Genomic DNA, 57,671 nt, shown 5'->3' on the forward strand with positions numbered 1-57,671 from the left:
AAAACAAGGTGATCGAAAGGTCCTACACCGGCAAAGAATTGATCTAAATCATTGCGGTTATTGCTATCCAGTACCACTGTTGTGATTCCGGGGATAGCGGATTTTGCTTGCTGAAGTTTTTCGGCTGATCGTCCGGTGATTATTACCTGAGCTCCTGCATCGTGAAGAAGGTGGGCGGTAGCAAGACCAATACCCGTAGAACCACCTGCTATTACTACTTTCTTGTTTTCAAATTTTCCTGGCATATAGTTTAATTTTATACCAGCAAAGTTGAGATGAAAATGACCGGGGATTATTAACCTATTGATGCAAACTATTAACTCATTTATGCATTTTTGCGAAAAACCTGGGGAGTCTGACCCGTTTGTTCTTTAAAGAAGCGGGAAAAGCCAGCCGGATCACTAAACTCTAACTGAAAGCTGATATTAGCGATAGTATCATCCGTATATCTAAGTAAGGCCTTAGCTTCCTGTGTAAGCATACTACTAATGGCTTCAGAAGCAGTATGACCTGTGACATCCTTTATCGTTCTGTTGAGATGGTTGGGAGTTATGCCCAACATGGCTGCATAGGCTGCAACTTTTCTTTCTTTAAGAAAATGTTTACTTACCAATTTATGAAACCTGGAAATGAGGTAACTGCTACGATTGTCTGATTCTACCAAATGTAAACCTTGTTCTATATACCCTCTTTTTATTTCTAACAACAGTAAATAAAAATACACTCTGACTGCTTTATCTCTTTCGGGTTGTAATTGTTGCAGTTCCTGATTGATCTTATCTACAAAATCTGCTACCCTGGTTATTTGTGGAGCTGTTAATTGAATGAACAACTGCCCATCTGCACTAAAGAAGGGAAACTCCTGTTGAAATTTATCAGGCGGTAGAAAGTCTTCCAGAAATGCAGCTTCAAATAGTGCATAATACCCAAAGGTTCCCGGGCGGATATTACACTTGCTGAATACCTGGCCCGGATAGGTAAAACTTATTGTTCCGGGTTGATGAGTAAATTTTTCCAGACCCAACTGAACATCCACACTTCCGCTAAGCGTAATACTCATACGATAAAAATCAGATTTCAAGGGGCCTACGGCCGATACGAGTCCTTGACTGCTGTATATTTCAAAGCCTTTTATCTTTTTGTCAGCAGAAAGATTATTGTATCCAAATGAAGAATTGTCGTTCCCATTCCGGTGAAGATGGCGAAAATCGCCCAGTGAATATTGAGGTATCTTATTCCGGGTTAGCGTTTGTCTCGGCATTTTGAGAGTAATCTGTTATATAAAGATAACTAATAAATGTTCCAATTAAAAAATCCCGGTCATCAACATGACCGGGATACATATATTTAAATAACTATTACGGATAGCTGAACTAAAATCTACGTTAGTTATCTCCTAAAACTTCTGCCAGTTTCTTATTCAGTTCTTCTCCGCGAAGGTTCGTAGCAATAATTTTCTTATCGGCATCCAGCAGGAAGTTTGCCGGTACGGCTCTGATACCGTATAAACGGCCAACCTCGTTATTCCATCCTTTCAGATCGGAAACATGAACCCATGGCAGCTTATCATGCTCGATAGCATCTAACCATTTATCTTTATTATCATCGAGCGAGATGGCAATGATTTCAAAACCCTTGTCTTTATACTGTTTGTACTGCTCTCTGAGATTTGGATTTTCGGCGCGACAAGGGCCACACCAGCTTGCCCAGAACTCAACCAGTAAAGCTTTCCCTTTCATATCTGCTAATTTCACAGGTTGGCCATTAACATCATTCTGTACAAAGGTTGGGGCGGTGGCACCGGTATGAATTGTTTTGGCAGCAGTGATCCGTTGTTCCATTTCTTTCCCTATATCGGATGTTCTGAGTGCTTTGCTCATAGCATTAAATATTGGTTCTATTTTTGGCACATCTACTTTACTTCCTGCGGCCTCAGATAATGCCACCATTCCAAACCAGCCATTTGGATGTTTTTTAGCATAGATCAATTGCTTCTCATTACGGGTTTTCATTGCCAGTCTGTAGTTGCGATCTATTACGTTTACAAAGGCAGTATCCTTTTGCTGCTCGGGAGTGAGACTCGAAAAAGCAGCATTCGCATTTTTATTCAAGTCCATAATTGTTCCTCCGATAGCTTTATTATAGGCCTGATATTCGTTATAAACTTTTGAGCCTGTAAAACTTGCATTAGCCAGGGAATCTTTGGAAGTAATAGTTATCTGTTCCTTGCCAAAATAAAAATAGATTACATCCCCTGTATATACGGCCTTTTGCTTACCGCCACCATCGTGAGAAAGCGCCATTCTTGCATAGGTATATCCTGCACTGTTTCCTTTAAACTGGAAACTGCCATTAACTACATCAACAGAATCTTCTTTTCCTTTGCCATTATCCATAAAATCGACATACACTCTGGCAGGGCTATTCAATTTCCCTATTTTACCATTAATGGTAAAGTTATTTGTTTGGGCAAGCAGCGAGACCGGTGCGAGTATACAGGCCAGTGCTATTATTTTCTTCATAATTGGTTTGATTTTTTACGCTCTTTACTTTCTTGTAACAATATCTATAGGTGATCCTGGTATTCCATTTATTTTACTAACAATATTTCCATTCTTACCAACGCTGACATCCAGTGTAACTACACTTCCTTCAATACCTGCAAGTAATGCTGTATTAGTATCATTAAGTTTAATCATTGATACTTTCTTTCCACCAAAATCGGCATCCAGCTGGCGAAGGTCTTCGTTTACAGGATTGTAACGATAAATCTTATCATTAGCGGTAAAATAGAAAATATCGACAGTCGATTTTTCCCATCTGGTATCTGCCTGAATGAGAGATGCTCCTTTAAAAATCCGTTGTTTAACAGGCTTTATAGTACGTAAATCATAATTATTCATATCTATGATAAACGTATATTCATAAATATTACCATCGGTAGATTTATAAAACGCATAGCTGGTAGATGGAACTGCCTGCATAAATAATAACTCGCCTGTACCCAGGTTCTTTGGGTTAAATATTTCAGCCGCTGTTACATTGTAATCGCTTCCCATATAACCACCGCCTCCGTTGAAGGTTACAAAGCCATGCGATAGTTTATCGAATGCAAAGTAGTAGGAAGGAGTACGTGTGTAGTACGAAGAGAGTTGATAATTTCCGGCAACCACACTGCTAAACTTCCCAAAATCCGGAGCAAACGGCGCTGTAGTAGTAACGCTGATGTATAGCTTGCCATTAAAGATTCCTGTAGGAATTCCCATGGCACCATCACACTTCTCAGTTACTAAAGGATCCGGCGTTTTGAAGAACTGCTTATCAAAATAAATCTTACGTAACATAGTGCTACCATCAAGAATTACACTTGGCTTGGCAGGATCTTTACAGATTACCCAATAATCTTCAACAGAACCTTGTTGATATGCCAAAGGTTTAGCAAATAACTGTACCGGATTAGCCGGAAGGTCTTCATTATGTAATGCATAGTATAGATTTGGGATTACCGAACTATCCGGGCGTATGAAAGAAAGCTTTGTAATACCGTTATCTATACTTAATACTGTTTGTCCAACAGAAAACTGAGTACCTCCTTTAATAAAAAATTTATAGAAGTACTTCATACCATTGCGATTATCCGTTACCGTTAATTTAGCAGTACGGGTCATTGGTTTAAGATTATACACAATTCTGAGTGGATATCCGGTATATTGCACTGTACGGGCTTCTTCAGCTACAATGATTTCCCAGTTGAAGGTCAGATCCTTAATTGCATCCCCACCTTCAAGAGATATTTCAGGTTTAATGATCAGCGAATCACCAACAAATGCATTAACAGTACTATCGGCCAGCCCTGTAATTTTCGGAACTGTTGGTACGTTATAGTTATAATTTCCCAGGTCTTTCTTACAGGCATACAACAACATTATTGCAGCAGCCAATATATTAAAGAGTTTATTTTTCATATTGATTACGGATTAATATATGATCTGATCACCATTTTCATCGATGAATAGATATCTATTCGCAGATGGGAAATATTTTAGATAGAATTTTTTGGTTGGTGATGCCAGATTAAATAAATCATAGTCGCCCGTTCCATCTGTCCGTTTTTCAAGCGTGTAACCAGATTTAGAATTCTCTTCTACCCAGTTAAACGGATAATTCAACAGATATGACGCGTTAGAGATAAAATACAACGCTCTCGGAATTTCCATATAGGCATCTGGGTATGAGCCAGGGATTACCAGGTCTGTGGTTCCTGAGGCTATCAAAAATAGCTGGTGTTTGACACGGCTATATTTGCCCAACTGCCCCCAGTAAGGCCACCATGCGGGTTGTTCGAGCCGGTTCGAAAACAATATTTCCTTAGAACGGATATCAGTTGGCAATAATGAACCGAAATCGTCTCCTCCTTCTACTCTTACTGTTAGCTTTACTGATTTATTGGCTAATTCAGCATCCGTATTCAAAAGAATAATTGGAACCTTCACGGTTCCTGAATCAGCAGGCAATGTATACGACGATTTCAACGCCTGATAATGTTGGTCTTTAACCGCTGTGGTACTTGTGTCTACTGCAATTACGGTAAATTGGCGGTCGAAACTGACCCGCTTACCAGAGATTATTATTGGCAGCCAGATAGTATCTTTTTCCAGTTCGGGATGATACGCAAACGAGTATACAAGACTGTCGGTATTTTTATAGTTTAGGTAGATATTATCTTTATCAACAGCATAGGAAGAAATATCTTCTTTCTTACAGCTGTATAACAATCCTACTATGCTTAATAAAATGAAAATCTTTTTCATGGCATTACTTTAATTGTTTCTGTACGCATTTTCATCATCAGGAATCGGCAGCACAAAAATGCTGTTGGAGGCAGGTTTAATATTAGTAACACTAATTCGCACACCGTGATGCAGGCGCTTGTACATAAAAAACAACTGACTCTCGCCATAGAACTCTTTCCTGGCTTCCCCTAACAGTAGTTCTATAAAGTCATCTTTGCTGATACCTTCAGAAACAGTGTCGCCAATTCCGCGTTTTGCACGTATTGTATTAAAATAGTTTACGGCCACTTTGGGATCAGTATCCCAACTAGCTTCTGCTGCGATATAATACATTTCACTTAAGCGGATAGCCGGAGCCATTAGCGGGTGCCGGTTGGTTAACGGACTGGCATTCTTGTAATATTTCTGTAACACTGCCCTGTCTTGCCCTCCGGTTGTTGCAGCGGTATTGAGGAACCATTGTTTCAGGCGCCAATCATCCGCTCCGCTTTTTCCGATCTCATAAATATCACCTATCTGGGAAACAGTAGCGCTGTACTGGGGATTCTGATTGGTAAACCGGCCCTGTAAGGTTGAATAGATATCAGTGTTATCTACATACCAACCTGCAACCAATTCAGGATACATAATCCTGTCACGTAACAATGGATCTGTTTTAAAGAAATCGTCCTGCTTCACAAAAGGAAACTTATCAGCCTTGATTACTTCTTCTGCATTTAACTTCGCATTTGTATAATCTTTTTTGCCAAGGTATACACGGGCCAGTTCACCACATACTGCATAGTAATTGAGACGATGGCGACGATTCTGCATAAACAGATCAGTGGCATCAGCTTCTGTGATACCTTTTTCACCCGGATAACCTACTACATAACTTTTGCTGATGATAGGATCGGCTTTAAGCAATTCCTTTGCGTTATTAAGATCGCGAAGGATACTGTCTGTTACTGCGCCTACAGTATAAAACGGAGTAGAAATGGTACCGGTTCTGGTAACGTAAGGAATTGCTTTCTGAGAAGCGCCGCTCACAAAGGAAGGTGCAAACATTCTGAGCAAATCGTAGTGCAGATAGGCACGTAGCGCCAATGCCTCACCTTTAATCAGATCGTGGTACCCGGCACTAAACATTCCAGGGTCTTTATCGATATACTGTAGTATATAATTACAATTTGAAATGGCCGAAAATGATGCTCCCCACACCTCATTGCACATATATCTCAGACTGTTATTACGAAAATCGAAATTGGCTATGGCCTGGTATGTTACATCATTGAATTGGTAATTCTGTGCCAATACATCCAGCATATTAAATGTCAGATTTCCACCGTAGAGAGACCCATAGGTGCATCTGGTGTATATTCCGTTAAGTGCCTCTTTAAATCCCCGTTCGGAGGAGAACAGCTCATCTATATCCACCTGTGTTTCCGGTTTTACATCCAGAAACTTCTTACAGGAAGTTACAAGGAGAGTAAATATTATGATGTAAAAAATTCTCTTCATGGTTGTATAGTTTAGAAGGTAGCGAGGATAGAACAAGTAAGGCTTCTGGCAAATGGATAACCGATACCTCTTTCCTGCTTAATACTGGAAATACGGAATACATCATTCATGGTAATTGATCCACGTAATGCCTGCAGTCCAAGTTTTCGCACCTGCTGTTGTTTCAAATCATACGACAGATAAAGTGATTGCAACTCTACCAGGTTCTCTTTCTGAATGAAGCGGTCAGACGCGTAGGTGGTGGTCAGATCTGCAATATTCTTATAGAGCGATAAGTCACCAGGGGTAATCCAACGCATAGTAAGTGCCCTGCTATCTACATTAAAGCGAGGATCTGCGTTTTCTACTCGGTCTACCAGGGTTTGATTATACATATCGCCACCAGATTTATAATGGAAGGAGAAACTAACCATGAATTGTTTGTAGGTTACGTTGGAGCCAAAGTATCCTTCAACTTTAGGTGTATAATCTCCTATAGGTCTGGTATCATTGATATTATAAACATAGGTGAGCTTACCATCGGGAGTCTCAAAAATCTCGCGACCACTTTGAGGATCTATCCCTTTTGACTTAACACCGTAGATAGTATTATACGATTGTCCTTCTACGAAACGCAATAATGGAGTGCCCTGAGCTTTATTATTCGGATTATTCTGATAATCGTTTACCGATTCATTGTATGCTTTCAATGCCTTGGAAATCTTAACGATTGTGTTCGTATTATGTGCGAGGTTACCGGTTAGGTTTACATTCCAATCTTTATTCTTAAAGGCATTAACGGTTACATATAATTCATAACCCTTATTGGCCATATCTCCCAGATTTGCTTTGTAAGTGGAAAATCCGGTGGAAGGAGCAATATTAATGTCGGTGAGTAATCCTTTGGTGAGTTTGTAATAGTATACAGGATTCAGTACAAGTCGATCTTTGAAGAAACCTAATTCCGCACGCACTTCATAGTTGGTAGTCCGTTGCCATTTCAGGTCTTGATTTCCAAAAGCATTTACAGTAGCACCTATACCGGTCGAATACCAGTTGGCAGTCTGATAGCTATAGAATGTTCTTGCAAGGAATGGAGGAAAGTCCACCGACCCTGTAACTCCTGAAGTAGCGGCCAGTTTGAGTCTCGACATTCCTGGGAAAGCAGATTGGAAGAATTCTTCATTATGCACATTCCAACCAATACCACCAGACCAGAACGGTGCATAGCGTTGATTGGCACCAAAAGCAGAGCTTCCATCCATACGGAAAGCAGCATCAAAAAGATATTTATTCTGGAAAGAATAACTTCCGCTAAAGAAAGAACCCAGTAACCGGCTGGAGGTAATACTTCCGGCCGGAGCTGCATTGGGAGTATAGGTACGGGCAAAAGCCAGACTTGTAAATTTATCGTTCGAAAAACCTCTGGCCTGGAAGGCTTTGAAATCGGTATTGGAAGCAGTAACATTGGCTCCCAGTACTGCATTCACCGAATGGCCGCCAAACTGTTTATTATAAACGAAACGTAAATTTCCATCCAGATTAAACATCTTCGTATTGCTATAATCATAGCTACCTCTGTTTTTCAAATCATCGCCAGTTGCATTTATAAAAGCACTGCTATAGGGTGATACAAATTTATCACTGGTAGATTTGGTACTATTGAAACTCATTAAACCGACGAGACGAAGAGCTGGCGTGATTTTCCAGTCGGCCGACAAAGCATTTATAAGTTCCAGGTAATTAAACTTATCGAAGTTGCTCAAGGAAGCCTCATAGAGAGGATTATATACAGGAACATTTTTGTACTGATCGGCACCTGACAGATGGGTATCTACCCGCCAGTTTGCAATTTCCTGTTTCAGTTTTCCATCTTCTCCATAAATCGGATAGTATGGGTTCATGGTTACATAAGTACTGAAACTACCGTAGTTGGAGTTTCTGCCATTTACCTGAGTAACCGTCAATTCATTTTTAATTATGAGGTTGCGAGTTGGATTATAGGTAAAGCTCATACCACCGCTATATCTGTCACGGCCCGAATTTTTCATCACACCTGGGTCGGTCTGGTAGCGCAGGGCAATACCATACCGGAAGGTAGAATCGCCCCCTTCAGCAAACAGGGAATGTTTTTGTGATACGGCGTTTTGAAGAGGCTGACTTAGCCAATAGGTGTTAACCCCGCTGATTACATTTTTGTATTTACTATAGTATTGCTGATCCAGTTCTTCCTGTGTAGCAGCAGTGTTATTAGCGGTGCTATACAGGCCGGCAAGCCTTTCATATTCGAGTTTATCCTTTGCATTGAGTACACTATAGTCTGTGAGGTCGGGGGCAGTACCTTTTACTTCAAAATTATAGGTAAGGCGAAGCTTTCCGGGAACAGGTGCTTTAGTAGAGATAACGATAACACCGTTTGCTGCACGGGAACCATAAACAGCGGTTGCTGCGGCATCTTTTAAGATAGTGATGCTGGCAATACGGTTGATATCCATATCTACTACTTTCTGCAGGTTCACTTCAAAACCATCCATGATGAAAACAGGAAGGTTGTAAGAACTGGAGAGATTATTTCGATCAAGGATTTCACCATTTACAGAAGGTAAAGCTGTACTGCCACGAACGTTGATTTTAGGCATGGCATTAGGGTCGGACCCCAAAATATTGTTTTCAACGATTCTGAAAGACGGATCGAAAGATGCAAGCCCTTTCAGAATATTCTGCGGGTTTAGTTGCTTAAGCTGATCACCCTTTACCACAATAGCATTACCTGTGTAATTATCTTTCTTAATATTCTGATATCCTGTAACCACCACATCACTGAGTGAACTGGGATTGGGAGATAAAACCACATTAAGGGTAGCTCCTCTTACTATGACTTCTTTTTTCCGATAACCTACATAGCTGAAGATAAGGATATCGCCATCTTCTGCCTCAATGCGGAAAACACCATTGTCGCTACTCAGGGTACGGGCAGTTTTATTCTTTACAACGATTGTAACAGCTACCATTGGATCGTGGCTGATACTATCAGTAACCCGGCCGGTAATTACCTGTGCAAAAGTGTTTTCCAATTTTACAGGAGTGGCGGAAGGGATGGCAGCTGTAACTACTATTGTTTTATTTACAATAGTATATTCAAGTTTGAATTGTTTAAGGCAGGTAGAAAGCGCTTCGTCAAGCGATGCATTTTTTAGATCTATATTTAATTTTAGTTCGCCAGGATTAATTGTTCCCTTATAAAAGAAAGTATATCCAGTTTGCTTTTTTATTTCGGCAAATACATTCTCCAGGGATATGTCCTGTTTCGTTATACTAACATACTGCGTATAGGCATAAGTATGAACACCAAATATTAAAGCAAGCAGCAATAGTACTGCGGGCTTAAATAATAGAGGCAAGCGTTTCCTAACCCTTGCTCTTAGGCACAAAGGAAGGTGATGAAATTCACATTTCATTTTAAATAGATTTAGTCGATAAAAGGAGTAGTCTGACTACTGCTCAACAGTTTGTTGGTTTTTAGTAAGCGTATGATTTTCGGCGCTTATAACGGTTGGTTGTTGATTGATAAAATTTCACACATAATGATTTTTTTAGGTTGATGTTGGCACTAAGCTGGCAGTAATTGCACTGCGGACTTAAATAATAAAGACAAACGCTTCCAGCCCCTTGCACTTAGGCGCAAAGGAAAGTGATGAAATACGCATTTCATTTTAAATAGATTTAGTCGATAAAAGGAGTAGTCTCCCTACTGCTCAACAATTTATTGGTTTTAAAAAAGCGTATTATTTTCGGCGCTTATAACTGTTAGTTAATGATTAATAAAATTTCACACATAATGACTTTATTAGGTTGATGCTGGCTGGCTCTAAGTCAGCGACATTTATTTTTTGCCTGAAACAGTTATAGCGTTGCCATTGATCTCGAACCGGAGATCGTTTATTTCTAATATTCTAAGCACCTCATTCAGGTTGCTGGATCTTGATATTTCACCCACAAATTTTTCTGCAGGAATATTTCCGTTATATTTTATTTCTACATTGTACCATCGTGAAATCTGGCGCATAATAAATTGCAGGTCATCATTTTTAAATGAGAACAAATTATTCATCCAAGCAATTTCCTTACCGGTATCTACCTCCCGCTTATTCAATGCACCAGCCTCATCTCTGGCAGTTTGTGACTGTTGGCCGGGAGCCAGAGTACAGGAACTATTTCCGGCTGTTACCTTAACCGCACCCAGTAACAAAGTTGTTTTGATAATTGGTTCGTCTGAATATGCATTGATATTAAAACTGGTACCAAGAACCTGAACTTTCTGTTTGCCCGACTCCACGATGAATGGTCGTTTTGCGTCTGTATTTACATCAAAGTAGGCCTCACCCGTTAATTTAACAGTTCTGTTATCGGCGGCAAAGCTGGCAGGATAGCGTAAAGAGCTGGCTGCGTTGAGCCATACCTGTGAGCCATCTGGCAATACAACTTTGTATTTCATTCCTTTAGGTGTAGTCAGGATATTTTCACTGACTTCACTGGTACTACTTTGTTTTTGCTCCGGAGATGATTGATACACAAGGGAGCCATCTTTTTCCTTTCGGATGATAATACCTTGTTGTTCAGCTATTTGGCCGTTACTACTATCGTTTAGTTCAATAATCGCCCCATTGGCCAGCTGGAGTGTAGGCTTATCCGTACTATTTACGGTTTCCATTGTTCTTCCGGCCAGGTGTTGAGGTCCGGGCACCACGTGGCCAGCCCAATACCAGGTGGCAATGGCTGCAAAGGCAAGGATGGCAGCGGCAGCGGAGGCTTTCCATAACCAGCGTAATTTTGCTGGTTTCTGGTGGCGTTCCATTTCAAAAGCTATATTCTCCCGGATGGTAGATTTTAGAGATGTGAAACTGGCTTCATTTTCTTCAGTTATTAAATCTTCATTCACATCAAACAAATCATAATAAGTTTCAAGGAACTTTTTCTCTGTTTCATTGGCAGTTCCTTCCCTATATTTTTTAAGTAGTAGGGCGAATAAAACTTTATTTCGGTTGTCCATCTGGCCTGTTTCTATTTAGTATGAGTCAATTTTTTAAAATGCGCCCATCGGTTATTCATATATTTTTTTATAACATATGAATATGATCATTATTTAAGGGAAGAGATGATGATAGCGATTTGCATTATTATAAGAGATTCTCTCAGTTTTGAGAGGGCCTTTCCCATTTGATTACGGACGGTTTTAACAGAGATCTGCAATTCATCTGCGATTTCCTGGCTGCTGCGCCCTTCCTGAAAACGCATGTTAAAGATCAGCTGCTGTTGAGATGGCAGAGTGGCTGTTAGTGCCTCAAAGGCCGCCAGGAATTCTTTATACAGAATGTTTGAATCTGCGAGGCTGTTCGGTAACTTTAGTTTCTCCAGTTCTGCACCATCTTCCGGAATAATGGTATACCTGCTTGTCCTTTCCAGTTGTTTGAAAACACTATTTCTGGTGGCTACACGTAAATAGCCTCCCAGGTTATCGATAGGAGTATTTTTTTCCCTGGTCCAAAGCTGCACAAATACATCCTGGGCAACATCCTGCGCCAATTCTGTATGTTGCAGACGTTTGTAGGCAGTGTTGTAAACATCTTTCCAGTACCGGTTATACAAGGTATCAAAAGCGCTGGTATTTCCTTTACTTACCTCAGTTAAAAGGTCTAAATCACTTGCATTTAATAATTCATCCCGGCCCATATTTCTTTTTATTCATGAGTCCTTAGGTGCAGCTGCATAGGTGGTAGAACGGCAGTCGACTCTTATTTTATAGCGTAAAGCTAAAAATACTTTTCATGAAAAGAAGTACGATTTATATAAGAGGTGTTATTAGTTCTACTTATGGCAGTTTTGTGAAAAAAGATTTTTCATGAATTAAATTATTAATTTAATATGTTGCAAATATTATACAACCCTATCATGAATTATTCTCTCCTGTTGCATGGATTTATTACACTTCTGATTGGCAATTTTGCAGGTGTTGGTTATTCTAAATCGATCAGAAAAATTATTGCCAATGAAAATGGTTGGAAGCTCCTGCACTCTGCCACTTTAATGGGGAGTATTATGTTAATGACTTTTGCTGTATTCTTTAATGATCTGACAAGTGGCTTTCGATATTCAACTTACCTTTTTTACGCTGTTATTATTTCTAATTACTGTTTTGTAGCAGGAATGTTATTAGCCGCACTCTCTTCGGCACGCGGCCTGGATAAAAATGAGGCAGGCAGGAATAACAAAATAGTTTACTGGTTCTATTATGTTGCAGCCATTCTGTCACTGGCTTATACTTTCATCTTTATTTTTCTCCTAACGAAGAAATTAGGATAGTCAAACAACTTCTCTTACAAAATCTGCAACAAAAATCACTCTAGCCCGTCTAATGCCTTATGATCTGAAAATTATCCCTCAGGCAAGCTTTGTTTAGTCTGGTTTCCTGAGGAACCAGATTATAACTTCTAACCTAAAAATTAATATGAATGAAACCAATAATCATGGCATTATTTGCCGTATGCCTTTGCTTTGTCTTTACTGTAGCTAGTTCACAGTCATATACCCGCATTTCCGGTCGTGTAATTGATGATCAGCAGCGGCCCGTTAATGCCGCTACTGCCGCACTTCTCAAAGCAGGAACTTCTACTCCTGTAAAAATTGAATTGTCCGATAAAGATGGTCATTTTCAGTTTGAGAAACAAACTGTTGGTACTTATAGGATTATAGTAACGGCAATCGGATTTATAAAATATGAAAGCAACCCTTTTCAGGCAGATAGCTCAATAGTATTACCTGTATTCAAATTACAGAAATCAGATATAGAACTAAAAGAAGTGAATGTAACTGCCAGTAAAAAATTCATTGAACAGAAAATAGATAGAACAGTAGTAAACGTTGATGCACTGATTTCAAATGCCGGTACCACCGCACTCGATGTTCTGGAAAAATCACCGGGCGTGCAGGTAGACCTAAATGGTAACATCAGTTTAAAGGGGCTACAAGGGGTAACCATATACATCGACGATAAACAAACCTATCTTTCAGGATCGGATCTCCAGAATTATTTACGCTCACTTCCGGCATCTTTGCTTTCACAGATAGAAATTATGCCAAACCCTCCCGCTAAATACGACGCAGCCGGCAATGGTGGCATTATCAACATAAAAACATTAAAACGAAAACCCAAAGGATTCAATTTCGGATTTAACTCCGGCACACGCGTCTCGAAATATACCAGCATTAACAATAGCGCTGAATTTAATTACCGTAATAATAAAGTAAATCTCTTTGGCAATTTCTTCCATGGTACACGTAACAGTTACAATGATGTCAGCATTTTCAGAAAATACTTTAGTGACAATGGCGAACCTCTGAACTCCTTTACTCAGAACTCATACATACATCGCACCGGCTACGGATTTAGAGCAGCATTAGGGGCAGATTTCCATGCAACTGAAAAAACTACTTTAGGCATTAATACCAACGGACTTATCAGATACCCCGTTAATCTAAATACCAGCACAGGAACGATGATTAATATTCACAACAATCCGGATTCAATAATTCAATCCTTAAACCGTGAAAGCGGAGTATTAAAAAATGGGAATGTCAATCTAAATATGCGTCATGAATTCCGCAAAAACGGACCATCACTTTTAGTAAATCTGGATTATATAAATTATACAACTGAAAATGACCAAAACTTTAATAATAAAAACTATCTGTCGGATGGAACATTGAAATCAGAAGAACAACTGGTTGGTCAACTTCCTTCCAATCTTGATATATACGTTGCAAAAGCAGACTACAATCAATCATTGAGAAATGGCTTCAAACTGGAAACCGGGGTTAAAACCAGTTTTACTAAAACAAATAACATCGCCAACTATTTCAACATAATAAATAATACTTCGTATCCTGATTATGATATCACCAATCATTTCAATTATAAAGAAAATATCAACGGGGCATATATCAGCCTTAACAAGGAGTTCAAAAGGCTTAGCGTACAAACTGGATTACGTTTTGAAAATACTACTTCGAAAGGCCATCAGCTAGGCAATTTAATGAAAAGCGATTCTTCGTTTATTCGTACTTACAATAACCTTTTCCCCACAGTATTCTTACTATACAAGCTCGATACACTTAGTAATCATCAAATAAGATTCAACTATGGCAGAAGAATTGACAGACCTTACTTTCAGGATTTAAATCCATTCATTTCGCCATTGGATAAATATACCTTTTATGCGGGCAACCCATATCTGTTGCCATCTTTTTCAACCAAAGCTGAGCTATCCTATATTTTCAAAAACTGGTTAACTACCACTGTTGCCATCAGCAAAACAAAAGACCAGGTAAATGAGACCATAGAAATAATTGGAAATAATTATTACAGCCGGCCAGGGAATATCGGACAAACAACACTAATAAATTTCGGGCTGGATGCAAATCTAAACCCCCTGGCCTGGTTTAGTTTTCAGGTGAGTAGTCAGCTTACCTATGTTCACGCAAAAAGTAATTTCTACACCGGACTTCTTGATACCAGAAGTACTTACATCTTCTCACAGGGAATGCTGCAATTTAAACTTAAAAAGAAATGGACAATGCAACTGGATGGATACTTTCAGAGCAAAATGACCAGCGCACAATTTATTATTGCAAGCAGAGGGCGTGTAAATGCCGGAGTTGCAAAAGTATTATCGCCAAAAGCCACAATAAGACTAAGTATTAGTGATCTGTTTTTTACAAATATCAATGCAGGAACTATTAATAATTTGCACCTGACAGATGCAAATTTCAGAACGCTTTCAGATTCAAGATCCGCCACCTTATCATTTAGTTTAAGGTTTGGAAAATCTGTTGAAGGGCAAAAAAGAAATAACAATCAAAATACTGATGCAGAGCTAAACAGGATCAAATAAATTGTTGCGTTGATTATATTTAATTTAGTTTAGGTTGATATCAAATGTTATCCTAATTAAACACTTATCCTATTAATAGTACCATTTAATAAAAAAAAACCTCCATCTGCCATCTTAATTACATAATAATTCTTTGATGAATTAATTTTACTCTTCCCACGAACTTAAGGAACCGGATATTCTGTAGACTATTTTAAAAATTAATACTCACACACAAAATTCAACCTCATGTCAAAGATTTTGAATTGTATTTTATTATTAAGTACTGTTATTTTATTCGCCTCCTGTTCGAAAGAGGGACCAGTTGGTCCTGCTGGTCCAACCGGGGCAACAGGACCAACTGGCGCACAAGGTAATTCAAATGTAACTTCCGGAAATTTTACCCTAACAAATGCTTCATATGTCAATGATTACTGGTCGTACCAGACCGCCCCTGGCTCTGCCAGTGCAGTAGTGGCTAAAATGGCTACACAAAATATTGCGGGTATAACTAACAATATTTTTAATTCCGGAACAGTATTATTATATATAAAGCTGCCTAGTGCTTTCGGAGGTAACCCGTCTACCTGGACTCCAATGCCCTGGCAGATAGCCAGTTTTTATACTGGTTACTTAATTTATATGAATTACACCTATGATGTCGGTAAATTACGCGTTTACTATATGTATTTAGCGACCGATCATGCTCCATCTACTCCAATTCCATCCGTAACTACTGCAACAGTAACATCCTTCGATTTCAAATATGTTATTATTGCAGGTAATGCGGGAGCCAGACAAGCCGCTCCACCAGTAGATTACAACAATTATGAAGCAGTAAAAAAATATTATAACTTAGCAGATTAAACGAAAAAAGGCACCGTATAAATATTACGGTGCCTTTTTAATATTAAATACAACTTGAAAACCTCATTCGATCAGCAAAAAATCAAAAAATAAAATCCAACAATCTAATAATCAATTGTTTGAATCCTAAAATATTCATGTCAGTTTTTACATCTTTTATCACAAACGATATATTGCAACAAATAAACACTGTAGCATGAAATTGATTTTTAGGTTAACCATCCTAACGGCAGTGGGTATATTCCCACTTATTTTATCTGCACAATCCAAATTTTCTTATCAGGCAAAAGTTGGGTTCAACTATTCTACCGCTTTTGAAACAAGAGATTATATTGATGGAAGTCTTGGACATAAACCAGGATATCAGGCAGGTGTGCTTGCAGCATATAAAATTTCCAAATCGTTTTACCTGCAATCAGGGTTACAATTTACTACCAAAGGCTCTAAGCACGAAGGAGCCGATGTCTGGATTGGTTCCTCTACCCCACCAATTACCTACTGGGTTAGAAATACCAATTTAGCCTACTTACAACTACCAGTAAAAATTGGATATCGGATACATTTCAATTCTGACTTTTCTGCTGCCATTAATACCGGAGCCTATTTTTCATATGGCCTGGGCGGCAATGTTGTAAGGAAAGAGAGAACTCCGGGCTATGAAAATATTCCCAACAGAACTATAAAATATGAAAGCTTTGGCGACGAGCAGTTTAGTTTTAATCGCCCGGATATCGGACAATCCTTTGGTTGTGAATTAGCCTATAAAAGATATTCAATTGGATTTGACTATGAATTGGGGTATAAGAATATTGGAGATTTAACATTCAAAGAAACTACTAGTACCCGTGTGTATAAAAACAGGAATATGGCATTTACGATTGGATATATTTTTAAATAGCTTATAAAAACGGAGGAATGATCTGGAATCATTCCTCCTAATCCAGCTTATTATCACTTTCTTTTTAGTATCCTTCCATTTGAATTGGACTCATTTACATTATACAACACCCAGGTATCCTGATCTTTTTGCACCAGGTGGTATTTATTAGTTTCCTCTTTCATTTCCAGCTTTAATTGCCGGCTAAATACTTTTGCCTTCCTTGCTTCTTCCCATGCCCTGAATGTTGCGAATAATTCATTTTTATCATTTCGCTGCTCAATACTCTTCTCACTAATTCCTAACATATAGGTAGCATCCCAGGCTATAGATTTCGCCTGTAAATTCTCGATTACCTGAATATTCCAGTCTTTCTGGATATTCTGAATACCGAATGTACATGGGAAGTAATTACTGTTGAATGAATAACGAATATCTTTCCCTTCAATTCCCCATTTGTTATTTACCGGGTCAAACATATTATTGCCACCACCTACATTACATACACTCATATAATGCCAGTTTCCTTCAAATACACATGATCCCATTACCCGCAAATACGGAACTTCCAAATTCTTTAATTCTTCAAACAACACTCTTAAAAAGCGCTTAAAGGGGTATTGACCATGGCCCTGATAGGTAAAACTTTCGAATCCATCGAAATCGATATAGTTCATTCCTCCGTCATGCAACAATTTTGCATAGAATTTTGCGTATTCGTCACCCAGTTCAACATCAGGAATAAAACCACCGTAACAATTGACCTGTAACTTCACCAGCCTATCTTCTACCGGGTGATTTGATGCCCGGGTTTTTAGGGCCCCACGCTCTACACCGGTTAAAATATATGGCCTGGAGGTTGTTACTCCTTTATATTTGATCAATTCATCTCCTATTCTCAGCACATTCACTGTAAGCACCGAAGCATATTGAGTGGATAAACGGATGCTGTGCGAAAAGATGCTGTGAACTCAGCAGTAGCAGAAAAATGCTTAAGCACAACAGTCTAAGCAGTAACATGGTGGAATTGCTTTTCATTGTTCGATCTATAAAGTAACTGTAAATATCTGCTTAACATGAGACTTCTGCTAGAGGTAAATTACCTTCTTGTAATAGTAAATTACCAATAAAAAAAGCGCCGTCTCAAAAGAAGAGACGGCTTCAAAAATCAAAACATTTCTTCATTCCTCTTAACTCAATATATAACAACGCTTATCACTTTATTAAATTTACCCTTTCTTCTTAGGTTTAGGAATCACTTTTTTACCTACCGGATCTTTCAGGTAAATTCCGTTAGTTTTAATATCGGTTTTTTCGATCAGTTCCTGATCCAGGGTAATTCTTCCTTTTTTAATTTCAAAAAATTGTGACGGAACATAATACATTGAATCGGCTGATGGATAAGTTTCAGTAAGATCTACTCCTCCGAATTCCAGGTTCCCGTCGCGGTCGTAGTCTTTTACATCAGAGACTACTGCATTGGCTACAGAATCTGCAATGGAATGGTCTATATTAAATACGTATAATCTGTTTTTATTTGGACTTCCATCAACCTCCAGAAACAGGAAAACAGATCTGCCATCTTCTATCAGCTTGTTTCGTCTGCTTGCATAGACAATATTATCGTTCTGAAATTTGTAGGTCTTATTCCCATTTACAAAGATCTGACCTTTATAAATGGTAATCAGTTGTTTCTGGCTACTTGTGTAATGTAGCTCGTTAGGATTCTTTTGGGCAGTAGCGGTGCCAGCAAAAGCAATAAATAGGCAGAATAAAAATAGATAGTATTTCATAGTTGTATAAATATTGGCTCCAATTTAGAAAAAAGCGCTGGTAATCAGAAAAGAATTGTAAGGAGAAATGATTCTAAATTGCAGTTACTTTTAATCTCAAAAAGAAATGTAATGGCTTTTTATCAATTTATTCAGGAACAGCAGTTACCTGTAAGTATGGAAGCAATATGGGATTATATTTCATCCCCAGATAACCTTAAGGAAATTACGCCGGAGTATATGGACTTTAAAGTAACCAGCCTGGCACCTTCCGATAAGATGTATCCGGGGTTAATTATTACCTACATCATTAAACCTTTACTAAATATTCCACTCAAATGGATGACCGAAATTACACAGGTAAAAGACATGGAATATTTTGTTGATGAACAAAAGATTGGTCCATATAGGCTGTGGCATCATCAGCACAGGTTTAAGGAAATTGAAGGTGGTGTATTAATGACAGATATTGTTACCTATGCCCCTCCTTTTGGCTTTTTAGGTGCAATTGCTAATAAATTATTCCTAAAAAAACAGCTTAAAGAATTATTTGAATATAGAACCAAAGCCTTGGAAAAACGCTTTGGCAAATTTAATTAGGCGTAACTTTATAGTATAAATGTTACCAGCATGGTAGACACTTATCTTGCATATCCGGCACCACAGCTGAAAGATTATATTAAATGTTATACATTAAGGGAGATCGAGTGCCGCGACAATCCGATTATCAAACCCTTATGGGCAAACGATACCTCATTTTTGGCTTTCTGGCTAAAAAAAGAACCCGTTGCATATTACCGAAACGATGAAAGAATAGCCGTAAACATGGAAGCCAGACCCTTGTTTGGAGTTCATACACAATATGGAGGATACCAGGTATTTGGTGGAAGTTATAAGTTTGTTGGAGTAGAATTTAAAGATAATGGCTGTTACTCCCTTTTTAAGGTACCTATGCAATACCTCCGAAATCAGTTATTGAACAGTGATGATGTTATTGGAAAAGAAATCAGATTCCTGGAAGAAGCATTCAGCGAATGTTACAATATGCAGAGAATTAAAGAGGTGGCAGATAAATTCTTCATACAACAACTCTATAGAACAACACACAAAGACGTAGAAAACAGAATTACTGAAGCCTGTAAGATTCTCAAACATCAGCAATTTTCCAGTATCCGGGAAATTGCCGATGCGCTGAATATGAGCATGAGAAGCTTCGAAATACAATTTCTGAATCAGATAGGAATGTCGCCTATAGCATATGCCAGATTAAAGCGGTTTCAGCGAGCCATCAATTGTAAAATCAAAGACCCTTCAAGTAGCTGGACCAGCATTGCCCATCATTGTAATTATTTTGATCAAAATCATTTCATCAAGGATTTTAAAATATACACAGGCGATAGTCCCTCCAAACTCTTTCAAAATCAGCCTCCTCCTACAGAAAACATAATCAGACTGGTATAGCAAAAAACTGCGCTTTTTTACTATTTCTGCAAAAGTGATCGCTTCACCTTTGCAATAAATAGTTGTCAATCATGAAAACACTTGCTTTATTGGTCTTATCGGGAACAGCTATGCGTTTTGGTGCGCCTCAGATACCAGAAAAAATCAGTTTCAATTATGAAATTGTACAGCAAACAAAAAACCAGGCGACCGGTAATATCGAAAAAACCACCTATTATTTCACTAAAGACGGTAATTATGCAGAAGTAACAACCAACTCAGGCCAATCCCTAATTTATGTAAAAGACGGGCCAACCCTGATGGTTGATGATAAGAAAAAAAACATCACCACTTTCTCACTCCCTTCGCTTTTGGGTAGTAAAAATACCCCAGCTTCCAAAATGCCTGCTAAGCCAGGCGCTCTTCAATTAGTACCAGGTAACGCTACCAAAACAATATGCGGATACAATGCCAAATCCTATACTGCCAAAGATCCTGCTAAAGGCAATGTTACTTTCTGGTATCTGCAGTTGAACTTTGACCCTTCCATTATTTATAAAATGGGATTAAGCAGTAAACGGGAACTCAACAATCCTGATAGTCCGATTGGCGTTGCAGTAACACACCCAGACTATTTATTGGCTGAAGTTTCTGATCCAAAAGATAAATCGCTGGAAACGCTTAGTGTTAAAAACACTTCATATGTTTTCTCTACGGCCGGTTATGAAATTAAAGATATGACTAACAAAAATATGAGCGAAATTCTTCGTTCCAATCATTAGAAGATTTATAACTAACCTACACTATACATCTGAACCCCAAATATTCACAAATGAAAAAAGGCCCGTAAAGGGCCTCTTTTCTATCCTAGAATTCATTGATATATTAATTGCGTCTGCCTGTTAATATAATGGCAAATGAAGCTCTTACCCCTACTCTTTCTTCCGTCGAAACACCAGGGCCTGGCTTTACATGCATTTCAACACCAAAAGCTGTACCTAATGCTTTGCTCAGACCTTCCCTTCTAAATCCAAATCTGGCTCCTACCTTATTAAGTGGAGATGTAACAGAAAGGTTTTCGGTTAATTGTTCTCCGTTCGGTGAAGGATAGTAGTAAGTGATATCCGAATATTTCATGGAAGGAGCATATAGTACATCCAGATAAAAATCTACCACCGAGCTAATATCCCTGTAGCCTTTCAGAGTTTTATCTTTCAATTCTATCTTTAAGTCCTTAACCAGAGACAGGCCCAAACCACCTGCCACAATATTTGAATTAAGCATAACAGAAGATTCGCCAAAATACCTTTGCAGAGGCTCTCCTCCTGGTGTTGTCATTAATGGTTTATCCGTTGTTAAAGGCAAACCGGAAATTGATTCCAGTATTCTATTTTCATGAATAAAGCCAGCACGCAAATTCATAGCCACTACTTTATTTCCACTTATAGTAGGCACCAAAACTCCATCACCACGTCTGGCTATTTTTACCTTATAATCAGTTTTACTTTCCCGGTTGATCACAGGAATGCTTCCCATTACCTCAAAACGGGAATCGTTAGTCGGATTGCTGGGTATTCCGTAAGATGCATAACTTCCTGCAGGAGGTTTTGTAGCGCGGTGATTATCATTCAACAGGTAATACAGACTCTGCTCGTAATTTGCTCTTATACGTGCATTACCCGGAAAACTGTAAAAAGCACCTAGTCCAACCCCCACTGAAGGAGAGTAGGAGTAGATATCCACTACTACAGGAGTTGCTTCAATACCCCAAAGTTTCAAATCCTTTGGCTCATTACGGAGTATAGTATAATACTTAGGAGCTTTTTTAGGCTTCTTGTTCTTATTATCCACACTCTCATTTTTCAAATCTGCATTTTTTGCTAAGGAACTATCTTCTTTCGGAGTCGTATCCTTAGGCAAAGGAACATAACACTTAATATTGTATTGCCTGAATGCTTCTTTCAGATTCTTATCTGCCTGCTTTTTATATTTCTGACGAATTATTGCTCCTGCAATCATAGTTCCGAACCCGGTACCTAAGAAAGAAGCAAATGTAGGGATTGAATTTCCCTGACGTGCTGCCAATATCAATCCCGTGAGCGCCAGCGCTCCTCCTGCACCGAAGGAACCCAATGTCCATCTGTTGAAAGTATTGATATTAGTTTTATAGCCGTCTAATTGTAGCAAAGCTGTCGGGCAGTTCGAAAAATAGCTTCTCAGAAGCGGTGAATTCTGTGTCAGCGGGAAATCATTTGCCCCATCAGTTCTAATGTAAGGATCTAAATACTGGTAGCCCTTATTTGTGGTATAGGTTTTATAAACCAATTCTACTTTGGTATGACTTGGATTAGCCACCTTCTTACTCACTGGGTTTGGCTGAACAGCAGAATCGCTTTGGGCATTTAGTGTAAACGACAATGTTATCAATAACAGAAAAGGGATAACATTCACAAGTAATTTCATAACAGTATAGGGTTTAAGAGGCGCAAATTTACATTTATTTAAATGGCCCTAACAAACAAATTATGACTGGATAAGATATTTATACCTTATCCAGTCAACTAATTATCTTACTTTATTACTTTCTCCAAAGTAGCAATTAAAGCATCCCCTCTCAGGTCTTTAGCAATCACTTTGCCCTGTGGATCTACCAGGAAGTTGAAAGGAACCCCTTTAATGCCAAATTTATCGACCAGTGGACTTTTCCAACCTTTCAGATCACTCAGCTGCGTCCAGGTAAGTCCGTCTGCTTCCACAGCTTTCAGCCACTTTTCTTTGTCGGTATCCAACGAAGCGCCTATTACCTCAAAACCTTTCTCATGAAACTTAGCATAGGCATTTCTGACGTTTGGATTTTCCTTTCTGCAAGGACCGCACCAGCTAGCCCAAACGTCTACCAATACATATTTTCCTTTAAAATCTGAAAGTTTCACTTCTTTACCATCAGCATCCGGGAAACTAAAATCAGGTTTAGTTCCTACTGCCGTCTTAGCCTGAATAGCCATAAACCGGCCAATAGATTTTCCGTAAGGTGATGCCTTAGCTTTTGCACCCAGTTTACCATAGTATTTAGTTACTTTAGGAACATTCGGGTAATTGACATACCGGTCTTCTATTACAAAGGCAGTTACGGGGGAATTGGCATCCTTACCAACGATCAATGCTACTGCGCTATCCAAACGTTTTTCGAGATCAGCAAAACCAGCATCTATTTGTGCTTTGACTTCTGGTGCCGCCTCCACCTTTCCACGTTGGGTAGCCGAATCCGATGCTCTGTATAAGGTACCGGCATCCGCCACTATTGCGCTCCAATTCTCTTCCCAAACAGAATATAATGCCTGTGATTTACCTGCATTTACAGTAGCATTTTTAAAGGTTACCCCTGTAGTTGTAATGGTTGTTGTGCCTTCATCTATAAAGAACAGTTTATAATCATAACTGCCTTTTACATTTAATGCCAATAGTTCAGGGCCTTTTATTTTAGGTGTAAATGTTACCAGACCCTCTTTAACAACAGCAGAATCTACATGCCGTTTACCATCCAGATCGTAGGAACAATAAATAGTATCGTTCGATGGTTTTACGGGAAATTTTACTTTAACGATAAAAGCGGCATGAGCAAATGTTGTAAGGCTTATGAAAATTGTTGTAAGGGTTATTATCTTTTTCATTTTTATTTATATTTCATTTGAATAATCTTTCCGAATCCATCATATTTCCTGTATGCAGAATCACCGGCAACCAAACCATTCACAGTTAATTTGAAATTATATGCCCGTCCTTTATTTCCATCATAAGTGCCTACCATCATTGTAGATTTTGAATAGTTTGCATCAATGCTCATTGCGGTAACTGCTTCTCCGGCTGGCAGGGAAAATATCTGCGTAGCACTATTAGGCCCAACTTCGTAGAGGTAGATTTTATTTCCGGCGGCATAGTACAGGTAATCCAATTGTAAGGAGGAAACAAAAGCTGTTGCGTTAGCAATATCCGGTGCATTCATCAACTGCTTACGTTTGGCTGCAGCGGCAGTAGCCAGATTAAGCTGAAAGAGATAGCGCCCGGTACCAGCATCTTTTAATACAGTATTGTACTCATAGTTATTGGAAGTTGGTCCTGCATATACAAAATCGAGACCTACCTTATTGGCATCAAAAGGAGTACCATCCACAGAGTCCGGCAAATGCACCATGTTTGCTGTAATATCATAGGTAGGACCACGTAACCCAACAAATCTTTTTCCTTTGGTATCGTAAAACACAGCCATATAACGGTTGGTATTAAAGTCGCCGGTCATAATTACCGGAGCTGCTGCATAACTTGTTTTTCCATCCAACAGCAATTCTGCTCCATAGAGTACATCTCCCGGAAATCCTCCATATCGTTTAATATGTACCAAACCATTATTGATGAAAATCCCTGCACTAACACTAGTACTTGTTTCAGTAAATACCAGATTACGCATAGGTTTCTCTACAGCAGGCAGATTAAAAAACCAGTTACTGAACTGTTTAACCTTAGCAAAACTGGTTGGACTTACTTCAAGGCCCTGGTTACCAGTCATCAGATAAATTTCATTTGGTACTGCCTTCCTGTTGATATCAAGATTCTGTAAATCGGCAGGCAGTGGGCTTCCGTTTGATGCTTCATAAATATGATGAAACATGCGGCCGGTAGGAGATAATAAACTTACATCCCCACTCCCGGCGTATTGCTGCACAAACATCCATCCTTCACTCAGGTTAGTGCCTACTTTCAGATCATAAAATAAATAACTGCTTATTGCCGTATTGTTATCAGTTACTTTATAAATCAATCTGTACTGCCCCGGCACCAAAGAAATCACGGTATCCAGATTTTGTTTGTCCGACAACGTATAAACATCAAAATGCTGACTCGCCAGGTTTGGATCAATAGCTCTGGCCGTCCACTCATACTTAAGCTGATTCTGATTTACCGGTAAGGATTGTTTCAGTTGCGGCTGAATCTTTAAGGTATCAAATTGTAGTACTGTATAGCTGGTGGTATCGCTTAACTGAATATTGTTAATATCAGTATACCGATAATTTCCTTTGTCTTTATAGCAGGCCGCCAACATTAAAATACAGGCTAAACCTAAAAGGAATTTATTTTTAAATAGCTTCATTACGATCGGTTGATATTGATAAATCAATAGGTTAAGGAAAAACTATCCTTATACCATTTTCATCCAGCAGAGGGCCGTTTGTTTCTTCATATTCGGCCAATGCTACTTTACACTTCGAGGCCATAGCAGCCATTTCAGACGGTAATATGCCCGCATAATTTGTTCGTTTAAGGGTAGTTACCATAAACCTGAATTTCACCATGGAGAAAGCACCAAATGTTACATTCAGGGAGTATGTCCATGTAGGAGGTAATACCTGGTCTGTTATTGCAACAGTGAACTTGCGAAAATCGTCGTATCCCGGCTTAAAATCTTTCGATTGCTGAATTACTACATACAGCCGTTTCACTTGTGTTTGCATTTCACTTTTGCGTAAAACGTATACCTGTATAGAATCTGTAAAATGTCCGGCTCTTACAATCTTTGGCCCAAAAGTAAAGTCTACCCCTTCTTTGGCAGTGGAACTATCTGCTACCAATAACTGTACTGCTCTATCATACGTTGCAGGATCTCCCATAATTCTCAATGGCAGGTAAACAGTGTCTTTTATTTGCTCCAGTGGTGCAAGAATAAAATTATAGATGATAGAATCACCAGGTCTGGAATTCGTTCTTGAATAGAAATAAATACCCGGATCATTTTGATACATCAGCAGATCCTTATCCTGTTTGCAACTGCTAAAATGTAGTAGTAATAAGAATGTGGTTAGTATATAAATTAATGATTTCATGTTGATAAGTCTTATCTGAATTCAATTTCATTCTGTGGCATTGGAAATACAAACAGTGCATTTCCGGAAATACCGGCACCCGGAATAGTGATATTCTTACGCTTATAGTAGTAGAACAACTGTCCTTCTCCAAAATATTCCTTTGCATATTCCTTAGCTATAACGGCATTTACATCTTCTATAGTAGTACCTGTAAACGCAGGAAGGTAACGACCTGTAACTCTAAATCCATCTAAGTATTTTTTGGCCGTAGCTACATCCGTTGCCGCTTCTGCTGCTATTAAATACATTTCAGAAAGGCGGATTACAGGCATGCGATACTGAATAACATTATCTACTTTTCTGAACTTCGCCAGAAAACGGGTAGTAGATCCCGCCTCCAGTTCCCACCATAACTTAACTCTTGGATCAGCCCCATATCCCTGTACATTTGTTTCATAAATACTGTTCAACTTTGCTTCTGTGAGAAACAGATAATGATAATTAGGAAGAGTTGCTCCATTCGCTGTAGGAGTGAAGTAAGTATCTGATGTGGCATTAAGATCATATGAATAAAGCGAGAAAATACATTCGGATGGCAATACCCGGAAAGGCTTGCTGGCATTAATCTCGGCGGCAGATACAAATCTGAACAGGGTACTACTTATCACTTTATCTGCATAGCTCAATGCGTTGGAAGCATCTCCCTTATAGAGATAAACTCTTGCCATTGTTGCTCTGATTGCCCATAAGCTGAAGTTATAACTATCCCCTGTTGTTGAATCATTTTTCAAGACCTCTTCCGCCGACTTCAGATCACTGATACAGTTATCAATAACCTGGGTAGTAGTAAGACTGGCAGAGGGCTTTACACTGAAATCTTTCACATAAGGAATAGCTTTTGCATTTGCATCAGCAGTATAAGAAGCAGCAAACATTCTTAGCAAATCGAAATGCAAAAAGGCACGCATTCCCAGCGCTTCACCCTTAAGCCTTTGAAACGATTGCTCTGAAGCAAAGAGTTGCTTAGCTCCGTCTATATGCTTTAATAACAAATTAAGCTGTGCAATACCCCCATACATTTCAGACCAGATGGCAGAGATATTTGTTTGCATGCTTGTTTCACTGTAGTTAAATGTAGCAGCAGGATAGAAATCATGAAAGGTATTAGTCAACACATTATCATACCGGCGTGCCAATACATCCATTAAAGACACTGTAAGCATCTCTCCATATAACTTACGTTGAGCTGCTTTGGTATAAACACCCCGCATCACATCTCTGAATCCCTGTTCATTAGAAAACAGCTCACTTTCAGACATCTGTGCAGTAGGTTTTACATCCAGCCATTTCTTACAGGATGCGAAACTCAGACTTATGAAAATCAATAATAAAACTTTGCTCCTCATATAAAATAGCTTATGAATTAGAAGGACGTTTGAAACAGGAACGTAAATGTTTGACTATATGGATAAGCCAAGCCTCTCTCCTGTTTTACAGTGCTCATTCTGAACAACTGACCGGTATACAGGGAGATCTTAGTATTACTTACTCCATACCGTTTGTTGAACGTATCACTGAATCGATAGTAAACAGAAATACTTTCTGCACTGAGATAACTATAATCCTGTACAAATCTGGATGTAGGATAGGTTGGACCTGCATTTACGGTATAGCCTTCAGGGTCTGTGATTCCTTTAAAAAAGGTATGATCACCTGGTTTCTGCCATCGCTGAGTATATACCCGGCGGTCTACATTCTGCCTCAGGCTTACATTCTCCACCCGGTCGGCCAGGGTTTGGTTATAAGTCTGCCCCCCATATCTGAATCTGAAATAGGCATTGAATCCTATTCCTTTCAATTCGTAGTTTACTCCAAAAGTACCTTCCAGCTTTGCTCTGCTATCACCCACCACTACCTGATCGGCCGTGCTATAGGTATTAGTTTCCTTACCATCACGGGTAATAAAGATCTCACGGCCATTAGACGGATCGATCCCTTTGGATCTTACAGCCCAAATAGCAGTTGGCGACATTCCTTCAGCATATCTGATCAGGGGAACTGTAGATTTGGATGTATCAGCTCTTTTATTCAGTTCTTCCAGAGAGTTGGATAATCTTGTATATTTTCCTTCAGCTGAAAACAGGTTTAGAAATACATTGATATTATTTCTTTTGTTGGATAGAATAGTATAGTTGATATATGCTTCCCATCCTTTGTTTGTAAGATCCCCCAGGTTCTCCTGGTAAGAATTAAACCCAGTTGATGGAGCAGTATTCACGGTAGCTAATGCACCCTGTGTTTTTTCGATGAAATAGTTTGCACTGATATTCAGTTTATTGAACAGTGTAATATCTGTTCCCCAGTTATGCTTTTGAGTTTGCTGCCATGCCAGATCAGGGTTTCCGTAACCAAGGAGATAAACACCATACTGTCCGTTATAGGGCACCTGATAATACTGACCGGTAGTTAGTGCCAGGTAGCTGGCAAATCGTTGAGAACCGGTATAGCCGAATGAGTATCTCAGTTTCAGTAAATTCACGTTAGTGCCGGAAGCCCAGAATTTCTCCTTATGTAAATTCCAACCACCACCTACAGACCAGAAATTTGCAAATCGCTTGTCGGCACCGAAAAGAGATGAACCATCCAGGCGATAGGATATATCCAGGAGATACCGGCTATCGTAAGCATAGCTAAAGTTTGCCAGGTAACCAGCCAATCTGCTTTTGCTTTCCATTCCCATTGGCTTGGAATCCTTTTTATACTGAATTGCATTAAAGAAACGATTTAACCTTTCATTCGGAAATCCTGTAGCTTCCAAGGTGGTAGCTTCATTTCGCTGATCCTGAAAGTTCATACCCAATGTTCCAAAGAATACACTTTTGCCAATAGTCTTATTCAAATCGGCAGTAAAATTTCCATCAATCAATCTGCTATCTCCATTAGTTCTGCTATAGGAACCTTTCTTGGCATAATCTTCTGCATTCAGGCTTGCAAAATCGGTATGTGAAGGAGGTAGAAATTTATCATAAAAATCTGATTGTTGTTGCAAGCTTAAACGTCCGTTGACCCGTAACCAGGAAGTCGCCTGCCAGACTACATTGAGGTTATTCATCAGGTTCTTGTACCTGTTCTGATCTACGATAGCCAGACTGCTGTTATACATCGGATTCACCACCCGTCCATTCAGCAGCTTACCACTTCCGAGCTGGCCATTCTGATAGGAAAGATCTTCCAGATAATACTTCATCTTTCCATTTGCATCATAAGGTGTCCAATATGGGTTCAGAATAGTATATTGGTCAAAAGTGCCATAAGGTGAATTATTGGCTTTATTGAAACCCAATGTCACTTCATTTCTGAATTGGAAATTCTTCAGGCGATAAGACAAATAAGAACTGGCCTGAATATTTTCCCTGTCGGACCCTTTCATTACCCCATTTCTTTTATCGTAGGTCAGACTTACGCCATACAATGCATTATTTCCACCACCTTCAATATATACGTTATGTTTAGTACCAACACCTGTACGAACGGGCTTCGACAACCAATAGGTATTTATACCTCTTTGTACTTCCGATAGTCGTGCTGCGTATAAAACATTAAGTCTCTCCTGTTCTTCGTTTATAGAAGACTTGTAAATGCCTCCTTTTAGCTCCAGATCCAGTTTTTCCCTGGCATTCAGCAAATCATAATCGCGTAGATCAGGAGTTTCAATAGTCATATTGCTATTAACTGAAATACGCAATTTTCCATCCTGCGGAGCTATCAGTTCCATAATTACTACTCCGTTTGCCGCACGAGAACCATAAATAGAAGTAGCGGCAGCATCTTTGAGGATGGTTACTTTTGCAACACGATTAATGTCCAGGTCGAAAATCCGTTGTAGTGGTACTTCAAATCCATCCAGGATAAAGAGTGGAGTATTAACATTCTTGTTGGAATACCCTAATACATCGGTTGTATTGGCAGTTGGGTTGGCAATACTATTTCCACCTCTCAACTGAACATTAGGCAGGGTATTAGGATTGGCACCATTGGCAATATTCTCCGGGATCTGGAAAGAAGGGTCGAGCGTACTTATAGCTGCTAAAAGATTATTATTACTTACTTTCCCAAGTTTTTCCCGGGTAAGAATAGTAGCAGCTCCGGTAAAATTCTGTGACGGACGATTATATAACCCCGTTACTACCACATCTGTAAGTGTTTTAGCGCTAACACCCAATCGTACAATCAACCTAAGATTATTGGCATTGAGTGTTACTTCTTTCTTTTCGAAACCTAAAGAAGAAACAATAAGTACAGCACCGGGAGTAGCATCAATAACAAATTCTCCTTTTGTATTAGATACAGCACCCTGAGTAGCGCCTTTCAAAACGATAGTAGCACCAATGATCGGATCGCCGGAGTGATCATCTACGACCTTTCCCTGATAGCGTAATACCTGGTCTTGTGCAGCCTGTGTTTCAGGCTTGTCTTCTTCCTCTTCTGCAAAAATTTTAGTAGAAGAAGAAGTTAACTGATAGATAACAACTTTGTTGTTGATCTGCCTGAAACCCAGTCCTGTTTTGTTTAATAAACTTTCCAGCACTGTGCGTAAGCTGGCATTTTTAGATTGAAATGTTACTGGTGCAACGGCAGTAAGTTGAGCTTTGTTATAAGCGAATCTGAATGTTGTTTGCGATTCGATTTGCTTAAAAACATCTAAAAGTGGTTGGTTTCTGACATTTACCTGAATGGTAGTTGCATCGATAGTTTGTGCTTTGGTTGAATTAGCTGATAATATCTGGGCAGTACATCCCAGTATGGCTATTATAAACCCCAATCTCATAAGCCCCGCTTTACAAATAGAAAAAACAGCTTCTCTATATAGGAATACAAGTTCCCTATACCTAAAAAATTTCATACTTTTGGTTGATATGTTTTAAATAACAAATTCCTGTCTATTTGAAACTAGCCAACATCTCGGTTGCAGCCGGGATGTTGGTGCTTTATAGCAGGTATTAAGGCGGTTTAATGCAACAGTTACCTGTATTCATTTTTATTGATTTTTTATGATGTAAATATTATTTTCTTTGGAGAATTTGCTGCCCGTAACACTACATACAACTTCCAATATTTCTTCCAGGCTGTCGGTATCTTTAAATGTTGCAGAAACTCTTTGCTGCTGAAGATTGGATGATTGCAACTGAATATGGCAGCTGAATCTGGCTTCCAGGAAACTCATGAGTTCAGGTAATGCCTGATCATCTATTACTAATTCTGCCGGCCGCCAGGTAATTTCTTTTCTTGCATCCACCACTTGTTTACTAAATCTTTCTGCATTCCTGTCAAATACTACCTGTTCATTTGCTGTTAAAATAGTTGAAGTCTGCTGCTTCACACCACTTACCTGAACCTTACCCGAACTCACTGTAACTTTGATCTGATGATCATTTGGATATGCATGAATATTAAAGGAAGTTCCCAATACCTTGGTAGTTAAACCACCCGTATGAACAAGAAATGGGCTATTAGCATGCTGTCTTACATCAAAGTATGCTTCTCCGAGCAGGTAAACTTCCCTGAAGTTACGCTTATCATATCGCAGGGAACTACCTGCATTAAGAACAACGGAACTACCATCCGGCAGGTAAATGAATTGATTATCTTTCAATGCTTTAATAAGCGTATCAGATTTTTCACTGAGTAAGGTTGGTTTGTTGGAAGAATGATTGTTTTGCCAGGTGATTACAGCTATCAGGAGCAGGGATGCGGCTATCCCGGCAGCCCATTTACTTATCCTGATTATCCTGGTTTGTTTAGGCCGTTTAATTTGGGTAAGCATATTTTCCCAATCTACCGGCCAACTATTATTTTGCGGCGGCAGGATGTTCCATAAACTGCTTAATTCGGGGTCCAGACTCTTTGCCTGTTCTTCATTTTCCAGTAAATGTAATAGCTCAGAAAGTTCTTCCTGAGTACAATTGTTGTTCAGGTACTTCTTAAACAGAATTTTTATTCTCATATTCAGGCAGTATTGCTGCTTTACAACAACAAGGACACATGAGATAAAGGATAGGACTATAGGAAGGGTAAATATTTTTTTATACCATATATCAATATATGGTATTTCCTCTTATGCCATCAGTAGAAAAGTAAGTATGATACTGGCATGAGTAGTATGTTCGAGCAGATATTGGCGTAGGAAGGCAAGACTTTTAACCAGATGATTTTTCACTGTATTACGTGATATATTCAACTGGGCGGCGATTTGATCATGAGTTAACCCGCCCTGCCTGCTCATCTCATATATTTTTCTTTGTTGTACAGAGAGTTGTGCAAGTCCATCATTTAATAACTGGACATATTCTTTGGCTATGACAGTTTCTTCAACATCATTGACCACCGGTTTCATATGTACGCTAAGTTCTTTCAGCAGCTGCTCATTGTAGGCAACCTTACGCAGGTGATTTAAAGTTTTATGTTTGGCTATCGTAAATATATAGCCTTGGAGATTTACTACATCCTGTAGCGTATCCCTACATAACCATAGTTTAAGAAATACTTCCTGGGTTAGTTCTTCAGCATGAACTGCATCTTTTACCATCAATAAAATGAAGCCATACACCTTGTCTTTATATGACAAAAACAACTCATTAAATTGCGCTTCATGAAAATACATATTCCTCTATGTTGGTTGGTATATTGCTAAATAAAAACGCTGTTGAAGCCGGAACAAGGTAATACATTAAACCAGTAAAAAAAATACACAGCGAAATTATTCAAAACTATACCAACTCAGAGCGCATCATGAAAAATGATGCCTAAACTATGTCTGTCTCCTGAGTGCAACGGACTTACTCCATGCTTCATTGCTACACGGTAATAGCCTTTGGTACCCTTTGCCGGACGGAAGTTCGTAGCAAAGATGAGCATATCACCTCTCTCTGGTTGGAGCACATTTGCTTTTGATTGTGCTCTTGGTATTTGTTCTGTTAAAACAAATTCACCTCCTGTATAATCTGTTCCAGGCTGATTCAACATAAATACTATCTGCAATGGAAAATAAATCTCACCATATAAATCCTGATGCAGGGTATTAAATCCACCCTCTTTGTATTTCAATATCAGAACTGTAGGTTTTACTTGTCCTTGTTGTTGGCAAAGCTTCAATAACTCTTCATGCGTATCAGGGTATGTAATAGGTATTTGCAATGCCTTCATCCAAAGGTTGGCTACAGGAGCCAGGTAACTGTAGATATTTGTACGCAGCGTTTGAAGCAACGATGGTAAAGGATAGGTGAAATATTTATATTCCCCGGAACCAAACCTGTAACGCTCCATATGAATGGTTTTCCTGTAATACCGATCCTGCTCATAATCAGCTATCAGTTCCTGACACTGGGTAGGATTCAGTACCTGCTTTACAATCGCAAATCCCTGCTGATGTAATTGATCGTAGATGCTTTCCCAATTATAGGAAGGAAGTTGTATCTGGTTCATGTGTTTACTGTTTAGATTTCCACAATTTGAATTCCAACTTCATACAGTGCCCGCAAGGACGATATCCCGCATCAACAGCAGCATTTATGTTTTCAAAGAACACCCTGTTTTGCTTCTTCATTCGCTTGCCAGACTTACAGGATAATAATCCATAAATTTTATTAGGACTATATCCTCCTAATGTAATTCTGCCGGCATGTATCAGGCTAAACAGTGATTGATCACTTAATGCAGAATGTTGCCACATGTTGCAATTCATTTAATTACAACAAAATTAGATGGCTATGGTAAAGTAATAAACCCGATTCTTGCTATTTATCTTTTACACATCTGAATCCAAGATTATTGCCTCCGCTGCTGACTTCACCCTTTCCACGGCTTCCTGCTTTATAACGAATACAATATTGGTCGCTACACAGGAAAGACCCTCCGCGTTGCACTCTTTTAACAGCCCCGGGCTCTTCCGGATCAAAGCTGGAGGATGGACCTTTAGGATTTATTTCAGCGTTTTTTGTATACGAATCAGGACGATAAAAATCAGCGCACCATTCCCAAACATTTCCTTCCATATCGTATAGTCCGTATGCATTAGGAGGAAATGATTTTACAGGTGCCACACCTGTGAATCCGTCTTCTGCTGTATTTTGCCAGGGAAAATCACCCTGAAAAATATTGGCTGGCCACTGACCTTTTGGTTTTAAAGAATCTCCCCAGTAATAGATTGTAGCAGGTTTTCCCTGCCGGGCTGCTATCTCCCATTCGGCTTCTGTGGGCAATCGTTTACCCGCCCAACTGGCATAAGCCTGGGCATCGTTGTAACTAACCTGTACTACTGGTTCATTATCTTTTCCTTCAATTGTGCTCGTTGCACCTAAAGGATGTTTCCAATTGGCGCCATAGGCATATTCCCACCAAAGCATAGGATTGTCTAAGGAAACCGGATGAGTAGGTGGAGTAAATACGGCTGATCCGGGCTTTAATTTTTCGGGATCAACATCCGGATAATCCTCAGGTTTCAAAGGCTTTTCCGCATCTGTAATATAGCCGGTTGCCTTAACAAATTCGGCGAATTGTGCATTTGTAACCTCGTGTTCATCCATCCAAAAGCCATTAACAGTAACACTGTGAACGGGTTTACTGTCTTCAAACTCATCTGACCCCATTTCAAAGGTGCCACCCGGAATCCAAACCATTTCCTTTTCTTTGGTTTCATTGGCAGTAGTTTGATTAGCCGGTGCTGTTGGCTGATGGCAGGCACAAAATAATATGCAGCTTAGATAGATATATTTATTCACCGTCGTTTTTTCCTTTTACTTTACTATACATTGGTTTATTCTGATCGAGCGCTTTCGATTCCGGAAAGATATTATAAAATGCTTGTAATGCCTTTTCCGGATTTTCTTTTTGCTAAAAATCGACCAGCAACAAATCCCTCGGCTGAATCATCCATTTTTCAAGCTCTTTCCTTTTTCCACTAGAATCTTCTCACGCTGTTTTCCGGTTGCCAGATTATTCAGGCAAGCAGAGTCTATCTGCGAGTAATAAATCATAAAACAGATTCGGCGATTCATGGTTGGCGAAGTAGATTATGGTGCACAAATATATAGTCTACTAATTTAATAGACAAATAAAATCTGTATCTGACAATAAATTAAAATACAATACCGATAATAAATACGTTGGCACTGACAGACTGACTACCAAACCTGACAGCCTGATTATCGACGTCTACCAACGTAGGTCGACTGTATTTATAGCCTCTATAAATATAGGAAGCAAAAATTCCGACGCTCTTCAGGTGGAAAGAAACACCACCGCCGGCACCATAGAAGAATTTACCAGACTGGTTAAAAGTTATAGGCTTTGAAGTACCGTCTGTGGCAGCCACGAGGTCTGTACGTGTTGCATTATAGGCATTATAACCAAATTGACCGGTAAGAAATGGTTCAACCATTCCCCAACGATGCTTTAGTTTTACATCAGCAAACACAGGTACCAAAGTACGTCCGTTGTATGAGGTTATCTCCACTCCCGGTCCTGCTCCCAGATATTGATTTAATAAATTCACATTACCAACAACACCACCACCAAACTTGCTGTCATGTAACATCAGATACCCGTACCCATTGATCAATTTGCTGTCTTGCGCCCAACCAAATAACGGCAGGAATAGCAATAACAATAACATCTTTTTCATGACTTAAGGCATTTGGATCGCCTATATCTGTAACAGTAATTGACGGGTGATTGTTCCTATTTATTTTGATATCAAAAAGGTTGTCTCTACTAAATAGAGACAACCTTTTGGTCTTTCAAAGGATAGGTTATGATTATCTGACACTGAATGTTTGGGGTGCAGCAAACTGTTGTACCGTTTTGACTATTTCTTTTTCCAGCTCATTACCTTGTAATTTTTTGGTTGCAGATTTCTCTTCAAGTGCAGACATAGCCTTATACAATGGTTCATTATTCACTGTTCTTTGCAACGCAATTCCTTCATTGGTCGAATATACCTGTTGCCATGCCTTACGTACTAAAGCCCAGAAAGCCTGATGTTCTGCCCACCATGCAATAGCTTTACTGCATTTGCCTTCGTCTGTTCTGTCGTAGGTATTCACACCTTTTTCACCAACAATTGGTTTATCTGTACCATTAGCTCTCACAACTTTAAGATTATCCTGGATATGCAGGGAACCGGTAGCAGTGAGCTCATGTCGGTTTACTCTATGCAGCACATTGTAATCTTTACGCGTAGTATATTCTCTTCTTGGCAATGGTGCATCAGAAGCGCTTTCCCAATAATGGCGGCCATCTGCATGAATCCAGGTAGCAGTTCCTTCATAGCGAGGTTCATCATCTACACCATAAACTTTCTGAGTCCACTGTCCTTTAACCTGCGATGCAGGTAATTGCACTTTCTTCCATTTATTATCCTGGTCGTATTGCAGCAGGGTCTGATTTTCATACTCCCAGTCTTCCGTCCAATGCTTGATTACTTCTCCTTCCGCTACCAGCAGATGTTGGAGTACAATCTTTTTGTTGCTTTCTTCTGCAACTGTTACATATTCAACCGCATCGCTGATCTTATGATAGCCTTTAGGTTTATAATTTGTGTCTGTAGGAAAGGTTTCGGTATATTCAAAAGTAACAGCCTGGCAACCACACATTGCTTTGATTGCATCCTTGTCTTGCTTTAATTTGTTTTTATCCTGGGCAGAAGCTTGTATGCTCAGTGCTGCAAGGAAAATACTAATTGTAGTGATCTTCTTCATGATTAATAATTATTTAAAATCTCTTGTTCCATTTGCCTGTAATTGATAACGGAAGTTATAATTACGAGCTACTGAATTACCATCAGGAGTAGTCGGAGCGTCTTTATAGTAGCTAAAAACTTCAACTTTTGCATATTTTCCGGTAGCAGTACGCATCACAATATATTTGCCCGGAACAGGGGAAATAATATGAGTAGTTCTATTGTAGGTATACCAGTCTACAATCGCCAAAGTGGTTCCATCTACTACATAACCGGATTCCGGAGCGACCAATAAATCATTAAAGATTCCGGAAACTACCTGTGCAGTTGCAGCACCTGGTCCGCTTACTCCACCATTTATTATAATATTGGTAGATCTGAAACCAATATCCCACTTGGTAGTAGCGGAATCGGAATTTGGAATAACTTTGTTATCAGCCAGGCTAAATAAAGTGAAATGACCTTTATCTGCGGCATCGCCATCAATATTCTTAGCGGTTACTGTAACGAGTGTAGATTTAGGAGTTGTATTCTCATCATCTTTCTTACTACAGGCACTTAAGAGCAGCACAAAGAGTACCGGTAGGCCGGCAAAGCGAATTGTTGTTTTCATGTTATTTAGGATTATTGTTTTATTTGATTAGTATGTTGAATTGTCCATGACACAGCCACAGTGTATAATCTACCTGGCATTGTTGGAATATGTTTATAATCACTGTAATTGAATAAGTTCTCGACAGTTCCCTGCACCCGCATTCTCTTATCGAAGAATTGTTTGGAAAGGGCCAAATTAGTGACCAGGTATCCCGGTACGAATTCACTTTTGAGATCAGGTACATTATTCCCGTTTTCATCAGTAAATCCATATTTACTTCTATAAATGGCCCTTACATTGGCGTTCCAGTCACTGCTCCTGGAAGTCCAAGCGATTTTGAGATTTGCATTATGTCTGGATCGGTTAAATAGTCCGAAATACTCATTGCGGCGTAATACTCTTGTTTCTTTTGTATTCTCATCAGTTGTATAAACCTTGCCTGCCTTTACCTGGTCGTATATGGCATTATCTTTTGTTCTCAGGTACTGGTAACCACCACTCAACATCCACTGATTTAAAGAATAATTTAGCTCCACTTCACTTCCGCAAGTAGTAATCTGTTGCAGGTTTACATAACTAAATACGTATTGTCCGTTGGTTTTTTCGGCAATAGCCCTTGTGTCGATCATATCGCTAACACTGTTATAGAACAGGTTAACTTTTGCAGTTGCATTTTCTGCAAGCTTTCCCTGTGCAGCAACGTTAAAAGCCCAGGATCTTTCGGCATTCAGGGAATTAAGCTGCGAAGGATCTACTGTCAATCTTTTTATTTGCCCCCTGGCGGTAAGATCATTGATGATTTCAGTAGCCAGTTTGGTACCGGCAACAGTATAACCTACTGCCGCATTATTGAAGTGCAGGTAGAGCTGTCGGAAATCCGGGGCTCTATATCCGCGGCCTACAGATCCCATTATCCTCCAGGTTGGAGAAAGATTGTAGGATAGAGCCAATTTTGGGCTGAATTGAGACGGATACTGATTATGCATATCATATCGTCCACCCAGCACTATATTCCATTTTTCTGTAGGTTGCCAGGCATCCTGTATAAAGAGATAACCGGTATTGAAAGCCATTTGGTCGTCGTACCGGGTTGCAGATACGGTTTCTCTTACATATCCACCACCAGCAGTAAGCAGATGAGACTTTGCTATCTTCAGATCTGCCTGGTATTCCGGTTTAAAATATTGCTGGGTAAAATAACTTGCATCATACAACTCCTTAGAAGATTGCCACCACATATTTTCATCGGTATGATAACGCGAATAGTAGAAGCGAAGTAATTGGGTAAATCTCTCTGACTGCTGATAGCGCAACTGCCAGGAGGCATTCATGTCTTGCTCTTTCCCTTTATCATCTATTTTTCCTGCCTGATCTGTGAAATAGCTTTTATATTGTTGATTATACCACCTGCCCGACACACTGCTTTGCCAGCGATTATTGATCTGATATTGCCAGCGGCCCTGCAGCGTGGCAGCATGGTAAGGAGCAATAGTAGGACTGGTTTTATCATCTCCAAGCGTATATCCATTACTCCCCAATAAATTTGCACTGGATTGGATGGTACTTTTTGGTGTTAGGACTACTGAATTAATATCACCATTATAGGTACCGTTACTACCATATCTGCCACTAAGCGTTGTACTACCATTTTCCGCTCTGTTTTTTGTAATGATATTAATAACACCAGCCAGGGCATCACTGCCGTAGAGGGAGGAAACAGGGCCTTTGATAATCTCTATCCTTTCTATATTGCCAACAGCAATCCGGGAAAGGTCAAAGGTGCCGGCAGTGCGGCCTATCAGAGGTTCTCCGTCCAGTAAGATTAAGGTATATTCAGATTCCAATCCCTGCATCTGTATGCCTGTTCCATGGTTCGACGACAGAAATAAACCAGTTTGCTCAGACAGGACCTGCGACAATAGCACAGCGCCCATATCCTTAATCTGTTGTTTATTTATTATAGTAACAGGTACGGGCACTTTATTTAACAACTGCTCGTTACGTGTGGCAGTTACTACCACCTCCTGTAATGATTTATTGATGCTATTTGTATCTGTTTGGGCAAAGCATGCCCAGGCCTGCCCAAAACAGGCAAACAGGGAAAATAAAAATTTATTCATGCGAAAAATGCTACTGAATGAGCAGCAAAAGTATAAACGCGTTGCAAGGTCTACGTCTCAAATCGGGAAACTCATTTACGCAATACGGAAATTGTAATTATTAAAAATTTATGGGGAGTTGTAAGTTTTTTCTATTTTCTGCAACTAATAAGAAAAAGGATTTCATGGAAGAAGCTCAATTTCTAACAATGATTCAGACTTTTCAGCCTATGCTGTATAAGATATGCCGGGTCTACCGCCCATCGAGGCAAGATCAGGAAGATCTGTTTCAGGAAATAATATATCAATTATGGAAATCACAACATTCCTTCAAAGGAAACTCCCAGATTAAAACATGGATTTACAAAGTAGCTATAAATACTGCGCTTACAGATTTTAGAAAAAAGAAACCGGATATCAGGTATACAGATCAAATACCCGATACGGAGTCTGAATTTTCAAATTCAGATTCCACCAACCAGGAAACCTTATTCATAGAAGCTTTACAACAACTAACAGACGGAGAAAAAACCATTATCACTTTATATCTCGAATCTTTTAGTTACAAGGAAATAGCAGGTATTTTAGGAATAAGCGAAAACAATGTAGGAGTAAAAATCAACAGAATTAAAATTAAACTTCAAAATATTCTTAATCATGGAACCAAATGACTTCCGCAATAACTGGAAAAATATCAGCACTCCAAATCTTTCTTCAAAATCAATTTATGATATGCTTAAAACAAATACTCATCCTGTACTTCGTAATGCGAAACTACAGGTTACCATCGAATCAATCTTTTTAGTATTATTTCTGATCACTTACTATACAGCACTCGACGGACAAGATAAGCCTTTATATATAAATATAATTTTCGCAGGTACAATTCTTCTGAATGTTATTCAACAACTAACAATCTTCAATCTACCTTCCTATATAAGTGCTGAAAGTAATATCCGGACTTCTCTGAAATCCTATAAACGAAATTTATCCAGGTTCTATATACTCACTATTGTTACAAGAATATCTTTTATGTTCGGGTTTATTCTATTCAGCACTTCTAATATAATATGGGGAACAAATAAGCTAATCTCTCTAATGCTGCTCGTTGTAATATTTTTTATACAATTGATTTTGTTTCAGAGAACCTGGTATAAACGAATCATTAATATCAGAAATGATATACAGTATTTTGAAGACGGAGAATAATTAGCAAAGGCAGGAATATCCTGCCTTTGCTAATTATAAACATTCACGTTTATGTTCCAATAAAAACCCATAGTTCCACTCAACTACTAGGCGTAATAATTGTTAAGAAGATATCATTGTTATATAATCCAAAACGACCTCATATGAAAAAACTCCTAATCGTTTGTGCAATTGTAGCAGGAGCCTGGACCAGCAAGGCTCAGAATGTTGAGAATTTCAATTTTAGAAGAGTGGATAAAGAAGTTGTTCCTGTAGAAGTATCAGGCGCGGCCGAAAGGGATTTTAAAAACGCAAGAGTTAAAGAATACTTTGCTGTGCCCGCTGAGTTTACAGAAGAAGATTGGATGGTGACTTCCAATGAAAACACTAATGCAGAAAAACCTGACTACTATTCTGTAAGTGTTGAAGAGAATGGCAATACTTATTATGCTTTATACACTAAATCAGGAAAACGAATTTCAACTCAAGAGAACATCAACAATGTTCGACTTCCTGAAGGCATAGTAAAAGACATTCATAAAAAATACCCTGGCTACAAAGTAGAATCCGATAAGTATACCCGTTTAATTAATGAATCTGATAAAAGGGTTTATTACCGGGTAACTATTCAAAAAGGCGAAACTGTTAAACATCTGTTTTACAGTGAGCATGGTAAAGCTGTCAAGTAATCATAATTTCCCGCAATGAGTTATTTCCATTGCGGGAAATTTTTATTGAAAACCTTGTTTGTTATGGAAAATTATGCTACCCCCCATTTTCCGACCCATATTCTCAATTACATTTCCTCTGAAGAAATGATAGGTATCCGAGCTGGTAAAAAACATGAAACATTTATTGAAATCTGGATGGTTACAATAGGTGAACGCGTATTCGCCAGATCATGGCGGCTTTCAGAGCGGAGTTGGTTTACCACCTTCATGAAAATACCACTGGGAGATATATGTTGCCTTGGCGAAATAATCCCCGTTACTGCACTGATTGTTGGCAACCAGGATACCCTTCTTACTGCAGCCATTAACCAGGCCTATAACAGGAAATACAACCATGGAGACGATAGCTATTATGTTAACCAGATGATTGACCCAACACGCTGGGAAAGAACTATAGAATTAAGGCCCAGGCAGTTGGTCTATTGCTGACATAGCGTACTTATACAATCCAGATATTCTTTACGGGCCAGGATAACAGCTTTTTCAACATTAATGGATGTTCTCTGACCAATATCGTAAGTTGAAAGTAATTCTTCTACGATGTAGGTACTACTAGCCAGATATGTATAGTTGGTTTTCAGGTAATTTAACACATCCTCTTCAAAGTCCTCATCCATTTCTTTGGGAACAACTTTCTGGCCTACGAGCTGCTCTAAAATAGCCTTCAACTCCTTTTCGCTATTCTTCAGGATCATGAGCTGATTTATAAGTTCATCCAAAGGCCATCCCTCGAGGCTACAAAGTTCTTCTACCTTACGTTTGATTACAAATGCCAATACTTTTATCTGTTCATCTTTTTCCTGAATGCTCAGTACATTTTCATAAGAGGCCATGATTGCCAATTGCTCAGCTGCATTGGATGCTACAGATAAATTCAGCTGATAGGCAATCTGATCCTGTTCTTGTAGCCATATATCCCCTTCCTGTACCTCAAGTGCCAGTTGCTCTATTACAGGTTGTATTTCATTGATCTTGTATTCCTGATCATCTACTTTAAAATATTCTACTGCTACTTGTTTCTCGGCAATAGCTTCCAAAAAATGCAGATCATATTTGTTTTGTAAATGGCGATTTAGTTTTTCGATTTGTTGATTATTATAAAACGAAGTAAATGCAGGAAGTTGTTGTTCTTCTTCTTTCGTGGTATCAATCATTGAAAATGATCTGTTATCGAAATACCCACCAAATAAAAGAGGGGAGGCATATCTTTTATAGGCATCACTTAGTTCCTTTTCCAATTCTGTGCTGTCAACAACCGACTCTATCTCTGTTTCGGTGGTGATTGAAATATAGTGTCTGGTCATTTCCTCTTCTACGGCTTGTTGGTTATTGAAGAGTACCCAGGCCAGGCGTTTATCGGTAATATTGATAACATTGGCTTTTACGTATCGTGCTTCCCTTTCAGCATCGGTTGGGTGACTTGCCCAGAGGTCGGTATACTGCACACGGGTTTTTGCGGCACCTGGCAACTCAGAATCAATTAAACGGGGTAGTCCTTCCTCCAGCTCCATTCCATGCTGGGTAGCGGTAATAATGGCTGTTCTACGCTGCAGATCATATACATTCAGCAATGCTACCTTTTTTTCCGCCAGTCTGTTGACCTTTCTGAAGCAATGTTCCATTCTTATGTTTGAGAACTCTATTCTCCTTAAGGCTGAGATAGCGGCATCACTGCCTGTAACAGCGGCTGATATGGCATCTGCATGAAATTCCATTTCTCTTGATAAGCGCCTATGGGAGAGATTCAGGTGTTTATACATTTTCTGAAGGATGGATTGGATTATTTTAACTATCCAGATTATCAGATGCGTAGTTAATGAAAATATGCTATGAATATTCTGCAGGAAGTTGAGCATCCGAACATATCCCTGGTTCTGGAACAGCATGTTGTAGATGATGTGATTCATCATATACACATAGCTACCGAACTTCATACTACGCTGTGAGAAATGCCCGAATTCATGAGCCAATACCTGTTTAAATTCGCTTAGGTTGAGAGAATTTACCAACCCCAGTCCGATTTCAAGGTTCTTTTTTACGGGAAATATCAAACTAAGGATACTACTATCATAAAACACGCAAGCATTTACGCCGGAGGAAATGAATACATGTTTAGGCATTGGCGTGTTGGTATCTTTAGTTAATCTTTTAAGGAATTCAAAAAGGTTGGGATGTTGTTCCTCGAAGATTTCTATACGATCCGCTTTTTGATCTTTCAGGCTGGTGAATACAAACTTAAAGAGGAATATTATAATAAAAACACCAACGCCCATGAGTGAAAGGGCGAGCAGTATCATCATCAGATGCAGACTTAATGAGAGTACGCCAACTCCAAGAGCAATAAACCCGGCGGCTACTGCCATTGCGGTTAGTAATAATAATGCATATACGATACAAAACAGCAATAATGACCCTATGATCTTTACTACTTCCTTTTGAAAGCTACTGCCAGGCTTCACCAGGTTTCTATCTACAGAGACCGGATTAGGTGGATAAAAATTAAAATTCTCCATCGGGTTAAGTTGGTATAGGTAATCATTATACTGTTACAAATTAATCTAAAATTCTGATGCAATAGAATTGCAGTACTGAATTGATTAATAAAAACCACAAGTTATATGCTTAGGGTTATACTAAGACGAAAACTTTGTTATGCGGCATAAAAAAATTTTATGACTACTATTTAATATATAAATTATTATAAATCAAATAATTTAATTTTGATAGATACAACATTAACATCCACCCAGAACCGTAGTACAAAAAGATAACTTTTTTTTAACTACATTAGTATCGTGTGTATTCGCTTGCTTATGAATCGCACGGGTTTTTTGCTTTACTAAATACTGAATCTAACTGTTTGCTGAATTGAGACCTGACCAAAATCGACCCAGTATCGTTCTACTTTAAAAAATCGGAGTTTATGTTAGCTATACACGCGTGAGCCAACGGCGTATTTTTTCAATAACAAAATCTAAAACTATTACAACAATCGGCCAACGATTGTAACCAAAATCTGACACCGTTAATCAAAACTAAAACAACCTAACTCAATCTCTGAAGGATGGCTATGGCCAATCATTTCAGGGGAAGGTAACTATTATCTAATAAACCAAAATCAGAACTACATGAGGAAATCATTACTCGTGGTGGTCAGCATGTTATGTCTAGTAACTTCCGTGCTGGCACAAACCCATCGTACCGTTACGGGAAAAGTCTCAGATGAGAGTGGCTCCCCATTACCAGGTGTAACAATTAGCATACCTGGCGGTAAATCCGGTACTGTTACTGATGCAAAAGGAATATTTAGCTTATCAGTGACTACCGAAACCAAAACTTTACGTGTTTCATTTGTTGGGTATGAAGAGAAAGTGCTTCAAATTACCAGCGACAACCTGGGTAGCATCAAATTAATTCCGGATACTAAAGCCATATCAGAAGTAGTAGTTGTTGGATATGGTACCCAAAGAAGAACAGAAGTTACTGGTAGTATTACTTCTGTAAAAGGTGCTACTGTTGCTACATTGCCAGTACAGAGCTTTGAAGCAGGACTTGGTGGTCGTGCTGCTGGTGTTCAGATTACAGTACCGAACGGAGTTGTAAACAATCCTCCGGTATTTCGTATTCGTGGTACTAACTCACTTTCCTTAAGTGCGTATCCATTAATTGTAATTGATGGAGTACCTACTTTCACAGGTGATGTTGGTTCTACCAGCGCCCCATTAAACCCATTATCCAGCATCAACCCGGAAGATATCGAGTCTATCGATATCGGTAAAGATGCTGCCGCTACAGCGATCTATGGTAGCCGTGCAGCAAATGGCGTAGTATTCGTTACTACTAAAAAAGGCCGCCCGGGTCGTCCTCGTATTTCTTACGACGGTTGGGTAGGTATCAGCAGTCCTAATCGTTTACCTAAACTCCTAAATGCCAGACAATATCTGGAAATGAAAAACGAAGGATTGAAAAATGCAGGTAATGCCAATACCTATGTTCCAACTCTCGACGCAAAGGGCGATACTGTAGACACAAAATGGATGGATGTTGTATATCGTAAACAAGCCGTTTCACAGAGTCATAATGTTAATATCAGCGGAGGTACAGAAATTTCCAACTATTACCTTTCTGCAGGATACACTAAACAACAAGGGATCCTCAGACAAAATGATTTCATCAGGAAAAACATCATGTTGAACCTGAATCAACGGCTGGGTAAGGCATTATCTATCGGTGGTAAATTATCCTACTCTAATGAAAACAGTCTCATTTCCGGTGCTTCCGGTTCATTGGAAGGAGAAGCCTTTGCTTCCGGTGGGTTGGCCAGATTGGCATTTCTGACCTCTCCAATCGTTGCTCCCTATAACAACGATGGTTCCTACAACGTAGACGATGGTTATATCGGCGGTGGAGACAACGTACTTCAAACCGGTATCTATAACCCTAAAGTATTGCTGGATTTGGATCGTTCCAATGTAGAGTCGAATCACATCCAGGCTAATGTTTATGCAGAGCTTAAACCATGGGAATGGTTAACACTTCGTACTACTTATGGTGGCGATTATATCTTTATGAATAACGACATCTTTGAAAATGCGATAAGTGGCGACAATGCAGCGTCTAATGGTATGGCCAACAGCATCCACAGCGATTATAAGAGATGGATCTGGACCAACACCGCGCAATTTGATAAAACTTTTAATTATCATTCCATCAATGTGCTGATTGGAGGTGAACAACAACGTGATCAACGCGAACGATATGGTTTACAACGTACCAACCAGGCCGATAGCTACTTCAACAATACTGAAGGTGGATGGATAAACGATTACTCTTCAGACTTACTACGCCGTCAAAACTATTTACTGTCTTCATTTGCCCGTGTAAACTATAACTACAGGGAAAAATACTATGTATCAGCAAATGTGCGCCAGGATCAATTCTCTGCTTTCGGAGAGAACAATAAAAAAGGTATTTTCTACGGCTTCTCTGCCGGTTGGGAAATCACTAAAGAACAATTCTGGGCCGACAGTAAGTTGAGCGAAGTATTCAGTGGTTTGAAACTAAGAGCCAGCCATGGTAAAGTTGGTAACCTTGCCGGGTTAGGTGATTATGATGCACTTTCCTTGTATCGCCCTGTTCCTTATGGTGGTGATCCGGCTATTTACTATTATCAGTCCGGTAACCCTAACCTTGGTTGGGAAGTTAGTAAGAAAACTGATGTAGGTTTGGCCTTCGGCCTCCTGAACAACAGGCTTACAGGTGAATTAGGATATTACTATAATAATATCGATGGATTGATCTTACAAGTACCTCAGGCCCCGTCTGCCGGTATTCCTCACACTAACACTACTTCAACTATCCCTGTTAACGTTGGTAAAATGTATAACAAAGGATGGGAATTCAATGTCAACTTTGCAGCTATCAATAAGAAAGCATTCTCCTGGAATACTTCCTTCAATATAGCATTCAACAAAAATCAAATCACAGAATTATCAGGAAGCGAATTAACATCTATTCCTTTTGTAACCAGTTCACTGGAACAAACAAGTGTAAACAAGGTAGGATATCCTGCTGGTATGATTTACGTTGTATTAACCAAAGGAGTTGACCCTCTAACAGGAAGAAGAATATTTGTTAACGCAGCAGGTGAAGATGTTTATTTCGATCCGGCAGCACAAGACAAATACAAATATGCTGATGGTAAAATAGCTTCTCCTGTTGGAACAAAAGATGCAGTAGCCTACAAAAATACCAATCCTAAAGTATTGGGTGGTTTTGAAAATACTTTCCGCTACAAAAACTTTGAACTGAATGTATTACTTACCTACCAAACCGGCTTCTATGTTTATTATGGTAGCTACGCCGGGATGAAAGACCAACGTTATTGGAATAACAGTATTGATGTGCTGAAAAGATGGCAGAAACCTAATGATATCACTGATATCCCTAGAGTAGTGAATGGCGATAACATCTCTAATGGTTCTTCCTTCGCAATAGCTGCTAACGTATTTAAAGGCGACTTCCTGAAATTAAGATCAGTTGGATTAACCTATGTAATCCCTGAAACTGCAGTAAAACCATTGCATTTAACAGGTGCTAAAGTATATGTAAGAGGTAATAACCTCGCTATTGTGACTAAATATCCGGGTCCTGACCCTGAGGTTTCTTCAAATGGTAACAATGCTTCCGGACAGGGTGTGGATCGTAATACGTTAGGTAATGGTCGTACTGTCACAGTAGGTTTAAATGTTAATTTCTAAAATGATCAATGATGAAAAAGCTTAAATATATATTACCACTGCTTGCAGTAATAGGGATAACGGCTTGTCAGAAAGATTTGCTATCGGCTTTGCCAACGACAGATATTCCTGATACTAAAGCCTTTGACACCCCGGATCGAATTGCCAGTCAGGCGGCAGGCCTTTATTCGGTGCTTAAACACGGTAAATTCATGGGTGGTAAAGTACTTATCGCAAATGAAGTAAGAGGTGAAGATTATACCAATGAAAGAAGTAACAACGTTACACTCTTTGCAACCTGGAAAATGGTGGCTACCGGCGAATCTCAGGAAGTTAAGGAAATCTGGTCTCAGGGTTACAAAACCATCAATAGCGTAAACGTATTCCTTGCAGGCATGAATGCCAAAGGCACTAGTGTTGCAGGAAAAGAAGCTTCTGATAGTTATATCGGCGAAGCAAAATTTATTCGTGGTTTATCTTATTTCCAACTCCTGCAATTATATGCACGTCCATATATCAATGGAGCAGGCAATCAGCCTGGCCTGATTCTATATTGGGAACCCCATACAGTCGCTGGTGTATATACAAGAGCCAGAAGCACGGTTGCTGAATCTTATTCACAAATAATCAGAGATCTGGATTCGTCTGAAACACTTCTTCCTAAAGAAGCTGCTACTGCTACCAGAGCTAATGCTTTTAGTGCGATTGCATTAAAAACAAGAGTATATCTCTATATGGGTATGTGGGATAAGGTAATAACAGAAGCTAACAAATTAGTGCCTGCTACTGCTCCGTTTGAATCAGACGCCGGGTATCAACTGGAATCCAATTTAAGAACTGTTTTCTCAGGAAAATATACAGGCGAAGAAGCTATATTCACACTTCCCAATTCCGAAGCCACCAACGATTTCCCTGGCACTCAAACCCAAATGGCTTACTATTTTAATCCTGCTCCTCTTGGCGGAAACAGAGAGTATAACCTACGCCCTGAAGGTATTATTGGTGATGCTTTCTGGAAAGCGACCGATACAAGAAGGAAACTAATAACTACTGCAAGCGGTAAAAATTACATGAATAAGTATATTTCTCCGGATCCATATACCGACTATATTCAGGTAATCAGGTACGCAGAAATTCTGCTGAATCTTGCTGAAGCGAGAGTTCGTTCTACCAACGCACTCGATCCTCAGGCTATAGCGCTGTTAAATGCTGTTCATGGCCGTTCAGATGCCACTACCATATTTACCGCTGCCAGCTTTGATTCTCCTCAGGATCTAATTAATACTATTCTGAAAGAGAAACATATTGAATTGTTAGGAGAAGGTTTCAGAGCAATGGAACTCACCAGACTGGGTTTAACTATCCCTACAAAGAGCTCTATTATTCCTCCAACCACCCCAACAACCAATAACTATGTATGGCCAATTTCATCTGATGAACTGGTATACAACAAGGGCTGTAAAGACAACTATTAATTTCTTATAACAGGCCGATACTCTCTAGTATATCGCCTTTTCATAAGCAAAACATGGGCTGCCCGCTCGAGCAGGGCAGCCCTTTCTTATTTATAAATATCTTTCAGATCATTCTCAAACAACGTATAAGGGTCGTTGTAAAACTTCACAAAATCCGGTACTCCCGGATGCCCTGGAAACGGTGCATAGTAATGAGTCGGACTGGTTTTATCATTCCTCCATACCAACACATACGAAAGCCTCAATCCTTTTGTTTTCATCACTTTCAGCAACACATCATTCCACCAGTTGGTATTCGTAAGCGACTCCAATCCGGTTTCCGTAAAAGCCGCCAGTTTGCAATGCTCTTCTGCATAGTCCGAAATGATTCTTAACTTCTTTATTGCTTTCTTCAATTTATATCCATCTCTCCCCATATCTCCATAATTATCCATCCCCACCATATCCACCCACTCATCGCCCGGATAACGTTCCAGGAATTCTTCTGTGGAATTGAATTTATTATCAGGAGAAAAAGCATAAATGAAATTATGCACCTGCATACTATCTCTCAGAAAACTAACTGTAAACTTCCATAAACTGGTAAACTCTTCACGTGTACAATGCGGTTTTCCCCACCAAAACCATTCTCCGTCAAACTCGTGAAAAGGCCGAAAGATCATAGGAACCACTTTACCATCCGCTCCCTTTGTGTTATTCGCCCAATTCCCAATTTGCCTGAGTATATCCTTATACTGCTCATGGGCCGAACCTCCCGGGATAATATATTTTACTGCAGGCTTGGAAACAGAATCCTTCCAGTAAAACTCTCCCCCTGAAACCGGGTTATTAAAATGCCAGGCAACTGTAACAACGCCTCCTCTATTATAGGTATCTGATACTATCTTCCGCACCGCCTCCATTGACTTCTGGCAGTGTTCCGGAGAAAAACCGGTAAACTCACGCAAATCAACCCCCACAACACCGGGATGCGACCCGGTTACCGACTTAACATCTGAACGCCCTTCTTCATTTTCCCAGCCATGACCGTATTCCATGGCATGTTGGTGACCAAACAATGTATGAGACTCAGACAGTTTATACAGGTTCCGGCTCAAAGCCAAAGTCTCTTTAGTAGCATAAGGATCAACTAACTCGGAATTCTGTGCATTTGTAGCCGTAGCAATAATCATGACTATAGCCGTGAAAAATATTCTTCTCATCTCAAGGACTAATTAATGTAGTAAATGTTCTGGCAGCCAAAGATAGTTCAACTTTCCCGTTTCGTACGGGTATCGACGTTAGCTCTTCCATATGTTTTCCCTGACTTGTAACTAATACTTTTAAAGATTTTGTATTAGCCGGCAAGCCCTTTAATACTGCTTTTCGAGTAGCTCCATTATTAACAAGATGAACTACAACTTTATTCTCATTTGCCAACGCAGCTATGGTGACTGCCGACTTACTGGAGGTAGCAGCTAATGCCCGGAGTCCGGCCGGTGTAGAGGCCAGTTGTTTCAGATTCCAAAACCTTTGAGTTGGTTGTAGCGGACGTTGATCTCCAAAAACGCCACCACCCGCCAAAGGAGAATAATCTGCCGTAAGTTGCCATTGCAGGATTGAGGCCGGCTTACAGATATTCAATAACCTGATATACAGGTTAATTTCTTCCAAAGCATAGGTAGGCTCCTCAAAAATGGCCGGATATCCCCATGCCTGGGCATCTATACTTCCCTCTCCCACAATCAGGGGTTTAGAGATCTTTTTGGCAGCAGCAGCCCATTTTTCCAATGTAGATTGCTCCCAGCCTCGCCAGGAGTGAAAAGAAACAGCTCCAATATAAGGATGAGTAGCCGGATCATTTATTGCCGCATTTATAAACGAATACGTAGTGGCATCAGAGTTATCCCCAAGTAATAATTTGGTTTTCAATCCACGTTTTTCAAAATAAGCACCCAATCCTTTAATTAATGCTGCATGTTCTGCAGCCGTTTGACGGATATTAATCCCCAAATCAGATTCATTGAAAGAGAAATAATCTACCGTTACGTTATATTCCTTTTTTAAATACTCTACATAATCGGCGATGGATTTATATATTTCGCTGGTATGTTCATTATTCAATGGATTTCCCCAAACGCCATCAGGGCCCGGACTAAACTTAGGTTCACCAATTACTGCCCATGCAGGAGCCGACCAGGCAGAGAGAACAATTGGCATCCCTTTTTCATGCAAGGTCTGAGCCATCTCCATTGCCGCTTTTACCGAGGGATGTAATTCTTCTTTTGTTTTCCGGAGAGGTTGATCTGTTATTGCAGGTTGCCAGAACCGCCATGGCATTTCTACCCTCCCCCAGGCAACCCTCATATTCTCCAAACAATACTGAATTACCTGAGGATCAGTCTTAGAGTTCTGTAGCCTGAAATTCCCTCCAAAACCATCAAAAACATTGCCCTTTGACGCTTGTGACACATTCAATTCAACAGGTGATGTATCTACCTTTCCGGTAACCCCAAAGGTAAACCTACTACTCACCGAATCATTTCCTTCAAAATCACCGGTATGAATAGAGATAAGTAATTCGTGCTTACCTGCATGCAATACTGCTCCATTCTCAAAATTAATAATGGCCTCCTGCTGATTAGTTTTATAGCTTATTTGTCTTACCGGGATTGTACTAAAAAATGTCTCCAGATCGGAAACTAATTTCCCGTTAATATTTACAGTTGCATTATCGGGTATCTTAATAGCCCAAAATAATCCGTCTGCCTTTAATGCAGATTTTGCTATGGCAGTTATACTAACAGTATTAGTGCCCCGATTATCAGATTTCAGTCTTTCCACTATATTGATGCCCTTCAATTCCGTAGTTACTTCCTGGAAATCATCCATTCGTTTATAGATCGGGCGTTGTAGTTCTTTACCTGTTGAGATTCGGCTTCCATCCTTTTGCATGAGTGTTAATTTTGTTTCAAAAGGAAATAGCTGGCCTTCAATTCTCACTCCTGTTATATTTCCCCAGGGCGCTAATTCTGCCTGTGCAAAGGCATACTGCTGTAGATGTAATGTTGCAATAAAAAACAAGAAATATAGGTATTTTCTCCGTGTAAGCATATTATGGGATTTGAAGTTAATATTACATAAAATTATAGAGGGTGGGTATAAACCCACCCAATCTTTTAATGATCTTTTGATCTTATAGCGTTCTTTTGTACATAATTCAAAATTTACATCTAGTAGCCAGGATTTTGTAAAAGTTGCTGATTAAGTCCAATCTGTACCTGAGGAATTGGCATCAGATCCTTGCCGGCAGGAACGGTAATGTCATACTTATCCTTCACATATTTCAAATGCTCACCGGATCTTCTCAGCATGTACCATAACGACATTTCGCCTGCCAGTTCGTGACGGTATTCATCCAGCAGAATGCTCATTACATCAGCACCGGATGCGATACCCAAACCAGCTCTTTTTCTGATACGATTGTTTATAATATCCAGTGCATCACCATCTTTTCCGCTTTTATGCAATGCTTCTGCCAGGCTTAAAAGCACCTGACCATAACGCATCATAATAACATTCTGGCCGCTGAAAATATAGGTATCTCCTGTATTTCCGGTTACATTGGGATCTCTCCAGGTTTTAATACCATAGTAACCAGATCTTGCCTTATCCGAGCCTTTCCATGGATTGGCCTTAGTACCACAGGTATTAATACCTCCGAAAGTAGAGATCACTCTCGGGTATTTAGAGATCTGGCATTTAGGATCGGGATGTGTATCGCCTGGTCCTATTACGGTAGCAGCTTTACGTTCATCACCTGTTTCGAATGAATTATAAAGTTCAGGAGTTGCATATGCATACCCGAATTGAGTTACTTCTTCAGGCATACCAAAAGAAGCCAGCCAGTGATTATTGTTGGTATGGCTCCACGACATATCTGCACCAGCAATAAACTGAACTTCAAAGATCGATTCTTTACCGTTCTGATTATTGAAGTCGTGGATATTGAGGAACTTGGATTCCAGCTGGAAATGTCCTTCCAGTTGTTGATAGCTTTGCACGGCATCTGGATATTTCTTTAACCACATCTGTGCATCTCCCAGATAGGCTAAAGCAGCACCCTTATTTGCACGCCCCAAATCTACTGCAGCCAAGTCTTCTTTCCACGGAAGCAGCTCGCTCGCTTTCTTCATATCTTCAGCCACCGCTGCAAATACTTCATCCTGTGTATTACGGGGATGGCGACCATCATCTGTTACTATTTTCAATTCCAGTGGAACCCCACCGAAATTACATGCCAGGTAATAGTATAATACTCCTCTGAGAAAGTATGCTTCTCCTGTTAATCTGTTTGCCAGTTCAGCTGTAATGATCTTATCATTTTCCATTTTTGTGATAATAGGAAATGCCGAATTGGCGCGTGCAATACCCTGATAGGCACGGGTCCAGAAAGTATTTAAAGCCCCAAAATCTGTAGGTACTTCATAGGTTTTGAAGAAAACATCGGCACCATAATTCTGGAAATCCTGAGTCAGAAAATTGGCCTGGTACCACAATGCTTTCAGCATGAAGTCCATATCATGGAATGTATTATAAATACCTGTAACCAGGGCTATTCCGTCTTCTGGTTTTTTAAACAAAGCATCTTCTGTAATGCCTGAAGTATTCTTTTGTTCAAGAAAACTCTTGGAGCAGCTCTGCGGTAAGATCATAGACGCAATGCAGAGCGCTGATATATATATGAATTTGTTAGTTCTCATGTTCTGAAATTTAGGAGGTTAGAACTGTACGTTTAGCCCAACAGTAAAGTTTCTGGTAGATGGGAAAGTACCCAGATCGATGCCTGAAGCAGTAGTGCCGCTTTGTTCACCGATTTCAGGATCTAAGCCCGAATAACCGGTAATGGTAAAGAGGTTTTGTCCGCTAACATATACTCTTACTTTTCCGACATGCAAACGTTTTGCTATCTCTGATGGTAAAGTATAACCCAACATTAAGCTACGTAAGCGCAGATAGCTTCCATCTTCTACATAATAATCGGACGGGCGGCCATTACCATTTACATCTTCCCTTACCGCTCTTGCCATAGTAGTAGAAGGGTTAGTAGGGGTCCAGCGATGCAGGTACCAGTCTTCACCCACGTTTTGTACACCAACCCCACCATTGGTAGCCAGGCTTTCGAGGTTTCTTCTTGCATAGTTGAAGATATCGTTGCCCACTGAGTAATAGAAGAAAAGGCTCAGATCAAAATTCTTGTAGGATGCATCATAGTTTACTCCGCCATAGAATTTAGGGATCGGAGAGCCAATGATAGTTCTGTCGGCATCTGTAATTTTTCCATCTCCGTCAAGGTCCATGAATTTACGATCGCCAGGCGATGTAGTAGAAGCCTGGTAATAGGTAACCTGGTTATTGTTCTTTTTGGTAGCTGCTGCATTGAGCTCATCTATCTCTTGCTGGCTTTGGAAAATTCCGGCACTTTTAAATCCATAGAATGCACCCAGTGAACCTCCTACCATAGAATTACTGAATACCTGCCAGGTATTACCACCATAATCCGGGAATCCTAAATTAGAGAAGTTGGTCTGCCCTGTTTGCCCCGGTGCCAGCTTTAATATTTTATTCTTTACAGTAGTAACATTACCGGCTACTTCCCAGGTGAAATCGCCAGTAGTTTTACGATAGGATAAACCCAGCTCTATACCTTTATTTTCGATACTTCCAACGTTCTTGGTAGCCTGAGGAAACCCTGTTTGTGCAGGAACAGCTATTTGTAACAGGAAATCGCTGGACACACGACGATAATAATCGGCGGTCAGACTTAATCTGTTATCCAATACGCTTACATCGAGTCCTATGTTTCCTTGTTTGGAGGTTTCCCAAACAAGATTTTTATTAGGTAAATTTTGAAGAGCTATACCATCGTAGAATACTTTGGAAGCGCCGAATACATATCCCCTGTTATCCTGCGTGGTTCCCGAACCGTAGTTGCCCTGGTACTGAAACAAACCTATATTCTGGTTACCTGCAGTACCATAGCTACCGCGAATTTTCAGGTCACTGATCCATTTAATGTCTTTGATAAAATTCTCATCGATCATTCTCCATGACGCACTCACAGATGGGAATACGCCCCATTTATTGCCATCAGAGAACCTGGAAGATCCATCACGTCTTATAGTTCCGGTAACGATATATCTATCTAATAATTTATAGGAAAGACGACCAAACTGAGAAGCGAGCGACCAGCTTTGCTGGTTACCAAAAATATTGGCCAAACGCTGAACAGAACCTAAATCTCTCAGTTCATCGCTCACCATTTGAGAACCACTTCCTCCAATCTGGCGAAAAGTATTTTGCTGAGCAGAAACTCCACCTACAAAATCAACGCTATGAATTTTATTGAAGGTTTTAGTATAGGCAACAGTGTTTTCCCATAACCATTCAAAGGTATTGTTTGCGCTCTGGCTATAGAAAGGATATCCCGCCGGTTCTACTCTGTGGTTGGTTGGTGTAAAATAATAACCGGAATAATCGCTGTAGTTGATCCCGAAATTTGTTTTCAGCCTGAGTCCACTTACCGGGGTTACTTCCAACGAAGAAGAGGCCAGCAAATTATTATTGGCATTACGGGTATCCTGCGTTTCGATATCTGCAACAATATTATTGCTACCGGAAGTAACAGTTTTACCTTTTGTAAAATAGCCATAGTTACCATTTGCATCCTTCACCTGATCTGTAAGCGGGTTACCGGTCATTGTAGGAATGAGCTTAGTGAGATTTCCGATGCCAGATTGTCCGCTTCCTAAACGTACGGTTCCATCGGTGCGGGCATATTTCACACTGTTGCTAACTTTCAGCCAGGAGCTTGGTGTGTAGTCGAGATTCAGACCGGCGTTATAACGTTTGTAATACGATTCAATTACTACTCCTTTATGATCCAGCATCCCGGCCGAGAAAGCAGTTTGTACTTTATCGTTACCGCCTCGTACAGCGATGTTATAATTTTGTCTGAGACCCATTTGATATACTTCGTCCTGCCAATCGATATTCCTTAATGAAGAAGGATTACTCCATTCCGGTAATACCTCATAGTTCGATTGTTTAGCGATTTCGGTGGCAAAAGGGCCAAATTGCTGTGCTGTTAATACTTTAAACTTCTTAGGTTTAGACTGAAAGCTATTCACAGCATCTACTGTTACCTGGATGCCATCTTTACGTCCACGTTTGGTGGTAATTACCACTACGCCGTTTGCTGCTCTGTTACCATAAATAGCGGTTGCGGATGCATCTTTCAGGATATCGATGGTTGCAATATCAGAAGGGTTTAAATTGGAAAGACCACCAGAAATAGGATATCCATCTACTACATAAAGCGGAGAGTTATCACCGAAGGTACCAATACCTCTGATCCTAACTGATACTGCGGCACCAGGAGAGCCATCATTATTGGTAACCTGTACACCGGTAGCACGCCCCTGCAAGGCCTGATCTAAAGTAGAAACAGGAACTTTTTCGATTTGTGAAGCACTTACAGAACTGATAGCACCTGTAAGATCTTTACGTTTGGTGGTTCCATATCCTACAACTACTAATTGTTCTAAAGTTTTAGTAGCACTTTCGAGTTGGATATCGATATTCATTCTGTTGTTTACTCTTACTTCCTGAGTAGTGAACCCAATGGCACTAATGATCAGTATCGAGTTTGGAGATACAGTTAAAGTAAACTCGCCCTTGTCGTTTGTTTGAGTTCCGGAAGCAGTACCTTTTACCTGCACTGTTGCACCAGGTACTCCGGTACCATCTGCCAACACACGTCCTCTTATTGTTCCCTGCTGTGCAAAAAGACACTGAGAAGAGAGAAGGAAAATGAAACATAAAAACCGGAAACTCCGATTTTTAGATTCGCTCGCATATGAAGATATTAATCTCCATAGGGAAAAAGAATTGTTCATAAACGTTGGAATTTTTAATGTTAAGATTGCCGGCACCAATCTAACCGGGTGAACAAAATTAAACGGAAATAAGAGGGAACAGGGTATCGGTATGTTGAAGATAAGGGGTCGAAATGTCGCTTTTAGCTCGCTGGCTCGCTATTTTTTTCTCGCAGAGAAGCAAAGATTAATATTAAGAGACGTAAGGATTGTTTTAAGATTTTAAAGAATTAAAGTGGATGTAATAAGAATTGAAGGAAGTATTAAGAACTGAAGTGAATGTCCTTAAGAGCTGTTCTTAGACAACGTCTCCAATTCTTTAAAACTTAAAAAAAGTCTTTGCTCCTTAATATTAATCTTTGCTTCTCTGCGAGAAAAAAAGCGAGCCAGCGAGCTAAACCCTGGCCGCCTGCTTTTGAAATTGTGAAGGAGTTATTCCAAATGTTTCCTTGAAATACATTGAAAACTTCTTAGGATTATTAAACCCTACTTCATAGGCTACTTCAGCGATGGTAAGCTGACTCCGTTCCAATAGCTGCTTACCTCTTTTCAGCCTGATATCTCTGATAAATTCCTGGGGAGACCTACCGGTGAGAGAAAGTAATTTTCTATACATCCCTGCCCGGTGCATGTATAGTTCTTTGCTTAATTCTTCTACTGTGAATTCGGCGTTGGCTATA

Annotated in this window: 45 protein-coding genes (2 of these 45 cut by a window edge); 13 read left to right on the forward strand and 32 right to left on the reverse strand. The window is 39.6% G+C overall.

What is annotated here, in order from left to right; all coding sequences use genetic code 11:
- From DVR12_RS19070 to DVR12_RS19110, 9 genes are all read right to left on the reverse strand, one after another.
- Nucleotides 1-245: the start of an SDR family oxidoreductase gene (locus DVR12_RS19070; RefSeq protein ID WP_116977381.1), read on the reverse strand. Its footprint begins 475 nt before the window's first position; only the first 245 of its 720 coding nucleotides appear in the window; the start codon lies at nucleotides 243-245; the stop codon falls past the left edge of the window.
- Nucleotides 246-325: 80 nt separating this feature from the next.
- The gene (locus DVR12_RS19075; RefSeq protein ID WP_116977382.1) at nucleotides 326-1,261 is read right to left on the reverse strand and encodes a helix-turn-helix domain-containing protein; all 936 of its coding nucleotides are present in this window, start codon (nucleotides 1,259-1,261) and stop codon (nucleotides 326-328) included.
- A 124-nt stretch (nucleotides 1,262-1,385) separates the two neighbouring features.
- Nucleotides 1,386-2,522, reverse strand: a complete 1,137-nt coding sequence (locus tag DVR12_RS19080) for a TlpA disulfide reductase family protein (protein ID WP_116977383.1) — start codon at nucleotides 2,520-2,522, stop codon at nucleotides 1,386-1,388.
- A gap of 24 nt (nucleotides 2,523-2,546) precedes the next feature.
- Nucleotides 2,547-3,965, reverse strand: coding sequence for a PKD-like family lipoprotein (locus tag DVR12_RS19085; RefSeq protein WP_116977384.1), 1,419 nt, complete (start codon nucleotides 3,963-3,965; stop codon nucleotides 2,547-2,549).
- Nucleotides 3,966-3,977: 12 nt separating this feature from the next.
- On the reverse strand, nucleotides 3,978-4,811 hold the full coding sequence (locus tag DVR12_RS19090; RefSeq protein ID WP_116977385.1) for a DUF4843 domain-containing protein: 834 nt from the start codon (nucleotides 4,809-4,811) through the stop codon (nucleotides 3,978-3,980).
- A 9-nt stretch (nucleotides 4,812-4,820) separates the two neighbouring features.
- Nucleotides 4,821-6,293 carry a RagB/SusD family nutrient uptake outer membrane protein gene (locus DVR12_RS19095; protein ID WP_116977386.1) on the reverse strand — a complete coding sequence of 491 codons (1,473 nt, stop codon included), beginning with the start codon at nucleotides 6,291-6,293 and terminating at the stop codon, nucleotides 4,821-4,823.
- A gap of 11 nt (nucleotides 6,294-6,304) precedes the next feature.
- Entirely contained in the window at nucleotides 6,305-9,730 is a 3,426-nt protein-coding gene (locus DVR12_RS19100; protein WP_116977387.1) for a SusC/RagA family TonB-linked outer membrane protein, read from the reverse strand.
- Nucleotides 9,731-10,155: 425 nt separating this feature from the next.
- Nucleotides 10,156-11,322 carry a FecR family protein gene (locus tag DVR12_RS19105; protein WP_116977388.1) on the reverse strand — a complete coding sequence of 389 codons (1,167 nt, stop codon included), beginning with the start codon at nucleotides 11,320-11,322 and terminating at the stop codon, nucleotides 10,156-10,158.
- Between the two features lie 89 nt (nucleotides 11,323-11,411).
- The gene (locus DVR12_RS19110) at nucleotides 11,412-12,002 is read right to left on the reverse strand and encodes an RNA polymerase sigma factor (RefSeq protein WP_116977389.1); all 591 of its coding nucleotides are present in this window, start codon (nucleotides 12,000-12,002) and stop codon (nucleotides 11,412-11,414) included.
- 192 nt (nucleotides 12,003-12,194) lie between these two features.
- Here DVR12_RS19110 and DVR12_RS19115 point away from each other — a divergent pair, with 192 nt between their 5' ends.
- The 4 genes from DVR12_RS19115 to DVR12_RS19130 all read left to right on the forward strand — a co-directional run bounded on the left by DVR12_RS19115 (nucleotide 12,195) and on the right by DVR12_RS19130 (nucleotide 16,964).
- Nucleotides 12,195-12,632 carry a hypothetical protein gene (locus tag DVR12_RS19115; RefSeq protein ID WP_116977390.1) on the forward strand — a complete coding sequence of 146 codons (438 nt, stop codon included), beginning with the start codon at nucleotides 12,195-12,197 and terminating at the stop codon, nucleotides 12,630-12,632.
- Between the two features lie 149 nt (nucleotides 12,633-12,781).
- A complete protein-coding gene (locus DVR12_RS19120) occupies nucleotides 12,782-15,220 on the forward strand; it encodes a TonB-dependent receptor (RefSeq protein WP_116977391.1) in 2,439 nt (812 codons plus the stop codon).
- Between the two features lie 228 nt (nucleotides 15,221-15,448).
- Entirely contained in the window at nucleotides 15,449-16,066 is a 618-nt protein-coding gene (locus tag DVR12_RS19125) for a collagen-like triple helix repeat-containing protein (protein WP_116977392.1), read from the forward strand.
- 196 nt (nucleotides 16,067-16,262) lie between these two features.
- Nucleotides 16,263-16,964, forward strand: a complete 702-nt coding sequence (locus tag DVR12_RS19130) for an outer membrane beta-barrel protein (protein ID WP_116977393.1) — start codon at nucleotides 16,263-16,265, stop codon at nucleotides 16,962-16,964.
- Between the two features lie 53 nt (nucleotides 16,965-17,017).
- On the opposite strand, the gene DVR12_RS19135 is transcribed toward DVR12_RS19130, so the two are convergent.
- Together DVR12_RS19135 and DVR12_RS19140 are read right to left on the reverse strand one after the other, a co-directional pair.
- Nucleotides 17,018-17,863, reverse strand: a complete 846-nt coding sequence (locus tag DVR12_RS19135) for a hypothetical protein (RefSeq protein ID WP_116977394.1) — start codon at nucleotides 17,861-17,863, stop codon at nucleotides 17,018-17,020.
- A 309-nt stretch (nucleotides 17,864-18,172) separates the two neighbouring features.
- A complete protein-coding gene (locus tag DVR12_RS19140) occupies nucleotides 18,173-18,736 on the reverse strand; it encodes a hypothetical protein (RefSeq protein ID WP_116977395.1) in 564 nt (187 codons plus the stop codon).
- Between the two features lie 111 nt (nucleotides 18,737-18,847).
- Between DVR12_RS19140 and DVR12_RS19145 the strand changes: the two genes are divergently transcribed.
- The 3 genes from DVR12_RS19145 to DVR12_RS19155 all read left to right on the forward strand — a co-directional run bounded on the left by DVR12_RS19145 (nucleotide 18,848) and on the right by DVR12_RS19155 (nucleotide 20,937).
- Nucleotides 18,848-19,315 (forward strand): SRPBCC family protein, encoded by a 468-nt coding sequence (locus DVR12_RS19145; RefSeq protein ID WP_116977396.1) that lies wholly within the window; start codon nucleotides 18,848-18,850, stop codon nucleotides 19,313-19,315.
- 30 nt (nucleotides 19,316-19,345) lie between these two features.
- Nucleotides 19,346-20,176 (forward strand): helix-turn-helix domain-containing protein, encoded by an 831-nt coding sequence (locus DVR12_RS19150; RefSeq protein ID WP_116977397.1) that lies wholly within the window; start codon nucleotides 19,346-19,348, stop codon nucleotides 20,174-20,176.
- Nucleotides 20,177-20,247: 71 nt separating this feature from the next.
- Nucleotides 20,248-20,937, forward strand: coding sequence for a hypothetical protein (locus DVR12_RS19155; RefSeq protein ID WP_116977398.1), 690 nt, complete (start codon nucleotides 20,248-20,250; stop codon nucleotides 20,935-20,937).
- Nucleotides 20,938-21,040: 103 nt separating this feature from the next.
- On the opposite strand, the gene DVR12_RS19160 is transcribed toward DVR12_RS19155, so the two are convergent.
- From DVR12_RS19160 to DVR12_RS19230, 15 genes are all read right to left on the reverse strand, one after another.
- Entirely contained in the window at nucleotides 21,041-22,618 is a 1,578-nt protein-coding gene (locus tag DVR12_RS19160) for a hypothetical protein (RefSeq protein WP_116977399.1), read from the reverse strand.
- A 107-nt stretch (nucleotides 22,619-22,725) separates the two neighbouring features.
- On the reverse strand, nucleotides 22,726-23,826 hold the full coding sequence (locus DVR12_RS19165) for a TlpA disulfide reductase family protein (RefSeq protein ID WP_116977400.1): 1,101 nt from the start codon (nucleotides 23,824-23,826) through the stop codon (nucleotides 22,726-22,728).
- A gap of 2 nt (nucleotides 23,827-23,828) precedes the next feature.
- Nucleotides 23,829-25,301: a PKD-like family lipoprotein gene (locus tag DVR12_RS19170; RefSeq protein WP_116977401.1), complete on the reverse strand. Its 1,473-nt coding sequence runs from the start codon at nucleotides 25,299-25,301 to the stop codon at nucleotides 23,829-23,831.
- Between the two features lie 31 nt (nucleotides 25,302-25,332).
- Complete coding sequence (locus tag DVR12_RS19175) at nucleotides 25,333-26,031, reverse strand: DUF4843 domain-containing protein (protein WP_116977402.1); 699 nt, start codon at nucleotides 26,029-26,031, stop codon at nucleotides 25,333-25,335.
- Nucleotides 26,032-26,042: 11 nt separating this feature from the next.
- The gene (locus DVR12_RS19180; RefSeq protein ID WP_116977403.1) at nucleotides 26,043-27,419 is read right to left on the reverse strand and encodes a RagB/SusD family nutrient uptake outer membrane protein; all 1,377 of its coding nucleotides are present in this window, start codon (nucleotides 27,417-27,419) and stop codon (nucleotides 26,043-26,045) included.
- A 17-nt stretch (nucleotides 27,420-27,436) separates the two neighbouring features.
- Nucleotides 27,437-30,841: a SusC/RagA family TonB-linked outer membrane protein gene (locus DVR12_RS19185; protein ID WP_158563305.1), complete on the reverse strand. Its 3,405-nt coding sequence runs from the start codon at nucleotides 30,839-30,841 to the stop codon at nucleotides 27,437-27,439.
- A gap of 210 nt (nucleotides 30,842-31,051) precedes the next feature.
- Nucleotides 31,052-32,017 carry a FecR family protein gene (locus DVR12_RS19190; protein ID WP_116977405.1) on the reverse strand — a complete coding sequence of 322 codons (966 nt, stop codon included), beginning with the start codon at nucleotides 32,015-32,017 and terminating at the stop codon, nucleotides 31,052-31,054.
- A gap of 111 nt (nucleotides 32,018-32,128) precedes the next feature.
- A complete protein-coding gene (locus DVR12_RS19195) occupies nucleotides 32,129-32,674 on the reverse strand; it encodes an RNA polymerase sigma factor (RefSeq protein WP_116977406.1) in 546 nt (181 codons plus the stop codon).
- Between the two features lie 116 nt (nucleotides 32,675-32,790).
- Entirely contained in the window at nucleotides 32,791-33,495 is a 705-nt protein-coding gene (locus tag DVR12_RS19200; RefSeq protein WP_116977407.1) for a 2OG-Fe(II) oxygenase, read from the reverse strand.
- Nucleotides 33,496-33,499: 4 nt separating this feature from the next.
- Complete coding sequence (locus DVR12_RS19205; protein WP_116977408.1) at nucleotides 33,500-33,742, reverse strand: Ada metal-binding domain-containing protein; 243 nt, start codon at nucleotides 33,740-33,742, stop codon at nucleotides 33,500-33,502.
- Nucleotides 33,743-33,806: 64 nt separating this feature from the next.
- Nucleotides 33,807-34,790 carry a formylglycine-generating enzyme family protein gene (locus tag DVR12_RS19210; protein ID WP_233522427.1) on the reverse strand — a complete coding sequence of 328 codons (984 nt, stop codon included), beginning with the start codon at nucleotides 34,788-34,790 and terminating at the stop codon, nucleotides 33,807-33,809.
- A gap of 356 nt (nucleotides 34,791-35,146) precedes the next feature.
- The gene (locus DVR12_RS19215; RefSeq protein WP_116977409.1) at nucleotides 35,147-35,692 is read right to left on the reverse strand and encodes a hypothetical protein; all 546 of its coding nucleotides are present in this window, start codon (nucleotides 35,690-35,692) and stop codon (nucleotides 35,147-35,149) included.
- Nucleotides 35,693-35,825: 133 nt separating this feature from the next.
- A complete protein-coding gene (locus DVR12_RS19220) occupies nucleotides 35,826-36,767 on the reverse strand; it encodes a DUF6607 family protein (protein ID WP_116977410.1) in 942 nt (313 codons plus the stop codon).
- 9 nt (nucleotides 36,768-36,776) lie between these two features.
- On the reverse strand, nucleotides 36,777-37,361 hold the full coding sequence (locus DVR12_RS19225; RefSeq protein ID WP_116977411.1) for an HmuY family protein: 585 nt from the start codon (nucleotides 37,359-37,361) through the stop codon (nucleotides 36,777-36,779).
- Nucleotides 37,362-37,372: 11 nt separating this feature from the next.
- A complete protein-coding gene (locus tag DVR12_RS19230; RefSeq protein ID WP_116977412.1) occupies nucleotides 37,373-39,463 on the reverse strand; it encodes a TonB-dependent receptor plug domain-containing protein in 2,091 nt (696 codons plus the stop codon).
- Nucleotides 39,464-39,627: 164 nt separating this feature from the next.
- Between DVR12_RS19230 and DVR12_RS19235 the strand changes: the two genes are divergently transcribed.
- From DVR12_RS19235 to DVR12_RS19250, 4 genes are all read left to right on the forward strand, one after another.
- Nucleotides 39,628-40,113 (forward strand): RNA polymerase sigma factor, encoded by a 486-nt coding sequence (locus DVR12_RS19235; RefSeq protein ID WP_116977490.1) that lies wholly within the window; start codon nucleotides 39,628-39,630, stop codon nucleotides 40,111-40,113.
- Nucleotides 40,100-40,651, forward strand: coding sequence for a hypothetical protein (locus DVR12_RS19240; RefSeq protein WP_116977413.1), 552 nt, complete (start codon nucleotides 40,100-40,102; stop codon nucleotides 40,649-40,651). Before DVR12_RS19235 ends, DVR12_RS19240 begins: the two co-directional genes overlap by 14 nt.
- Before the next feature lie 143 nt (nucleotides 40,652-40,794).
- Complete coding sequence (locus DVR12_RS19245) at nucleotides 40,795-41,319, forward strand: hypothetical protein (protein WP_116977414.1); 525 nt, start codon at nucleotides 40,795-40,797, stop codon at nucleotides 41,317-41,319.
- A 63-nt stretch (nucleotides 41,320-41,382) separates the two neighbouring features.
- Nucleotides 41,383-41,790 carry a DUF2255 family protein gene (locus tag DVR12_RS19250; protein ID WP_158563306.1) on the forward strand — a complete coding sequence of 136 codons (408 nt, stop codon included), beginning with the start codon at nucleotides 41,383-41,385 and terminating at the stop codon, nucleotides 41,788-41,790.
- On the opposite strand, the gene DVR12_RS19255 is transcribed toward DVR12_RS19250, so the two are convergent.
- A complete protein-coding gene (locus tag DVR12_RS19255) occupies nucleotides 41,781-43,874 on the reverse strand; it encodes a M48 family metalloprotease (RefSeq protein WP_116977416.1) in 2,094 nt (697 codons plus the stop codon). The two genes, DVR12_RS19250 and DVR12_RS19255, sit on opposite strands and share 10 nt — an antisense overlap.
- A 615-nt stretch (nucleotides 43,875-44,489) precedes the next feature.
- Here DVR12_RS19255 and DVR12_RS19260 point away from each other — a divergent pair.
- Together DVR12_RS19260 and DVR12_RS19265 are read left to right on the forward strand one after the other, a co-directional pair.
- Nucleotides 44,490-47,621: a SusC/RagA family TonB-linked outer membrane protein gene (locus tag DVR12_RS19260; RefSeq protein WP_116977417.1), complete on the forward strand. Its 3,132-nt coding sequence runs from the start codon at nucleotides 44,490-44,492 to the stop codon at nucleotides 47,619-47,621.
- Nucleotides 47,622-47,632: 11 nt separating this feature from the next.
- Nucleotides 47,633-49,075, forward strand: coding sequence for a RagB/SusD family nutrient uptake outer membrane protein (locus tag DVR12_RS19265; protein ID WP_158563307.1), 1,443 nt, complete (start codon nucleotides 47,633-47,635; stop codon nucleotides 49,073-49,075).
- 86 nt (nucleotides 49,076-49,161) lie between these two features.
- Here DVR12_RS19265 and DVR12_RS19270 read toward each other — a convergent pair whose 3' ends face one another.
- The 5 genes from DVR12_RS19270 to DVR12_RS19290 all read right to left on the reverse strand — a co-directional run.
- Nucleotides 49,162-50,277 carry a glycoside hydrolase family 26 protein gene (locus DVR12_RS19270; protein ID WP_116977419.1) on the reverse strand — a complete coding sequence of 372 codons (1,116 nt, stop codon included), beginning with the start codon at nucleotides 50,275-50,277 and terminating at the stop codon, nucleotides 49,162-49,164.
- Between the two features lies 1 nt (nucleotide 50,278).
- Complete coding sequence (locus tag DVR12_RS19275) at nucleotides 50,279-52,168, reverse strand: glycoside hydrolase (protein WP_116977420.1); 1,890 nt, start codon at nucleotides 52,166-52,168, stop codon at nucleotides 50,279-50,281.
- Nucleotides 52,169-52,287: 119 nt separating this feature from the next.
- Nucleotides 52,288-53,817, reverse strand: a complete 1,530-nt coding sequence (locus DVR12_RS19280) for a RagB/SusD family nutrient uptake outer membrane protein (RefSeq protein WP_116977421.1) — start codon at nucleotides 53,815-53,817, stop codon at nucleotides 52,288-52,290.
- 18 nt (nucleotides 53,818-53,835) lie between these two features.
- Nucleotides 53,836-57,012, reverse strand: coding sequence for a SusC/RagA family TonB-linked outer membrane protein (locus tag DVR12_RS19285; RefSeq protein ID WP_116977422.1), 3,177 nt, complete (start codon nucleotides 57,010-57,012; stop codon nucleotides 53,836-53,838).
- 373 nt (nucleotides 57,013-57,385) lie between these two features.
- Nucleotides 57,386-57,671, reverse strand: partial view of a hybrid sensor histidine kinase/response regulator gene (locus tag DVR12_RS19290; RefSeq protein ID WP_116977423.1) — the final stretch only. Its footprint extends 3,773 nt past the window's final position; only the last 286 of its 4,059 coding nucleotides appear in the window; the start codon falls outside the window, past its right edge; it ends in the stop codon at nucleotides 57,386-57,388.

This window comes from Chitinophaga silvatica, from assembly GCF_003419895.1.
GTDB lineage: Bacteria > Bacteroidota > Bacteroidia > Chitinophagales > Chitinophagaceae > Chitinophaga > Chitinophaga silvatica.

Excerpts from the sequence above, each read along its gene's own strand:
- DVR12_RS19075 (WP_116977382.1), bottom strand. The coding sequence starts at position 1,261 with ATGCCGAGACAAACGCTAACCCGGAATAAGATACCTCAATATTCACTG.
- DVR12_RS19080 (WP_116977383.1), bottom strand. The coding sequence starts at position 2,522 with ATGAAGAAAATAATAGCACTGGCCTGTATACTCGCACCGGTCTCGCTG.
- DVR12_RS19085 (WP_116977384.1), bottom strand. The coding sequence starts at position 3,965 with ATGAAAAATAAACTCTTTAATATATTGGCTGCTGCAATAATGTTGTTG.
- DVR12_RS19090 (WP_116977385.1), bottom strand. The coding sequence starts at position 4,811 with ATGAAAAAGATTTTCATTTTATTAAGCATAGTAGGATTGTTATACAGC.
- DVR12_RS19095 (WP_116977386.1), bottom strand. The coding sequence starts at position 6,293 with ATGAAGAGAATTTTTTACATCATAATATTTACTCTCCTTGTAACTTCC.
- DVR12_RS19100 (WP_116977387.1), bottom strand. The coding sequence starts at position 9,730 with ATGAAATGTGAATTTCATCACCTTCCTTTGTGCCTAAGAGCAAGGGTT.
- DVR12_RS19105 (WP_116977388.1), bottom strand. The coding sequence starts at position 11,322 with ATGGACAACCGAAATAAAGTTTTATTCGCCCTACTACTTAAAAAATAT.
- DVR12_RS19110 (WP_116977389.1), bottom strand. The coding sequence starts at position 12,002 with ATGGGCCGGGATGAATTATTAAATGCAAGTGATTTAGACCTTTTAACT.
- DVR12_RS19115 (WP_116977390.1), top strand. The coding sequence starts at position 12,195 with ATGTTGCAAATATTATACAACCCTATCATGAATTATTCTCTCCTGTTG.
- DVR12_RS19120 (WP_116977391.1), top strand. The coding sequence starts at position 12,782 with ATGAAACCAATAATCATGGCATTATTTGCCGTATGCCTTTGCTTTGTC.
- DVR12_RS19125 (WP_116977392.1), top strand. The coding sequence starts at position 15,449 with ATGTCAAAGATTTTGAATTGTATTTTATTATTAAGTACTGTTATTTTA.
- DVR12_RS19130 (WP_116977393.1), top strand. The coding sequence starts at position 16,263 with ATGAAATTGATTTTTAGGTTAACCATCCTAACGGCAGTGGGTATATTC.
- DVR12_RS19140 (WP_116977395.1), bottom strand. The coding sequence starts at position 18,736 with ATGAAATACTATCTATTTTTATTCTGCCTATTTATTGCTTTTGCTGGC.
- DVR12_RS19145 (WP_116977396.1), top strand. The coding sequence starts at position 18,848 with ATGGCTTTTTATCAATTTATTCAGGAACAGCAGTTACCTGTAAGTATG.
- DVR12_RS19150 (WP_116977397.1), top strand. The coding sequence starts at position 19,346 with ATGGTAGACACTTATCTTGCATATCCGGCACCACAGCTGAAAGATTAT.
- DVR12_RS19155 (WP_116977398.1), top strand. The coding sequence starts at position 20,248 with ATGAAAACACTTGCTTTATTGGTCTTATCGGGAACAGCTATGCGTTTT.
- DVR12_RS19160 (WP_116977399.1), bottom strand. The coding sequence starts at position 22,618 with ATGAAATTACTTGTGAATGTTATCCCTTTTCTGTTATTGATAACATTG.
- DVR12_RS19165 (WP_116977400.1), bottom strand. The coding sequence starts at position 23,826 with ATGAAAAAGATAATAACCCTTACAACAATTTTCATAAGCCTTACAACA.
- DVR12_RS19170 (WP_116977401.1), bottom strand. The coding sequence starts at position 25,301 with ATGAAGCTATTTAAAAATAAATTCCTTTTAGGTTTAGCCTGTATTTTA.
- DVR12_RS19175 (WP_116977402.1), bottom strand. The coding sequence starts at position 26,031 with ATGAAATCATTAATTTATATACTAACCACATTCTTATTACTACTACAT.
- DVR12_RS19180 (WP_116977403.1), bottom strand. The coding sequence starts at position 27,419 with ATGAGGAGCAAAGTTTTATTATTGATTTTCATAAGTCTGAGTTTCGCA.
- DVR12_RS19185 (WP_158563305.1), bottom strand. The coding sequence starts at position 30,841 with ATGAGATTGGGGTTTATAATAGCCATACTGGGATGTACTGCCCAGATA.
- DVR12_RS19190 (WP_116977405.1), bottom strand. The coding sequence starts at position 32,017 with ATGAGAATAAAAATTCTGTTTAAGAAGTACCTGAACAACAATTGTACT.
- DVR12_RS19195 (WP_116977406.1), bottom strand. The coding sequence starts at position 32,674 with ATGTATTTTCATGAAGCGCAATTTAATGAGTTGTTTTTGTCATATAAA.
- DVR12_RS19200 (WP_116977407.1), bottom strand. The coding sequence starts at position 33,495 with ATGAACCAGATACAACTTCCTTCCTATAATTGGGAAAGCATCTACGAT.
- DVR12_RS19205 (WP_116977408.1), bottom strand. The coding sequence starts at position 33,742 with ATGTGGCAACATTCTGCATTAAGTGATCAATCACTGTTTAGCCTGATA.
- DVR12_RS19215 (WP_116977409.1), bottom strand. The coding sequence starts at position 35,692 with ATGAAAAAGATGTTATTGTTATTGCTATTCCTGCCGTTATTTGGTTGG.
- DVR12_RS19220 (WP_116977410.1), bottom strand. The coding sequence starts at position 36,767 with ATGAAGAAGATCACTACAATTAGTATTTTCCTTGCAGCACTGAGCATA.
- DVR12_RS19225 (WP_116977411.1), bottom strand. The coding sequence starts at position 37,361 with ATGAAAACAACAATTCGCTTTGCCGGCCTACCGGTACTCTTTGTGCTG.
- DVR12_RS19230 (WP_116977412.1), bottom strand. The coding sequence starts at position 39,463 with ATGAATAAATTTTTATTTTCCCTGTTTGCCTGTTTTGGGCAGGCCTGG.
- DVR12_RS19235 (WP_116977490.1), top strand. The coding sequence starts at position 39,628 with ATGGAAGAAGCTCAATTTCTAACAATGATTCAGACTTTTCAGCCTATG.
- DVR12_RS19240 (WP_116977413.1), top strand. The coding sequence starts at position 40,100 with ATGGAACCAAATGACTTCCGCAATAACTGGAAAAATATCAGCACTCCA.
- DVR12_RS19245 (WP_116977414.1), top strand. The coding sequence starts at position 40,795 with ATGAAAAAACTCCTAATCGTTTGTGCAATTGTAGCAGGAGCCTGGACC.
- DVR12_RS19250 (WP_158563306.1), top strand. The coding sequence starts at position 41,383 with ATGGAAAATTATGCTACCCCCCATTTTCCGACCCATATTCTCAATTAC.
- DVR12_RS19255 (WP_116977416.1), bottom strand. The coding sequence starts at position 43,874 with ATGGAGAATTTTAATTTTTATCCACCTAATCCGGTCTCTGTAGATAGA.
- DVR12_RS19260 (WP_116977417.1), top strand. The coding sequence starts at position 44,490 with ATGAGGAAATCATTACTCGTGGTGGTCAGCATGTTATGTCTAGTAACT.
- DVR12_RS19265 (WP_158563307.1), top strand. The coding sequence starts at position 47,633 with ATGAAAAAGCTTAAATATATATTACCACTGCTTGCAGTAATAGGGATA.
- DVR12_RS19270 (WP_116977419.1), bottom strand. The coding sequence starts at position 50,277 with ATGAGAAGAATATTTTTCACGGCTATAGTCATGATTATTGCTACGGCT.
- DVR12_RS19275 (WP_116977420.1), bottom strand. The coding sequence starts at position 52,168 with ATGCTTACACGGAGAAAATACCTATATTTCTTGTTTTTTATTGCAACA.
- DVR12_RS19280 (WP_116977421.1), bottom strand. The coding sequence starts at position 53,817 with ATGAGAACTAACAAATTCATATATATATCAGCGCTCTGCATTGCGTCT.
- DVR12_RS19285 (WP_116977422.1), bottom strand. The coding sequence starts at position 57,012 with ATGAACAATTCTTTTTCCCTATGGAGATTAATATCTTCATATGCGAGC.